The sequence below is a fragment of the uncultured Microbacterium sp. genome, assembly GCF_945952435.1.
Taxonomy (GTDB): Bacteria; Actinomycetota; Actinomycetes; order Actinomycetales; family Microbacteriaceae; genus Microbacterium.
This window is the reverse complement of the sequence record NZ_CAMFHZ010000012.1, coordinates 1-57091: the sequence shown is the minus strand read 5'-3', so window position 1 is coordinate 57091 and position 57091 is coordinate 1. Positions and strand designations below refer to the sequence as shown.

48 protein-coding genes (1 of these 48 cut by a window edge) are annotated in these 57091 nt (G+C 71.2%); 18 read left to right on the top strand and 30 right to left on the bottom strand.

What is annotated here, in order from left to right; translation table 11 throughout:
- Nucleotides 1-2369, bottom strand: the 5' portion of a protein-coding gene (locus tag Q0P88_RS08220; protein ID WP_295012958.1) for an ATP-dependent Clp protease ATP-binding subunit. Its footprint begins 166 nt before the window's first position; only the first 2369 of its 2535 coding nucleotides appear in the window; the start codon lies at nucleotides 2367-2369; its stop codon lies off the left edge, out of view.
- 239 nt (nucleotides 2370-2608) lie between these two features.
- Between Q0P88_RS08220 and Q0P88_RS08215 the strand changes: the two genes are divergently transcribed.
- A complete protein-coding gene (locus tag Q0P88_RS08215) occupies nucleotides 2609-3268 on the top strand; it encodes a hypothetical protein (RefSeq protein WP_295012956.1) in 660 nt (219 codons plus the stop codon).
- Nucleotides 3265-3504 (top strand): helix-turn-helix transcriptional regulator, encoded by a 240-nt coding sequence (locus Q0P88_RS08210; RefSeq protein ID WP_295012954.1) that lies wholly within the window; start codon nucleotides 3265-3267, stop codon nucleotides 3502-3504. Before Q0P88_RS08215 ends, Q0P88_RS08210 begins: the two co-directional genes overlap by 4 nt.
- 94 nt (nucleotides 3505-3598) lie before the next feature.
- Here the strand turns inward: Q0P88_RS08210 and Q0P88_RS08205 are convergent, their stop codons facing one another.
- Complete coding sequence (locus tag Q0P88_RS08205; protein ID WP_295012952.1) at nucleotides 3599-3994, bottom strand: YbjQ family protein; 396 nt, start codon at nucleotides 3992-3994, stop codon at nucleotides 3599-3601.
- A gap of 120 nt (nucleotides 3995-4114) precedes the next feature.
- On the opposite strand from Q0P88_RS08205, the gene Q0P88_RS08200 reads away from it, so the two are divergent.
- Entirely contained in the window at nucleotides 4115-5362 is a 1248-nt protein-coding gene (locus Q0P88_RS08200) for an LCP family protein (RefSeq protein WP_295012950.1), read from the top strand.
- 54 nt (nucleotides 5363-5416) lie between these two features.
- Here Q0P88_RS08200 and arr read toward each other — a convergent pair whose 3' ends face one another.
- Nucleotides 5417-5827, bottom strand: coding sequence for an NAD(+)--rifampin ADP-ribosyltransferase (gene arr, locus Q0P88_RS08195; protein ID WP_295012949.1), 411 nt, complete (start codon nucleotides 5825-5827; stop codon nucleotides 5417-5419).
- Nucleotides 5828-6093: 266 nt separating this feature from the next.
- Here arr and Q0P88_RS08190 point away from each other — a divergent pair, with 266 nt between their 5' ends.
- Nucleotides 6094-7524, top strand: coding sequence for a dicarboxylate/amino acid:cation symporter (locus Q0P88_RS08190; protein WP_295012946.1), 1431 nt, complete (start codon nucleotides 6094-6096; stop codon nucleotides 7522-7524).
- Between the two features lie 94 nt (nucleotides 7525-7618).
- On the opposite strand, the gene Q0P88_RS08185 is transcribed toward Q0P88_RS08190, so the two are convergent.
- Complete coding sequence (locus Q0P88_RS08185; RefSeq protein ID WP_295012944.1) at nucleotides 7619-9358, bottom strand: sodium:proton antiporter; 1740 nt, start codon at nucleotides 9356-9358, stop codon at nucleotides 7619-7621.
- 273 nt (nucleotides 9359-9631) lie between these two features.
- Between Q0P88_RS08185 and Q0P88_RS08180 the strand changes: the two genes are divergently transcribed.
- Nucleotides 9632-10675 (top strand): LLM class flavin-dependent oxidoreductase, encoded by a 1044-nt coding sequence (locus Q0P88_RS08180; RefSeq protein WP_295012943.1) that lies wholly within the window; start codon nucleotides 9632-9634, stop codon nucleotides 10673-10675.
- A 52-nt stretch (nucleotides 10676-10727) separates the two neighbouring features.
- On the opposite strand, the gene pheA is transcribed toward Q0P88_RS08180, so the two are convergent.
- The gene (gene pheA, locus Q0P88_RS08175; protein ID WP_295012941.1) at nucleotides 10728-11681 is read right to left on the bottom strand and encodes a prephenate dehydratase; all 954 of its coding nucleotides are present in this window, start codon (nucleotides 11679-11681) and stop codon (nucleotides 10728-10730) included.
- A gap of 146 nt (nucleotides 11682-11827) precedes the next feature.
- Between pheA and pgm the strand changes: the two genes are divergently transcribed.
- Entirely contained in the window at nucleotides 11828-13468 is a 1641-nt protein-coding gene (gene pgm, locus Q0P88_RS08170) for a phosphoglucomutase (alpha-D-glucose-1,6-bisphosphate-dependent) (RefSeq protein ID WP_295012939.1), read from the top strand.
- Between the two features lie 49 nt (nucleotides 13469-13517).
- Here pgm and Q0P88_RS08165 read toward each other — a convergent pair whose 3' ends face one another.
- The 6 genes from Q0P88_RS08165 to Q0P88_RS08140 form a co-directional block, all read right to left on the bottom strand.
- On the bottom strand, nucleotides 13518-14687 hold the full coding sequence (locus tag Q0P88_RS08165; protein WP_295012937.1) for a LacI family DNA-binding transcriptional regulator: 1170 nt from the start codon (nucleotides 14685-14687) through the stop codon (nucleotides 13518-13520).
- Between the two features lie 62 nt (nucleotides 14688-14749).
- Complete coding sequence (locus Q0P88_RS08160) at nucleotides 14750-15502, bottom strand: sugar phosphate isomerase/epimerase (RefSeq protein WP_295012935.1); 753 nt, start codon at nucleotides 15500-15502, stop codon at nucleotides 14750-14752.
- 95 nt (nucleotides 15503-15597) lie between these two features.
- A complete protein-coding gene (locus tag Q0P88_RS08155; RefSeq protein WP_295012933.1) occupies nucleotides 15598-16464 on the bottom strand; it encodes a sugar phosphate isomerase/epimerase in 867 nt (288 codons plus the stop codon).
- Nucleotides 16461-17720, bottom strand: coding sequence for a dihydrodipicolinate synthase family protein (locus Q0P88_RS08150; protein WP_295012931.1), 1260 nt, complete (start codon nucleotides 17718-17720; stop codon nucleotides 16461-16463). Before Q0P88_RS08150 ends, Q0P88_RS08155 begins: the two co-directional genes overlap by 4 nt.
- Nucleotides 17721-17731: 11 nt before the next feature.
- Nucleotides 17732-18859: a Gfo/Idh/MocA family protein gene (locus Q0P88_RS08145; RefSeq protein ID WP_295013041.1), complete on the bottom strand. Its 1128-nt coding sequence runs from the start codon at nucleotides 18857-18859 to the stop codon at nucleotides 17732-17734.
- Nucleotides 18860-19438: 579 nt separating this feature from the next.
- Entirely contained in the window at nucleotides 19439-20449 is a 1011-nt protein-coding gene (locus tag Q0P88_RS08140) for a LacI family DNA-binding transcriptional regulator (protein WP_295013040.1), read from the bottom strand.
- Between the two features lie 253 nt (nucleotides 20450-20702).
- On the opposite strand from Q0P88_RS08140, the gene galT reads away from it, so the two are divergent.
- The 4 genes from galT to Q0P88_RS08120 all read left to right on the top strand — a co-directional run bounded on the left by galT (nucleotide 20703) and on the right by Q0P88_RS08120 (nucleotide 25767).
- Nucleotides 20703-21953 (top strand): galactose-1-phosphate uridylyltransferase, encoded by a 1251-nt coding sequence (gene galT, locus Q0P88_RS08135; RefSeq protein ID WP_295012929.1) that lies wholly within the window; start codon nucleotides 20703-20705, stop codon nucleotides 21951-21953.
- Between the two features lie 35 nt (nucleotides 21954-21988).
- Nucleotides 21989-23164, top strand: coding sequence for a galactokinase (galK, locus tag Q0P88_RS08130; protein WP_295012927.1), 1176 nt, complete (start codon nucleotides 21989-21991; stop codon nucleotides 23162-23164).
- 79 nt (nucleotides 23165-23243) lie between these two features.
- Nucleotides 23244-24218: a UDP-glucose 4-epimerase GalE gene (gene galE / locus Q0P88_RS08125; protein WP_295012925.1), complete on the top strand. Its 975-nt coding sequence runs from the start codon at nucleotides 23244-23246 to the stop codon at nucleotides 24216-24218.
- A gap of 55 nt (nucleotides 24219-24273) precedes the next feature.
- The gene (locus tag Q0P88_RS08120) at nucleotides 24274-25767 is read left to right on the top strand and encodes a carboxylesterase/lipase family protein (protein WP_295012923.1); all 1494 of its coding nucleotides are present in this window, start codon (nucleotides 24274-24276) and stop codon (nucleotides 25765-25767) included.
- 375 nt (nucleotides 25768-26142) lie between these two features.
- Here Q0P88_RS08120 and Q0P88_RS08115 read toward each other — a convergent pair whose 3' ends face one another.
- A complete protein-coding gene (locus tag Q0P88_RS08115) occupies nucleotides 26143-29631 on the bottom strand; it encodes a bifunctional proline dehydrogenase/L-glutamate gamma-semialdehyde dehydrogenase (protein WP_295012921.1) in 3489 nt (1162 codons plus the stop codon).
- A gap of 300 nt (nucleotides 29632-29931) precedes the next feature.
- Here Q0P88_RS08115 and Q0P88_RS08110 point away from each other — a divergent pair, with 300 nt between their 5' ends.
- The gene (locus Q0P88_RS08110) at nucleotides 29932-30813 is read left to right on the top strand and encodes a LysR family transcriptional regulator (protein WP_295012919.1); all 882 of its coding nucleotides are present in this window, start codon (nucleotides 29932-29934) and stop codon (nucleotides 30811-30813) included.
- A gap of 69 nt (nucleotides 30814-30882) precedes the next feature.
- On the opposite strand, the gene Q0P88_RS08105 is transcribed toward Q0P88_RS08110, so the two are convergent.
- The 4 genes from Q0P88_RS08105 to Q0P88_RS08090 all read right to left on the bottom strand — a co-directional run bounded on the left by Q0P88_RS08105 (nucleotide 30883) and on the right by Q0P88_RS08090 (nucleotide 34752).
- Nucleotides 30883-31791, bottom strand: coding sequence for a site-specific DNA-methyltransferase (locus Q0P88_RS08105; RefSeq protein ID WP_295012917.1), 909 nt, complete (start codon nucleotides 31789-31791; stop codon nucleotides 30883-30885).
- A 188-nt stretch (nucleotides 31792-31979) separates the two neighbouring features.
- Nucleotides 31980-33029, bottom strand: a complete 1050-nt coding sequence (locus Q0P88_RS08100) for a lipoyl protein ligase domain-containing protein (protein ID WP_295012916.1) — start codon at nucleotides 33027-33029, stop codon at nucleotides 31980-31982.
- 50 nt (nucleotides 33030-33079) lie between these two features.
- A complete protein-coding gene (locus Q0P88_RS08095; RefSeq protein WP_295012914.1) occupies nucleotides 33080-33949 on the bottom strand; it encodes an alpha/beta fold hydrolase in 870 nt (289 codons plus the stop codon).
- 59 nt (nucleotides 33950-34008) lie between these two features.
- Nucleotides 34009-34752 (bottom strand): copper homeostasis protein CutC, encoded by a 744-nt coding sequence (locus Q0P88_RS08090; RefSeq protein WP_295012912.1) that lies wholly within the window; start codon nucleotides 34750-34752, stop codon nucleotides 34009-34011.
- An 86-nt stretch (nucleotides 34753-34838) separates the two neighbouring features.
- Here Q0P88_RS08090 and Q0P88_RS08085 point away from each other — a divergent pair, with 86 nt between their 5' ends.
- From Q0P88_RS08085 to Q0P88_RS08070, 4 genes are all read left to right on the top strand, one after another.
- Nucleotides 34839-35300 (top strand): MarR family winged helix-turn-helix transcriptional regulator, encoded by a 462-nt coding sequence (locus Q0P88_RS08085; RefSeq protein WP_295012910.1) that lies wholly within the window; start codon nucleotides 34839-34841, stop codon nucleotides 35298-35300.
- Nucleotides 35301-35305: 5 nt separating this feature from the next.
- Nucleotides 35306-36688 (top strand): MFS transporter, encoded by a 1383-nt coding sequence (locus tag Q0P88_RS08080; protein WP_295013038.1) that lies wholly within the window; start codon nucleotides 35306-35308, stop codon nucleotides 36686-36688.
- Nucleotides 36685-37899: a multidrug effflux MFS transporter gene (locus Q0P88_RS08075; protein ID WP_295012908.1), complete on the top strand. Its 1215-nt coding sequence runs from the start codon at nucleotides 36685-36687 to the stop codon at nucleotides 37897-37899. Before Q0P88_RS08080 ends, Q0P88_RS08075 begins: the two co-directional genes overlap by 4 nt.
- A gap of 81 nt (nucleotides 37900-37980) precedes the next feature.
- Nucleotides 37981-39561 (top strand): molybdopterin-dependent oxidoreductase, encoded by a 1581-nt coding sequence (locus Q0P88_RS08070; RefSeq protein ID WP_295012906.1) that lies wholly within the window; start codon nucleotides 37981-37983, stop codon nucleotides 39559-39561.
- A 22-nt stretch (nucleotides 39562-39583) separates the two neighbouring features.
- On the opposite strand, the gene rocD is transcribed toward Q0P88_RS08070, so the two are convergent.
- Nucleotides 39584-40813 carry an ornithine--oxo-acid transaminase gene (rocD, locus tag Q0P88_RS08065; protein ID WP_295013036.1) on the bottom strand — a complete coding sequence of 410 codons (1230 nt, stop codon included), beginning with the start codon at nucleotides 40811-40813 and terminating at the stop codon, nucleotides 39584-39586.
- Nucleotides 40813-41682, bottom strand: a complete 870-nt coding sequence (gene ddaH / locus Q0P88_RS08060; protein WP_295012904.1) for a dimethylargininase — start codon at nucleotides 41680-41682, stop codon at nucleotides 40813-40815. Before ddaH ends, rocD begins: the two co-directional genes overlap by 1 nt.
- Before the next feature lie 320 nt (nucleotides 41683-42002).
- On the opposite strand from ddaH, the gene Q0P88_RS08055 reads away from it, so the two are divergent.
- Together Q0P88_RS08055 and Q0P88_RS08050 are read left to right on the top strand one after the other, a co-directional pair.
- A complete protein-coding gene (locus Q0P88_RS08055; RefSeq protein WP_295012902.1) occupies nucleotides 42003-43496 on the top strand; it encodes a recombinase family protein in 1494 nt (497 codons plus the stop codon).
- A gap of 103 nt (nucleotides 43497-43599) precedes the next feature.
- Nucleotides 43600-43848 (top strand): hypothetical protein, encoded by a 249-nt coding sequence (locus tag Q0P88_RS08050; protein WP_295012900.1) that lies wholly within the window; start codon nucleotides 43600-43602, stop codon nucleotides 43846-43848.
- A gap of 310 nt (nucleotides 43849-44158) precedes the next feature.
- Here the strand turns inward: Q0P88_RS08050 and Q0P88_RS08045 are convergent, their stop codons facing one another.
- From Q0P88_RS08045 to Q0P88_RS07995, 11 genes are all read right to left on the bottom strand, one after another.
- On the bottom strand, nucleotides 44159-44794 hold the full coding sequence (locus tag Q0P88_RS08045; RefSeq protein ID WP_295012898.1) for an HNH endonuclease: 636 nt from the start codon (nucleotides 44792-44794) through the stop codon (nucleotides 44159-44161).
- Complete coding sequence (locus tag Q0P88_RS08040) at nucleotides 44775-45050, bottom strand: hypothetical protein (protein ID WP_295012897.1); 276 nt, start codon at nucleotides 45048-45050, stop codon at nucleotides 44775-44777. The genes Q0P88_RS08045 and Q0P88_RS08040 overlap by 20 nt, the downstream gene beginning before the upstream one ends.
- Nucleotides 45051-45330: 280 nt before the next feature.
- Nucleotides 45331-45606 (bottom strand): hypothetical protein, encoded by a 276-nt coding sequence (locus tag Q0P88_RS08035; protein WP_295012895.1) that lies wholly within the window; start codon nucleotides 45604-45606, stop codon nucleotides 45331-45333.
- The gene (locus Q0P88_RS08030; protein WP_295012893.1) at nucleotides 45603-45908 is read right to left on the bottom strand and encodes a hypothetical protein; all 306 of its coding nucleotides are present in this window, start codon (nucleotides 45906-45908) and stop codon (nucleotides 45603-45605) included. Before Q0P88_RS08030 ends, Q0P88_RS08035 begins: the two co-directional genes overlap by 4 nt.
- Nucleotides 45905-46252, bottom strand: coding sequence for a hypothetical protein (locus Q0P88_RS08025; RefSeq protein WP_295012891.1), 348 nt, complete (start codon nucleotides 46250-46252; stop codon nucleotides 45905-45907). Before Q0P88_RS08025 ends, Q0P88_RS08030 begins: the two co-directional genes overlap by 4 nt.
- Before the next feature lie 370 nt (nucleotides 46253-46622).
- Complete coding sequence (locus Q0P88_RS08020) at nucleotides 46623-47720, bottom strand: phage major capsid protein (protein WP_295012889.1); 1098 nt, start codon at nucleotides 47718-47720, stop codon at nucleotides 46623-46625.
- Between the two features lie 355 nt (nucleotides 47721-48075).
- Nucleotides 48076-48423 (bottom strand): hypothetical protein, encoded by a 348-nt coding sequence (locus Q0P88_RS08015; RefSeq protein WP_295012887.1) that lies wholly within the window; start codon nucleotides 48421-48423, stop codon nucleotides 48076-48078.
- Nucleotides 48423-50030 carry a hypothetical protein gene (locus tag Q0P88_RS08010; protein ID WP_295012885.1) on the bottom strand — a complete coding sequence of 536 codons (1608 nt, stop codon included), beginning with the start codon at nucleotides 50028-50030 and terminating at the stop codon, nucleotides 48423-48425. Before Q0P88_RS08010 ends, Q0P88_RS08015 begins: the two co-directional genes overlap by 1 nt.
- Nucleotides 50027-50500, bottom strand: a complete 474-nt coding sequence (locus tag Q0P88_RS08005; protein WP_295012883.1) for a hypothetical protein — start codon at nucleotides 50498-50500, stop codon at nucleotides 50027-50029. Before Q0P88_RS08005 ends, Q0P88_RS08010 begins: the two co-directional genes overlap by 4 nt.
- A gap of 347 nt (nucleotides 50501-50847) precedes the next feature.
- Nucleotides 50848-54552: a bifunctional proline dehydrogenase/L-glutamate gamma-semialdehyde dehydrogenase gene (locus Q0P88_RS08000; protein WP_295013035.1), complete on the bottom strand. Its 3705-nt coding sequence runs from the start codon at nucleotides 54550-54552 to the stop codon at nucleotides 50848-50850.
- Between the two features lie 125 nt (nucleotides 54553-54677).
- The gene (locus tag Q0P88_RS07995) at nucleotides 54678-55241 is read right to left on the bottom strand and encodes an acyl-CoA thioesterase (RefSeq protein WP_295012881.1); all 564 of its coding nucleotides are present in this window, start codon (nucleotides 55239-55241) and stop codon (nucleotides 54678-54680) included.
- Nucleotides 55242-55382: 141 nt separating this feature from the next.
- On the opposite strand from Q0P88_RS07995, the gene Q0P88_RS07990 reads away from it, so the two are divergent.
- Complete coding sequence (locus tag Q0P88_RS07990; protein WP_295012879.1) at nucleotides 55383-55889, top strand: GNAT family N-acetyltransferase; 507 nt, start codon at nucleotides 55383-55385, stop codon at nucleotides 55887-55889.
- Between the two features lie 54 nt (nucleotides 55890-55943).
- On the opposite strand, the gene Q0P88_RS07985 is transcribed toward Q0P88_RS07990, so the two are convergent.
- Nucleotides 55944-57091 (bottom strand): cytochrome b/b6 domain-containing protein (locus Q0P88_RS07985; protein WP_295012877.1); only part of this gene is annotated, 1148 nt, incomplete at its 5' end.

Sequence of the window (57091 nt, the reverse complement as noted above, 5' to 3'; positions counted from 1 at the left end):
ATCTTCTCGGACAGCTGGTCCTCGATCTCGCGCTGCATCGCACGACGCAGCGGGCGAGCGCCCAGCGTCGGGTCGAAGCCGATCTCGATGAGGCGGTCCTTCGCGGCGTCCGTGAGCTCCACCGTCATGTCGCGGTCGAGCAGACGGTCGCTCAGGCGCTTCGTGAACAGACCCACGATCTGACGCAGCTCGTCCTTGTCGAGCTGCGGGAAGACGATGATGTCGTCCACGCGGTTCAGGAACTCGGGCTTGAAGTGCCGCTTGAGCTCCTCGTCGACCTTGCCCTTCATCCGCTCGTAGGTGGTCTGCGTGTTGCCCTCGATCTGGAAGCCGACCGGACCACCGGCGATCGCCGACGAACCGAGGTTCGTGGTCATGATGATGACCGTGTTCTTGAAGTCGATCACGCGACCCTGACCGTCGGTCAGGCGACCCTCCTCGAGGATCTGCAGCAGCGAGTTGAAGATGTCCGGGTGGGCTTTCTCGATCTCGTCGAAGAGCACGACCGAGAACGGCTTGCGGCGCACCTTCTCGGTGAGCTGACCGCCCTCCTCGAAGCCGACGAATCCCGGAGGGGCACCGAACAGCCGCGAGACGGTGTGCTTCTCGCCGAACTCCGACATGTCGAGGGAGATCAGCGCACCCTCGTCGTCGAAGAGGAACTCGGCGAGCGCCTTGGCCAGCTCGGTCTTTCCGACGCCCGTGGGGCCGGCGAAGATGAACGAGCCGGAGGGACGCTTCGGGTCCTTCAGACCGGCGCGCTGGCGGCGGATCGTCTTGGACAGCGCGGCGATCGCCTGCTCCTGCCCGATGACGCGCTGGTGCAGCGCCTTCTCCATGAAGACGAGCCGGCTGGACTCCTCCTCGGTGAGCTTGAACACCGGGATGCCCGTGGCCTGCGCCAGGACCTCCGCGATCAGGCCCTCGTCGACGACGGCGTTGGTCGCGACGTCGCCCGAACGCCACTGCTTCTCCAGGCGCAGCCGCTCGGCGAGCAGCTCCTTCTCCTGGTCGCGCAGCGCGGCGGCCTTCTCGAAGTCCTGCTCCTCGGAGGCCTGCTCCTTCTCCTCGCGGACCGTGGCGATCCGGTCGTCGAACTCGCGCAGCTCCGGCGGCGAGGACAGGATCGACAGACGCAGGCGGGCGCCGGCCTCGTCGATCAGGTCGATGGCCTTGTCCGGCAGGAACCGGTCCGACACGTAGCGGTCGGCGAGGTTCGCCGCGGCGACGAGCGCACCGTCGGTGATCTGCACCTTGTGGTGCGCCTCGTAGCGGTCGCGCAGCCCCTTCAGGATGTTGATCGCGTGGGGCAGGCTCGGCTCGGCGACCTGAATCGGCTGGAAGCGGCGCTCGAGCGCGGCGTCCTTCTCGAAGTGCTTGCGGTACTCGTCGAGGGTCGTGGCGCCGATCGTCTGCAGCTCGCCGCGGGCGAGGAGCGGCTTCAAGATGGATGCCGCGTCGATCGCGCCCTCGGCGGCGCCCGCACCCACGAGGGTGTGGATCTCGTCGATGAAGACGATGATGTCGCCGCGCGTGCGGATCTCCTTCGTGACCTTCTTCAGACGCTCCTCGAAGTCTCCGCGGTAGCGGGAGCCGGCGATGAGCGATCCGAGGTCGAGCGAGTACAGCTGCTTGTCCTTGAGCGTCTCGGGCACGTCGCCCTTGACGATCGCCTGGGCGAGACCCTCGACGACGGCGGTCTTGCCGACACCGGGCTCGCCGATCAGGACGGGGTTGTTCTTGGACCGGCGGGAGAGGATCTGCATGACCCGCTCGATCTCCTTCTCGCGCCCGATGACGGGGTCGAGCTTGTTGTCGCGCGCGGCCTGCGTGAGGTTGCGACCGAACTGGTCGAGCACGGCCGAACCGCCCTGGGCGGCCTGCTGGTTCTGCTCGCCCGCGCCGGCGGCGACACCCGCGGGCTCCTTGCCCTGGTAGCCGCTGAGCAGCTGGATGACCTGCTGGCGCACCTTGTTGAGGTCGGCGCCGAGCTTGACCAGCACCTGTGCGGCGACGCCCTCGCCCTCGCGGATGAGGCCGAGCAGGATGTGCTCGGTGCCGATGTAGTTGTGGCCGAGCTGCAGCGCCTCGCGCAGGCTCAGCTCGAGGACCTTCTTGGCGCGCGGCGTGAAGGGGATGTGCCCGGTCGGCTGCTGCTGACCCTGGCCGATGATGTCCTGCACCTGCTCGCGCACGGCGTCGAGGGAGATCCCCAGCGACTCCAGCGCCTTGGCCGCGGCTCCCTCGCCCTCGTGGATGAGGCCGAGGAGGATGTGCTCGGTGCCGATGTAGTTGTGGTTGAGCATCTTCGCCTCTTCCTGGGCGAGGACGACGACCCGACGGGCTCGGTCGGTGAATCTCTCGAACATGTCACTCCTTGTTCGTTGCCCTGGGACGGGCGATGGCACGGTCCGTGCCGGATACATCGAGAGTAACCACGCGACAGCGGCGGTATGCCCGTGTTCGCCGTCGGCTGACCCCTGTCCCCACAGGCGCGGGCGGATGCGCTCGTCGATGTGGGCGAAGCCTCCGGCCCTCGACTCACATCACGACCGATCCGCACCCCTTGACGCAGTTATCGATTTTCGATAACTTATCGAAAATCGATATGAACTTCCGAGGGGACAAGACCGTGGAGAACCAGAGGCCGCCCGCGCCCGACACATCCGTATCCCGATCCGAGCGCGCCGACGCGATCACCGTGCTCATCGCCGGACTGCTCGCCGTCGTGGTCGTCATCGGCCTCGTCTCACTGCGCGCCGTGCAGACCTTCCGCCCGGACGGCATCGGCTGGATCCTGCCGATCGATCGGCAGCCGATCGACGCGACCATCGGGTCCCGGACCATGCCCGTGCACGGTGACGCGATGACGGCCCTCGTCGTCGCTCCGAACGTCAACGCGGTGAGCGTGACGGCCATCGTGCTCTCGCACCTCGTCTACGCGACCGTCGCCCTCACGATCGTCGGCGGCGCGCTGTTCATCTCGTGGTCGTTCCTGCGCGACCGCTTCTTCACCCCGGGGACGGTACGCGCCCTCGCCGCGATCAGCGGGGCCCTGGCGTTCGGTCCGGCGCTGATCTTCGTGCTCGACACCTTCGGACGCAACGGGGTCCTCGCGGCACTGTCGATCGACGACGCCGGCTTCTTCGACGCCGGGACGTACTGGTCATGGCTGCCGCTCTTCACCGCCGGAATCGGCCTGGGCCTCATCACGCAGGCATTCCGGCGAAGCGAACGCCTGCAGAGGGACACGGAGGGGCTCGTGTGACTCCCGCATCGCAGGACGAGGAGGACTCGGGGATCCACTGCCGCCTCGACGAGCTGCTCGCCGAGAGGGGGATGACGCTCACTCAGCTGAGCGAGCGAGTCGGCGTCAGCATCGTGAACCTGTCGGTGCTGAAGAACGACCGGGCACGGGCGATCCGCTTCTCGACTCTCCGCGCGATCTGCGACGCCCTCGGCTGCGAGGTGGGCGAGCTTCTCGTGCTCGCGTCACGCGGGTGAGCGCGACGGCACCGACCGTTCTCAGGCAGGAACGCGCTGTGACGGCCGAGACGCGCGGATCCCTGCGGAACCGCGAAATCCGTCCTGCGAACGGTCAGGCCACGGGGGGAGCCGGGGGCGCGGGCGGGGCCGCCGGCTGCGCGGGAGCCTGCGCGGGGGCCGGTGTGGCGCCTGCGACCGGTTCGATGACCACCGCGGTGCCGTAGGCGCACATCTCGCTGAAGCTGCCGAGGGATCCGGAGTCGAAGCGCATCGCGACGACCGCATTGGCGCCGCGCTGCACCGCCTCGGCCCACATCCGGTTCATCACCTCGTAACGGCTCTCGTACATCAGCTTCGTGAACTCGGGGATCTCTCCGCCGCCGAGCGCGCGGAAGCCCGCGGTGAAGCCCTGGCCGAAGTTCGTGGAGCGGACGGTGAGGCCCATCACCTCGCCGAGCACCTGCGTGATCCGATAGCCGGGAACCTCGTTCGTCGTCACCATGAACATGCGCTCATCGTCGCATGCCCGAACGTCCGACGGAAAGCTCCTTCCCGGATTCCGCACAGGTGGCCCGCGGATGATCGTCGGGGCCCTTCTCCGACCCCCCCGAACGGAACGGTTCTCCCGATGACCCTGACCCCCGAGGCCGCCGCGCGCCGCCGCCTGTACCGCCGACGCCGCTGGACCGTCGGGATCGTGCTCGTCGTGGTCCTGGCGCTCATCGCGACCGCGGCGATCGTCGTCGGCACCTACGTGGATGCGAACAACGGGATCCACCGCTCCTCGATCCGCGGGATGGAGGGCCCGGCGCAGAACACCGGAGAGACGAACATCCTCATCATGGGGCTCGACAGCCGGGTCGACGAGAACGGCAACCCGTTCCCGCAGGCGATCTACGACCAGATCCACGCCGAGGACGCGTCCGTCGGCGGCTACAACACGAACGTCCTCATGTTGATCCACATCCCCGCGGGCGGGGGCAAGGCGGTCGGCATCTCGATCCCCCGCGACGACTACGTCGACTTCCCCGACGCGCCCAACGGCGTCGAGAAGGGCAAGATCAAAGAGGCCTACGGCGACGCCTTCGAGGCGGCGAGGCAGTCCTCGAACGGCAGCGGCTCCGCCGACGCCTACCAGAAGGCGCGCACGGCGGCCCGGCAGAGCACGATCGACACGGTGTCGGCCTTCCTGGGCGGGGTGCGCATCGACCACTTCGTCGAGGTGACGATGGCGGCCTTCTACGAAGTGGCCGAGGCCGTCCAGCCCGTGACGGTGTGCCTGAACCACGCCACCGCCGACACCTACTCCGGCGCCGACTTCCCGGCCGGGGTCCAGGAGCTGAACGCGGCCCAGGCGATGGCGTTCGTGCGTCAGCGCCGCGACACGACCGACAGCGACTTCGACATGACGGACCTCGATCGCACCCGCCGCCAGCAGGCGTTCATGGTGTCGCTGGCGGTCAAGCTGCGCCAGGCGTCGACTTTCACCGACTTCGGCAAGCTGCAGAAGCTCATCGCCGTCGCCAAGAAGGACGTCGCCCTGGACGACAAGCTCGACCTGCTCTCCTTCGCGCAGCAGGCCCAGAGCCTTTCCGGCGGCAACATCTCGTTCGTGACCCTGCCGATCGACCACTTCGACACCGTCGACGGGCAGAGCGTCAACATCGTCGACGTGGATGCGATCCGCGCGCAGGTGCACGATCTGCTCAACCCGCCCACGCCCACCCCGGCGCCGTCGTCGTCGGCGACGAAGGACGCAGGATCGGGCGGAACCGCCGGTCAGGGCTCCGGGACCCCTTCGCCCGCGACACCGCACCCCGTCTACACGGATTCGTCGTCTCCCCTGCAGGCCGGGACCGTTCCCTGCGTGAACTGAGGCCCCTCCCCGCGGCGGACGAGCGACCCTGGCGAGGCGAGACGCCCGCCCCGCCTAGTTGATGATCTCGCCGCGATCGCTCGCGGCGAGATCGGCGAGCCTCTCGCGCCAGCCCGCCAGCGCCTCGGGGGAAAGCCGCGCCCAGTCACGCACCTCGCGCACGATGCGCACCGGTGCCGTGCTGCGGTAGGACCGGGTGGGATTTCCCGGGTACTTCTTGTCCGTGACGTTCGGATCGTTCTCGAAGGGCCCGGTCGGCTCGACCTCGAACACGCGGGGGTCGCCGTCGCCCGCCGCGAGCTCGGCCGCGAGCCCCGCTCCGCCCTGCAGCGCGGTGAAGTAGATGTGGTTCATGATCACCTCTGGCCGGTAGTTCGAGGGGAATCCCGCGGTGAGCAGGTCGCCGACGGCCAGATCCGCCTTCGTTCCGTGGAAAAACGGGCCGTCGTCGAGCACATCCGTCATGGTCTTCTCCTCGTGTCGCCGGGCAGCCTCTCGGCCACCGGGTTCCAGTGTGCCGTCGATCACGGCGTTTCGTCTCGCTTCGCTCGCTCAACGACCCCGGCGGACGGGCCGCACGCTCGATGGCGCGGGCGCAGCTGAGCGGGGGCGTCATCGTTCGTCACGCGACTGCGGGGGAATACTGCGCCGCGCCTAGCGTTGGTATACCCGGCGCTGCATCCTCGCGCCTTCGTTCTCCGGCGCGAACCCGCGCACGACTTGGAGTCTCCATGAGCACCCCCGCACAGACCGCCCGTCGCCCGAAGGCGCCGGACACCCGCGGTCCCGTCCGCAAGCTGCTGACCTCGTTCGGCTTCCAGATCCTGGCCGCCCTCGTCCTCGGCATCGTGGCGGGACTCATCGGCCGCCAGCTGGGCGCGACCGCCGACACGCACACCGTGCTGTCCGACACGCTCGACAAGATCGGCGGCTCCTACGTCACGATCCTGCGCGCCGCTGTCGTCCCCCTGGTCTTCACGGCGATCGTGGCGAGCATCTCGAACCTGCGGCGCGTGCAGAACGCCGCCCGCCTGGCCGGTCAGACCATCCTGTGGTTCGCCATCACCGCCTTCATCGCCGTGTCGATCGGGATCGTGCTCGGCATCACGATCCAGCCCGGCGCGCACGCCGGCGCAGGCCTCGAGAAGGCGACGCCGCACACGGTCGGCACCTGGTGGAACTTCCTGCTCGGCCTGATCCCGCAGAACTTCCTCGGGATCGGCGTGACCACGAGCCCCGGCGACACGGACGGCACGCTCGTCTCCTCCGTGAACTTCAACATCCTGCAGATCATCGTCATCGCCGCGGTCGTCGGCATCGCCGCGCTCAAGGCCGGTCGCAAGGCGGAGCCGTTCCTCGTCTTCACCGAGTCGCTGCTCAAGGTGATCCAGCGCGTGCTGTGGTGGATCATCCGGATCGCGCCGCTGGGCACGTTCGGCCTCATCGGATCCGCGGTCATCAACTACGGCTGGGACAAGCTGACCTCGCTCGCCTGGTTCGCCGGCGCCGTCTACATCGGCCTCGCCCTGGTCATGTTCGTGGTCTACCCGATCCTCGCGAAGTCGAACGGGCTGTCCATCAAGCAGTTCTTCACGGGCGTGTGGCCCGCGGTGCAGCTCGGTTTCGTCAGCCGCTCCTCGATCGGCACGCTGCCGCTCACGCAGCGCGTCGCGGAGCGCAACTTCGGCGTGCCGTCGAGCTACGCCTCCTTCGCGGTCCCCCTCGGAGCGACCACCAAGATGGACGGCTGCGCCGCGATCTACCCGGCCATCGCCGCGATCTTCGTCGCGCAGTTCTTCGGCGTGCCGCTGACGTTCATGCAGTACGTGCTGATCGTCGTCGTCTCGGTCGTCGGCTCGGCCGCGACCGCCGGCACCACCGGCGCGATCGTGATGCTGACCCTCACCCTCTCCACGCTCGGGCTGCCGCTCGAGGGCGTCGGACTGCTCATCGCGATCGACCCGATCCTCGACATGGGCCGCACCGCGCTCAACGTCGCGGGCCAGGCGCTGATCCCCGCGATCGTCGCCAAGCGCGAGGGCATCCTGGATCTCGACCTCTACAACGCGCCCCGCAACGGCCTGCCGTTCGCGGAGGACTCCGATGAGGAGACGGACGCCCCCGACACCTCCGCGAAGGCCGAGCCGGTCGGCGCACGCTGACACCGCACGCGCACCCCTGACGAGGCCCTCGGATCCCACGGATCCGGGGGCCTTCGTCGTCGCGTCGGGTGAGGAGAGCCGAGGCCTCTCGCCGTCAGCGCTCGGGTTGCGCGGTCGCCATCCGGGTATCGAGGGCGAGCTCCTCGGCGTCCATCGCGCCGATGAGCTCCCGCATGACCTCCTCGTTCAGCTCGCCGGCGTCGCGCTCGTCGATGAGCACGTCCCGGCGCACCTGCAGCCACCCCTTCGAAAGCCCCACGAGCTCGTCGCGACTCGGACGGGGCATGCTCTCCTCGTCCCGCTGACCCTCCGTCGTATCCCGCTCGACGCGGGTGAACCTCTGCGCGAACCGATCGAACCAGGTGAGCGAGGCGGGGCCGTACTTCTGCTCCCAGGCGGCCCTGCGCTCGTCGAGGTACACCTTGCCGGCCTCCCGCGTGCGCGCACGCACCTGGGCCAGCTGCCTGCGGTCCTCCGCCTCCTCGTCCGTCACGTCGGCCACCCCCAGCCCCTTGATGAGCACGGGGAGCGTGAGGCCCTGCAGCAGCAGCGTGCCGACCGTGACGACGAACGCGACCACGACGATCGCGTGCGCCGCGTTCTCGTCGAGCCCCGCGAGATCCGCCGCCGCGAGCGCGGTCGCCAGCGTCACCACGCCGCGCATACCGGCCCAGGAGATGACGGCGTTGTCGCGCCAGCTCAACGCGGATTCGCGCATGCGCTCGCGCAGATGCTCCTCGGTGGGGCGACGCAGCGGGCGACCCCGGTTGCTGCGCTTCTGCGCCACGGCGTCGACGCGCCGGTCGAAGCGTCCGGACGCGACGGACCGCTCGAACCGTCGGAGCCGGATCTTCGTCCAGAAGTGTCCCCACGCCGACGCCGGGTACACGAAGAGGGGCCGCACCAGCAGCACCGTGACGAGCACAGCTCCGGCGAGCCACAGGACGGTGCCGACCTGCCCCGCGCCCAGCTCCGCGACGACGGGCGGCAGCTGCAGACCGATGTAGCCGAAGACGAACGACTCCAGCAGGAAGTCCGCCGAGAGCCAGATCGGCTTCTCCTGCATCCGGGTCGCGTAGCTCGTCCGCGGCGCGTTGTAGCCGACGACGAGCCCCATCGCCACGACCCCGAGGACGCCGGACCCGCCCAGGTGCTCCGTGATCGCGTACACGCCGAAGGGCGCGAGCAGCCCGAACGTCCCGATGACCACCGGATCCGAGATCCGCATCCGCAGCTGATGCATGCCGAGGCCGGCGACCACGCCGATCGCCACGCCGACCACCACGGCGACGGCGAACTGCCCGACGCCCGCCCACACCGTCACGGTCGCACCGGCGACGATCGCCGCGAAAACCCGATACAGCGTGAGCGAGGTCGCGTCGTTGATGAGGCTCTCGCCCGAGAGCACGGTCATGACCCGGCGCGGCAGGCCCAGCCGCCGGCCGATCGCGGCGGCCGAGACGGCGTCGGGCGGGGCGACGATCGCGCCCAGGAGCAGCGCGCCCGGGAGGGTGAGCGAGGGCATGACGAGCCACGCGACGATGCCGACGACGGCCGTGGTCACGACCACGAGACCGATGCCGAGGCGCCGGATCTGCGGAATGCTGCGCGCGAAGCTCACGAACGACACGTCCAGGGAGGCCGAGTACAGCAGCGGAGGCAGCACCACGTTCAGCAGCACGTGCCCGTCGATGCGGAGGTTCGGCACCGCGGGGATGAACGAGACCGCGAGCGCCACGACCGTCACGAGCAACGGTGCCGGCCACCCTCGCCAGCGTGCGATAGCCGCGACGATGACCGATCCGACGAGCACGTAGAAGACCTCGGCATCCATGCGGCCAGGGTATCGGGCGGCTCTCTCCCGGGCGCGGGCGCGCGGCGACGACGCCGTGGGCGGGCGGGCCGTTCTCAGGGCAGACCGCCGACGAGGCCCAGCCGAGGGGCGAAAGCCGCCACACACGGCGAGCCGTCCTGAGAACGGTCCGACGGACGGGGGCCACAGACGGGGGCCACGGACCAGGGCCACAGACCGGGGAGAGGCCCAGAGCCACGGACCGGGAAGGGAGGAGCAGGAATGCGCGGGGGCTCTCGGGCGTTGCAACGAGGGATGTCTTCTCTCGCGCTCTCCGTCCTCGACCTCGTCCCGGTTCGCACCGGGCAGACCAGTGCGCAGGCCGTCGGCGCCTCGCTCGACCTGGCCTCCCGCGCCGACGACCTCGGCTACCGCCGCTACTGGTTCGCCGAGCATCACAACATGCCCGCCGTCGCGTCGACCGCACCCCCGGTGCTCATCGCCGCGGCGGCCTCACGCACCCGCCGGATCCGTGTCGGGTCGGGCGGCGTCATGCTCCCCAATCACGCACCCCTGATCGTCGCAGAGCAGTTCGCCGCGCTCGAGGCGATCGCCCCCGGCCGCATCGATCTCGGCATCGGTCGAGCGCCGGGCAGCGATCCGGTCATCACGCAACTGCTCCGCGCCTCCGGCACCGCAGGCGACGTCGAGCGCTTCCCCGACCACGTGCAGGACATCGCCCTGATGCTGCAGCCGGACGGCGCGACCGTGCAGTTCACGTCGGGCGGCGAGTACAGCGTCCGCTCGACGCCGGCCGCCACCGGCGCCCCCGAACTGTGGCTGCTCGGATCGAGCGACTACTCGGCCCAGCTCGCGGCCACGCTCGGCCTGCCGTACGTGTTCGCCAACCACTTCTCCGGACAGGGCCTGGACCGCGCGCTCGACCTGTACCGGTCGAGCTTCCGCCCCACCGAGGCGCACCCCGAGCCGCGCACGTTCCTCACCGCGAACGTGGTCGCCGCGCCGACGGTCGAGGAGGCCGACGACCGCGCGCTGCCGCAGCTGAGGATGATGGCCCGCCTGCGGCTGAACCGTCCACTGACGGCGCTGGAGACGGTGGAGGAGGCGCATGCCGCCCTCGCGGCCGCACCGGATCCGCAGGAGGAGCAGATCCACGCCGCGGCCAAGGCGAACTGGTTCGTCGGAGACGCCGCAGGGGTGCGCTCGTCCCTCGCCGACTTCGCGGCCCGGCACGGGGTGGACGAGATCATGATCTCGCCGGTCGCCGGATCGTTCGCGGGCGAGGATCCGACGACGAGCCCCGGCCGCGTGCAGACCCTGGAACTGCTCGCCGCCTGAGCCCGAGCGGGCGGCCCGGAGCCGAGGCTCGGGGATCCCGGTTCCTCGGACGCTACGCTTCCGGCTCGCCCGCGATCAGACCGCGCAGCCAGTCGCGGGCCTCGACGAACACGTCGTCGGCATAGCGCTCCGGGTACTGCACGATCCTGCGATCGGCGCGCGGGTAGGAGCCGAGGAACACGACCCGCGGGCTGAACCGGCGGATCCCGAGCAGCGCATCGGCCATCCGCTCGTCCTGGATGTGGCCGTCCGCGTCGAGCACGAACCGATACCGGCCCAGCGCATCCCCGATCGGACGGGACTGCAGCAGCGAGAGATTGATGCCGCGCGTCGAGAACTGCTCGAGGAGTTCGAGCAGTGCGCCTGCGTGGTCCTCCGGCAGCTCGACGATGAGCGAGGTCTTGTCGGCGCCGGTCGGCGGTGCGGGCGCCGCGGTCCGGGAGACGAGGACGAACCGCGTGACCGCGTTCTCGTTGTCGCCGATGCCCTCGGCGAGCAGTTCCAGGTCGTGGTGCTGCACGATGCCCGGCGCCGCGATCGCCGCATCGGCGGGCAGCGATCCGTCGAGGATCCCGAGGGCGGACGCGACGTTGCTCGCCGCGGGGACGTGCTGGTGCGCGGGGAGGTGCTCCCCGAGCCAGCCGTAGCACTGCGCGTACGCCACGGGGTGCGCCGCGACGACCGCGACGTCCTCGATCCGGGTGCCGGGCGCCGCGACGAGCACGAAGTCGACCTTCACGAGGTACTCCCCGACGATGCGCAGCCCCGGCAGTGTGGCCAGCGCGTCGAGCGTGGTGGTGACCCCGCCCTCGACCGAATTCTCGATCGCGATCATGGCCGCGTCGCTGCGGCCGTCGAGCACGTCGGCGAGCGCTTCGCCCACGTTGTGCACGGGGCGCCAGGCGTGACCGCGTGCCTCCGGGACCTGGTCCAGCGCCGCCTCGGTGAACGTCCCCGCGGGACCGAGATAGCTGTATGTGCGGCGGACGGGGGCGGCATCGATCACGGCGTTCAGCCTAGCCCTGCACGGATCCGCGGCCCCGCCCGGATGACGGACGGAGTCCGCGCGGGTCGCCCGACCCACGGCTGCCCCCATGACGATCCGCTCCGAACGATGATGCGAATGCGGCCGGGCCACGGCAGACTAGCTCCATGACGAGCCGTGCCGGCCTCCCCGCGGAGGAGAAGGACCTGATCGACGTCGATGCGCTGATCGCCGCCTACTACGACCGGATCCCCGATCCGTCGGTCGCGACCGAGAGGGTCGTGTTCGGCACCAGCGGGCACCGGGGGTCGGCGCTGAACGGGAGCTTCAACGAGCAGCACATCCTCGCGACCACGCAGGCGATCGTCGACTACCGCGCGGCGCAGGGCATCACCGGGCCGCTCTTCCTCGGTCGCGACACGCACGCGCTGAGCCGTCCGGCAGAGCGCAGCGCGATCGAGGTGCTCGTCGCGAACGGCGTCGACGTGCGCGTCGACGCGCGCGACGCCTGGGTGCCGACGCCCGCGCTCAGCCATGCGATCCTCTCCTACAATCGGGGCCGCGCGCTCGACGATCCGGGCCGGGCCGACGGGATCGTCGTGACGCCGAGCCACAACCCGCCGCGCGACGGCGGCTTCAAGTACAACCCGCCCCACGGCGGCCCCGCCGACACGGACGCGACTGGCTGGATCGCGGACCGCGCGAACGCGCTCATCGAAGCGGGTCTCGAAGGCGTGCAGCGCACCCGCTTCGCCGACCTCGACGCCGACGGCCTCGGCACCTACGACTTCCGCGACGCGTACGTGCGCGATCTGCCCTCGATCATCGACGTCGACGCGATCAGACGCGCCGGCGTCCGGATCGGGGCGGATCCGCTCGGCGGCGCCTCGGTCGAGTACTGGGCGCTCATCGCGGAGATGCACGGTCTCGACCTCACCGTCGTGAACCCCGAGGTCGATCCGACCTGGCGCTTCATGACGCTGGACTGGGACGAGAAGATCCGGATGGATCCCTCCTCGCCGTCGGCGATGGCGTCGCTCGTCGCGAAGAAGGGCGACTACGACGTGCTCACCGGCAACGACGCCGACGCCGACCGGCACGGGATCGTCACGCCCGACGCAGGCCTGATGAACCCCAACCACTACCTCGCGGTCGCGATCGACTACCTGTTCTCGCACCGGGACGGCTGGTCGGCCGACGCGGCGATCGGTAAGACGCTCGTCTCATCGATGATCATCGACCGCGTGGCCGAGTCCCTCGGCCGGCGCCTGCTCGAGGTCCCCGTCGGGTTCAAGTGGTTCGTCCCCGGCCTGCTCGACGGCACCGTCGCGTTCGGCGGCGAGGAGTCGGCGGGCGCCTCGTTCCTGCGCCGGGACGGATCCGTGTGGTCGACCGACAAGGACGGCATCCTGCTCTGCCTGCTGGCCGCCGAGATCATCGCCGTGACCGGCAAGACGCCCTCGGAACGGTACCGCGAGCTCGAGGAGGCGTTCGGCGCCTCGGCCTATCAGCGCGTCGATGCCCCCGCGACGCCGGAGCAGAAGGCCGCGCTCGCCCGCCTCTCTCCCGAGTCGGTCACGGCGACCGAGCTCGCCGGCGAGCCGATCACCGCCAAGCTCTCGCATGCGCCCGGCAACGGCGCGGCGATCGGCGGTCTCAAGGTGCAGACCGAGCACGCCTGGTTCGCCGCACGGCCCTCCGGGACCGAGGACGTCTACAAGCTCTACGCCGAGTCGCTGCTCGGGCCGGAGCATCTCGCCCGCGTGCAGGAGGAGGCCCGCGCGGTCGTGGCCGCCGCGCTCGGCTGAGCCGGCACGCCGGGGCCCTCCGCCGCGGGAGCCGTCGCGCCGACCGTCGTCACGCGCCGGCGTACGCGAGAGCGGGAGTGCTCTCGCGCACCACCACCTCCACGGGCAGCGGCGCCTGGACCCACTCGTCGTCGACGACCGCGCGGAACGCCTGGTAGCCGGCGTCGTTCAGCGGCAGCCGCACCGTCGTGAGGGCCGGGGTGACGTCGGCGCTCACCGGCACGTCATCGAAGCCGCACACCGCGATGTCGGCTCCGATCTCCCGTCCGGCGGCACGGATCGCGGACATCGCCCCCAGCGCGACGACGTCGCTCAGGGCGAAGACCAGCGTGCCCGGCGCGACACCTTCCGCCAGTGCTCCGCTCATCGCCGCCGCACCGGACTCCCGGCGGAAGTCGCCGCGCAGGATCCGCTCCAGACGTCCGCCGCCCTCGGCGAATCCGCGGGCGAAGCCGTTCAGCCGGTCGTCGGAGGTGCGGACGCCCTCGGCCGCCCCGATGCCGATGGCGGAGCGGTAGCCGAGTTCGGCCATCCGTCGACCGAGCTCCACGGCCCCTCCCGCGTTGTCCAGCACGACGGAGCGGCCCACGCGATCGCTGCTCCGTTCCTCCCCGAAGGAGACGACGCGCCCGCCGTATCGTTCGAAGGCGGCGCGCTCGTCGGGGGAGGCTGCGGGCGCGACCGCGTCCTCGGCGCGGGACGCCGCGAGGATCAGTCCCTGCGGTCGCTGTCCGCGCAGGGCGCGCAGGATCCGCCGCTCCCGCTCGGGATCGCGATCGGTGATCGAGATCGTGACGACGAGCCCGCGCTCGTCCGCGCCGCGGGCCACGCCGGCCGCGATCTGGCCGAAGTAGGGGTCCGCGATGTCGGCGACGAGCAGCGCGATGACCGGGGATCGCCCGCGGGCCGTGGACTGCGCCGAGACGTTGGGGGTGTACCCGAGCGTCTCCGCCGCGCGCTCGACGCGCTCGCGGAACCCCTCGGCGACTTTCCGCTCCGATCCGTTGAGCACCCGGGAGGCCGTGGCGAGCGACACGCCGGCCACCCGCGCGACGTCGTGCAGCGTCGCCGCCCGCGACTCTCCCCGCCCGCCAGGATCCGCCGTGCCGGCGTCCGCACCGTCGGACGCATCCGCCTGCGAGAGGGCATCCGTCCCGGAGCGTGAGTCCACCCCGGAGGGTGCGTCCGCCCCGGAGGGGGAAGGGCTTTCCGGATTCATGCCGCGAGCCTAGCGCGTGCGGCCTGTGCGCCATCAGGCCAGGGGCGACCGATCCCGGCGACTCATCCGAGATATCGCCGCAGGACCGCCGCCTCGCCGTCGAGCAGGCCGAGGTCGTCGTCCGGAACGAACTCGAGCAGCGCGTCCCGCGGAGGGATCGGCGCCACCGTCGCCGTCGCGAAGAACCGCCGCCAGAGCTCGTCCCTCGCGCGCAGGGGCAGCCGCTCCCCCGCCGGCCACCAGGAGAAGACGTGCACCGCCGAGACCCGGTCCGCGATCGTCTCATAGTGCGCGAGGGCGAGGTCGTCCGGAGCCGAGACGGCCGGCTGCCAGTACGTCGACAGGTTCGGCGCGCCGACCTCGTCGAGCACACGCAGGGTCTGCACGTCGTCGTCCGCCAGGGTTCCGCCGTGGAACTCCAGTGCGAGCCCCATCCCGCGCGCGGACGCCGCATCGGCCGCGCGGGTCAACGCATCGACGACCCAGGCCCGCTCGGAAGCGCCCGCCGCAGCCGATCCGGTCCGTCCCGCCCAGACGCGGATCCGATCCGTGCCGAGCGCCTCCGCCGCGTCCAGGATCGGCGCGATCTCCTCCCCCGGACCGGCCCGGAAGTACGAGCCGTAGGAGCAGACGGCGAGCCCGGCGTCCGCCGTGGCTCTGGCGACCTCCGTCGCGCGCCGGATGTCGCCCGGCGGCACGTGCACGTCGCCGCCCCATTCCACGACCTCGAGCCCTGCCCGTGCGGCCGCGTCGGCGATCTGCGCCGGCGCGAGCTCGCGGAAGGTGACGGAACACAGTCCAGGACGGATGCGCATGGGGTCAGCCTCTCATGTCGTTTCTCGTTCGCATTCCCCGGTGGATCCCTCGGAGCTCCCTGCGCGGTTCGGGTGCGTCTGCCTCTCGCGCGGGGTCACCGAAGATGCGGTGTGATCGTGGCGCCGAAGGTCTCGGCCGTGCGGCGGACGACCTGGGCCGGATCCTGCGCCCAGACGTCGGCGTTGAAGATCTCGACCTCGATGTCGCGGTCGTAGCCGGTCGCCATGACGGCCCGGGTCAGGGATCCGAAGTCGATGACGCCGTCTCCGGGGTAGTGGCGGCCGAGCAGCACGTCGGCGGGCAGCGGCGTCTTCCAGTCGCACACCTGATACGTCGCGATCCGGTCCTCGCGGCCGGCGCGCGCGATCTGGTCGAGCACCTGCGGATCCCACCAGATGTGGAACGTGTCGACCGCGGCGCCGACGACCGCCGGGTCGAAGTCCGCCGCGATGTCGAGCGCCTGGCCGAGGGTGGACACGACGCACCGGTCGGATCCGAACATCGGGTGCAGCGGCTCGATCGCGAGCGTCACGCCCGCGGCGGCCGCGTCGGCGGACAGCACGCCGATCGCGTCGCGCACGCGCTCCCTTGCTCCGACGAGGTCGCGCGATCCCTCGGGCAGGCCACCCGCGACGAGCACGAGCACCGCGGTGGATCCCTCGGCTCCGGCGGCGGCCAGGGTCGCGGTCTCCTCGATCGCGCGGCGGTTGTCGTCGAGCGCGGCGACGCGCTCGGGCCCCTCCGGCAGCGTGAAGAACCCACCCCGGCAGTGCGTGGTGAAGCGCAGCCCGGATCCGGCGAGCATCCGCGCCGCCTCGTCGAGACCGACCTCGTGCACGGGCTCGCGCCAGAGGCCGATGCCCTGCAGGCCCGCCTCGGCGGTCACCCGGAGCGCGGTCGCGAGGTCGGCGTACTTGATCGTGGCCTGGTTGATCGACAGGCGCGGGTCGACAGCGGTCACGCGTTCACCCCGTTCAACGCGAGCATGCCGTGCCAGCGCTCGCGGGCGAGCTCCGGATCCTCCAGCGCCAGCGAGGCGTTCGCGAGCTCCACGATGCGACTGAGGTGCGGCAGGCTGCGCGCGGAGTGCAGGCCGCCCACCATCTGGAACGCGGGCTGATGCCCGTTCAGCCAGGAGAGGAAGGCGACGCCGGTCTTGTAGTAGAACGTCGGCGCCGCGAAGACCTGACGGCTGAGCTCCTCGGTCGGTCCGAGGATCTCCCGGTACCGGGACGGATCCCCTGCGTCGAGCGCCTGGATCGCCGCCGAGGCGACCGGCGTGATCGCCGCGAACGCGCCGAGCAGCGCGTCGGAGTGTCCCCCTCCGGTCGTTGAGCGAGCGAAGCGAGACGAAACGCGGCGCCCTGCAGACGACCGCGTTTCGTCTCGGTCGGCTTCGCCGTCCTCGCTCAAGGACCCCGTGGTGTCGCCGCCGATCAGGCCGACGTAGTTGAAGTCGTCGCCGGTGAACATGCGCACACCCTCGGGGAGCCGCTCGCGCACCGCGATCTCGGACTCCGCATTCAGCAGGCTCATCTTCACGCCCGCGACCTTCCCCGGGTTCTCGGCGATGATCTGCAGCAGCGTCTCGGACGCCTCCCGCCAGTCGGCGGATCCGAAGTACCCCTCCAGCTCCGGATCGAACGCGGTGCCGAGCCAGTGCAGGACGACCGGGGTGGTCGCCCGCTGCAGCACCGCCGCGTACACGCGCAGGTAGTCGGTGCGCGACTCCGCGACGCGGGCGAGATGACGGGAAGCCATGAGCACCGGCCCCGCGCCCTGTTCCTCGGTGAAGTGCAGCTGGTCGACATAGGCGTCGATCACCTGCGGCAGCGGGATGCGCTCCTCATCGACGTGGTCGGTGTTCACCCCGACGACGACGGATCCGCCCTCCTCGCGCGCCACCTGGGCGCTGCGGGCGATCAGCTCGCGAGTGGCCGTTGCGTCGAGCCCCATGTTGCGCTGCGCGGTGTCCATCGCGTCGGCGACGCCGAGCCCCCAGAAGTACACGTTGCGGCGGAACGCGAGCGTGGCATCCCAGTCGACGTCGGCCGGCTGCCCGGGGGTGTTGTCGGCGTACGTCTTCGGCACCACGTGGGCGGCGGCGTAGGCGACGCGGCTGTGCAGCGGTGCGGTCGGACGCGCGTAGGCGCCGGAGTCGTTGAGCGCGGCCTCGGAGGTCGCCCCGTCGGCCGAGAGGAGGCGGATCGTCGTCATCGGATCCGCTCTCAGTCCAGGCTCAGCGCGGGCAACGCGATCTTGCGTCCCTCGGCGGAGGAGCGCAGACCCGCCTCGGCGAGCTGCACGCCGCGGGCACCAGCGAGCAGGTCGAAGGCGTAGTCGGTGCCCAGCACGTAGGAGGCGAGGTACTCCTCCCACTGCTGACGGAAGCCGTTGAGGAAGACGTCGTTCACGGGCACCTCTGCCCAGTCCGCGTCGTAGTCGTGCTCGTCGGCGAGGTCGGGGTTCCACACCGGCTTCGGAGTGGCGTTGCGGTGCTGGATCTTGGCCCCGAACAGACCGACCACGGCGGATCCGTGCGTGCCGTCGACCTGGAATTCGACCAGCTCGTCGCGGTTCACGCGCACGGTCCAGCTGGAGTTGATCTCGGCGACGGTGCCGCCCTCGAGCTCGAAGATGCCGTAGGCGGCGTCCTCGGCGGTCGCGGTGTAGTGCGCGCCCTTCTCGTCCCAGCGGTCGGCGATGTGCACGGCAGCCTGCGCGTACACGCTCTTCACCTCGCCGAACAGGTTCTCCAGCACGTAGTTCCAGTGCGGGAACATGTCGCTGATGATGCCGCCGCCGTCCTCGGTGCGGTAGTTCCAGCTGGGACGCTGCGCCGGCTGCCAGTCGCCCTCGAACACCCAGTAGCCGAACTCGCCGCGCACCGAGAGGATCCGCCCGAAGAAGCCCGAGTCGATGAGGCGCTTGAGCTTCTGCAGGCCCGGCAGGTAGAGCTTGTCGTGCACGACGCCCGTCTTCACGCCCGCCGTCCGCGCCAGACGCGCGAGCTCCAGGGCCTCCTCGACCGACTCCGCCGTGGGCTTCTCGGTGTAGATCGCCTTGCCCGCGGCGATGGCCTTGCGGATCGCGGTCGCGCGGGCCTTGGTCACGAGGAAGTCGGCGTAGATCTCCCACTGGGGATCCGCGAGCGCGGCGTCGAGGTCGGTCGTGTAGTCGGCGATGCCGTGGCGGGCCGCCAGCTCGGCGAGCTTCTGCTCACCGCGGCCGACGAGGAGCGGCTTGACCGTGACGCGGGTGCCGTCGGGCAGCTCGATGCCGCCCTGGTCGCGGATGGCGAGGATCGAGCGCACCAGGTGCTGGCGGTAGCCCATGCGCCCGGAGACGCCGTTCATGATGATGCCGATCTCTCGGGTACTGCCATCCGTCACGATTCCTCCAGGTGGTGTCGATGTGTGCGCCGGGTGTCTGCGTACGCCGGGCGATGCCTGCGCCGGACGATGTGTGCGCCGGTTCGATGCCTGCGTGCGCTGGGCGATAGGTGCGTGCGCCGTGTCTAAACCGGCTATAGCTTGTTGGGTAAGCGCTTTCCCACATGCATACTGTGCCACGGGTATACGCTTTCCGCAAGCCGCGGGTTCCGCCCAAACCACTCCTGTCCCCAAACCCTCCCGCATCCACTCCCGCCGCAAAAGGGTGCCAGGCACAACCGGTGCCAGGCGCAACCGCACCCCGGTGCATCCATCCGCATCCGCTCCCATCGCAAAAGGGACCGCTCACATCTGTTCCGGTCGCACTAAATGCCGCTATCCCGGCGCTGGAACGGCATCCTTTGCGACGCGAGCGACGGCTACCGGCGGCCGTCACCTCCCCCGGCGAGCTACTGCCCCGAAGAGCCACCAGCTGCGACCGCGTTGGCGACGTCGCGTCCGCGACGAGCGACGACCGACCTCAAGGGCGAGGGATGTCCGGGACTAGGCGCTCGCGCGCAAGATCAGCGCCGGAGCAAGGAGCGCCGGATTCGCACCGGCGGCATGCGGGGCCCGGCCCGCGCGCTCGTCGCCACCCGCACGCTCGTCGCTGCCCGCGCCCTCGACGCGGTCCACGAGGATGCGCACCGCACGCTCGCCCAGGGCCGCGAAGTCCTGCCGGACGGTGCTGAGGGGCGGGCGGAACTCCGCCGCGTCGGCGATGTCGTCGAAGCCGAGCACCGCGACGTCGTCGGGGACGCGCCGCCCCGCGTCCGCGACAGCCCGCAACAGGCCGAGCGCCATCTGGTCGTTCGCGGCGAAGACGGCCGTGACGTCGGGATCCGCAGCGAGCACCGCGCCCCGGCGATAGCCGTCCGCCGCCGACCAGTCGCCGCGCAGCGGATCCGGGGCGCGCAGGCCCCGTGCGGCGAGCTCGCCCCGCCAGCCGCGTTCGCGTTCGGCCGCCGCGAAGGAACCCGCCGGGCCGGCCAGGTGGTGCACGGTGGCGACCCCGCGGTCGAGAAGGTGCGCCGTCGCGATCCGGGCGCCCTCGGCATGGTCGGTGCCGATGACGGCGAATCGGGGATCCGGAGGCGCGTCGACCACGACGAGGACGAGACCGCCCGGATCCGCGTCCCCGGCGAGCGCGGAGGCCTCGTTGAGCACGATCGCCCCGTCGACGCCCTGATCGTGAAGTCGGTCGAAGGCCTCGCTGATCCGGCCCTCAGCCCCCAGCGTGACGAGGGCGAGAGCGTATCCGCGCGACTCCGCGGCCTCAGCGACGGCCTGCAGCATGCGCGAGTTCCCGACCGTGGCGAGGGTCTGCGCGACCACGCCGAGCGTGCGCGAACGTCCGGTGCGCAGGGCGCGGGCGGCGCGATGAGGGCGGTATCCGAGCTCGGCCATGGCCGCCTCGACCCGGATGCGCGTCGAGGGATCGACGCGCGGACTGTCGTTCACGACCCGAGAGACCGTCTGACCGCTCACGCCGGCGCGCGCCGCGACCATCGCCATCGACACGCGTCCGCTCGGCCGCGGTCCTCGCTGCGCACGCGGCGTCACCGCGTCTCCGGCGATCCGGCCCAGCGCGTCCAGCTCGTCCTCGTGTCGCGACATCCTCACCCTTCCCGATCCCCCACGTCCGACATCCCGGGGGCCCACCGACCCGCACTGACGGACCCCTGGTCGCCCGCCCGCGCGGCCACCCGAACCCCACACAGGATTGTTGACGCTATCACGTGTTGTGTCGTACCGTGTTTACGTGAACATGGACTTTGATCCTGCGTGGGGCACGAGCGCCGATCCCGACCGCGCCGGGACCGCCACGACGGTCGCGGCCACGACGGTCACCGCCCTCGGTGCCGGAGTGATCCGGCGATCCACGCGACTGGCCGACGGCCGTGACCTGGTCTACTACGACGACCCCGGCACGTCCGTCGGCCCCGAGCGTCGTATCGACGCGCGGATCCTGGACCCACGGCCGGAGACGGCGACCATGCGGCAGGACGTGCTCAGCGGGGACTGGATCACCTTCGCCACCGCGCGGCAGAGTCGCGTGATGATGCCGGGCGCCGACGCGGATCCGCTGGCCCCGCAGTCGTCGGCGAACCCCTCCGAGGTGCCCTCGCGCTACGACGTGGCCGTGTTCGAGAACCGCTCCCCGGCCTTCGGGCCCGCCCTGACCCGGGCGATCGGGGCCGCGCCGACGGCGGCCGACCCGCCGCACGGCCTCGGCGACCTGGAGGAGCTCGGACTCGGGCGCACCCGCTCCAGCGTCGGCCGGTGCGAGGTCGTGTGCTTCAGCCCCGAGCCCGCCGGATCCTTCGGCACCCTGACCGTCACCCGCGCGCGCACCGTGATCGAGGCCTGGGCGGACCGCACGTCGGCCCTGTCGGCGCTGCCCGGCGTCGAACAGGTCTTCCCGTTCGAGAACCGCGGTGAGGCGATCGGGGTCACACTGCCGCACCCGCACGGTCAGATCTACGCCTACCCCTACGTCACGCCGCGCACCCAGCGTCTGCGCGCGAGCATCGCGAGCGCCGGGCCTGACCTCCTCGCCCGTGTCCTCGAACGTGAGCAGCGGTCCGAGCGGGTCGTGCTGCAGGGCGAGCACTGGACCGCGTTCGTGCCGTTCGCCGCCCGCTGGCCGCTCGAGGTGCAGCTGCTGCCGCACCGGCACGTGCCCGACTTCTCCGAGCTGAGCGCCGCCGAGCGCGACGAGCTCGCCCCGCTCTACCTCCGGCTGCTCCGCGGTGTGGACGCCCTCTACGACACCCCGACGCCCTACATCGCGGCGTGGCACCAGGCCCCGGTCCGCGCCGACCGGGACACGATCCGCATGCGGCTCGAGCTCACGAGTCCCCGGCGCGCGGCCGACAAGCTCAAGTTCCTCGCCGGATCCGAGGCGGCGATGTCGGCCTGGACCTCCGAGGTCCTGCCGGAGGACGCGGCCGCCCGCCTGCGCGACGCGATCGCGTCCGTCCCCGAGCCGGCCCGGCCCGAGCGGGCGACCTCGTGAGCTATGCCCCACCGCCGACGATTCCGAGGAGCCCGATGACGGCCATCGACGACGCTCGCGCCCTGTTCCGCACGCTGACCGGGACGGAGCCGGCCGGCGCGTGGTCGGCGCCCGGCCGCGCCAACCTCATCGGCGAGCACACCGACTACAACGACGGCTTCGTGTTGCCGTTCGCGATCCCGCACCGCACCTACGCCGCGGCCGCGCCGCGCGGCGACGGGCGGATCCGCGTCGCGTCCACCTTCGCCGAGGAGCCGGTCGAGGTCGCGCTCGATGAGCTCGACCGACTGTTCCCCTCCGCCGGCGCGCCGGCCGTGCCCGAATGGGCCGCCTACCCGCTCGGGGTCGCGTGGGCGCTCCTGTCCCGGATCGACGGATCCGGCGTCTCCGGCATCGACCTCGCGATCGCGTCGGAGGTGCCGGTCGGCGCGGGGCTCTCCTCCTCGGCGGCGATCGAGGGCGCGACCGCCACGGCGCTCGACGCGGTGTGGGGTCTGGAGGCGGATCCGGTGGCCCTCGCGCTGGCCGGGCGCCGGGCCGAGAACGAGGCCGTGGGAGCGCCGACCGGGATCATGGACCAGATGGCCTCGATGCTCGGCGTCGCCGATGCGGTCACCTTCCTCGACTGCCGCACGCTCGAGGCGCGTTCGATCCCGACCGGGTTCGCCGACGCGGGGCTCGAGGTGCTCGTGATCGACACGCGGGTCTCGCACGCGCATTCGACGGGCGGATACCGCGAGCGGCGGGCGTCCTGCGAGCGCGGGGCCGCGGCGCTCGGCGTCGCCGCCCTGCGGGACCTGTCCGTGGCCGATCTGCCGCGCGCGCAGGCGTTGCTCGACCCGGTCGACTTCCGCCGGGTGCGGCACGTGGTGACGGAGGATCAGCGCGTCCTCGACACCGTCGCCGCGCTGACGGATCAGGGTCCTCGGGCGATCGGCGGGCTGCTCGTCGCCTCCCACGTCTCGATGCGGGACGACTTCGAGATCTCGACCCCCGAACTCGATCTGGCCGTCGAAACCGCGCTCGCACAGGGAGCGGTCGGGGCGCGCATGACCGGCGGAGGATTCGGCGGAGCGGCGATCGCGCTCCTGGACCGCTCGCTCGTCGCACCGGTCTCGGACGCGGTGCATGCCGCGTTCGCGGCCGCGGGCCACGCGGCGCCGCACGTGTTCACGGTGACGCCGTCCGCCGGCCCGCGCCGCGACGTCTGACCCGGGGCGGGCGGCGGATCCTCAGGTGCCCTGCTGACAGAATTGACCGGCGGAGATGCCCGACCCCGAAGGAGACCCCATGTCCTGGCTCGTGACCGGTGGCGCCGGCTATATCGGATCGCACGTCGTGCGCGCTCTCGCGGAGGCCGGGCTGACCCCGGTCGTCCTCGACGACCTGTCCAGCGGCCAGCCGTCGTTCGTCCCCGAGGGCGTCGCGCTGATCGAGGGCAGCATCCTCGACCGCGCCCTCGTCGAGGACACGCTGCGGGAGTACGCGGTGGAGGGCGTCATCCACGTCGCGGGGTTCAAGTACGCCGGCGTCTCGGTCGAGCGGCCGCTGCACACGTACGCCCAGAACGTCGAGGGCACGCGGGTCGTGCTCGAGGCGATGGCCGCGCGCGTCGACAAGATCGTGTTCTCGTCCAGCGCCGCGGTGTTCGGCACCCCCGACGTCCCGCTCGTCGTGGAGAGCACCCCGAAGCGCCCGGCGAGCCCGTACGGCGAGTCCAAGCTCATCGGCGAGTGGCTCCTGCGCGACCAGGGGATCGCGACCGCCGGATCCGCGCACCCTCTCGTGCACACCTCCCTGCGTTACTTCAACGTGGTGGGATCCGCCGATCCCTCCGTGCACGACGTGAGTCCGCACAACCTGTTCCCGATCGTCTTCGAGAAGCTGCTCGCCGGGGAGACGCCGCGGATCAACGGCGACGACTACGAGACGGAGGACGGCACGAACGTCCGCGACTACGTGCACGTGGGCGACATCGCACTCGCGCACGTCGCCGCCGCGCAGCGCATGATCGCGGGCCAGCCGGTCGAGCCCGCGTACAACCTCGGCTCCGGCGACGGTCTGTCGGTGCGCCAGATCATGGACGCGATGGCGCGGGTGACCGGGATCGACTTCGTGCCGGAGATCGGTCCGCGGCGCCCCGGCGACCCCGACCGCATCGTCGCGACCGGCGAACTGGCCGCCCGCGACCTCGACTGGCGTATGCGGCACAGTGTCGACGAGATGGTGCGCTCCGGCTGGGAGGCCCGCCGCAACGCCGGCTGAGACCGCGCGCCCGGGTAAGGCCGACGACGGACCTCGCGGCGGATACGCTGATCCGATGACCGCGGATGCCCCCCTCGCGCAGACCGACCGCGGCCCCGTCCGTGGTTTCTGGCGGGGCGAGCCGGGATCCCGAGGCGCCTCCGCGGCCTTTCTCGGGATCCCGTTCGCGGCCGCACCCGTGGGCGCGCGGCGGTTCGCCGCCCCGGAGCCGCCGGATCCGTGGACCGCGCCGCGCGACGCGACCGCGTTCGGCCCGACGGCCCAGCGCGGCGACAAAGGCGTGACGCTGATCCCCGAGCCGAGCATCCCCGGCGCCGCGACCCTCAACGTCAACGTCTTCACGCCGCGCCTGCCGGACGGCGGCGCGGACGACGGCTCCCTGCCGGTCCTGGTCTGGATCCACGGCGGCGGCTACGTCGACGGATCCCCCGCGAGCCCCTGGTACGACGGCGCGGCGTTCAACCGCGACGGCGTCGTGACGGTCACCCTCTCGTACCGCCTCGGCTTCGACGGTTTCGGGCTGATCGACGGCGCCCCGGCCAACCGGGGTGTGCTCGACTGGATCGCGGGGCTGGAGTGGGTGCAGCGCAACGTCGCGGCCTTCGGCGGGGATCCCGGACGGGTGACGATCGCCGGTCAGTCCGCGGGCGGCGGCGCGGTGCTGACCCTGCTCGGCCTCGCGCGCGCGCGGCCCCTGTTCCACGCGGCGATGGCCCTCTCCCCGGCGCTCGCCGACGTCACGCCGGACCTCGCACGACGCCGCACCGCGCGGCTTGCGCAGCTGCTCGACTGCGCCCCCACCGCGGACGGCTTCCGCACGATCCCCGAACGCCGCGTCATGCAACGCCAGCCCGTCGCCGCCCTGCTCGGCGCGAAGGGCCTGCGCGCCGTTCTGGACCCCCTCGTCTCGGGTCTGCCGTGGGGGCCGGTCATCGACGGGGACGTGCTGCCTCGGCCCGCGATCGACGCGCTCGCAGAGGGGATCGGCGCCGACAAGCCGCTGCTGCTGGGGGCGACCGACGACGAGTTCACGATGACGATGGATCGCGCGCCCCGGGCGCTCCGCCTGATCCCTGCGCCTCTCGCGCTGCGCGTGCTGAGCGACGACCGCTCGGTGCGGCGCGCCTATCTCGCGGCGAACCGGGCGCAGCGTCGTCGCGGCACCCCCGCCCTGCTCGGACGCTTCGTGACGGACCGGGTGTTCCGCTCGCTCGTGGTGCGCACGGCGCAGGCCCGCGGGGACGCCCCCACCTGGGCCTACCGCTTCGCGTGGGTCTCCCCCGCGAAAGGGTGGTCGTGCCATTGCCTCGACGTACCGTTCTGGTTCGACGTGCTCGACGACCCGTTCGTGGAGAGGCTGGCCGGGCCGACGCCACCGCAGCACCTCGCGACCGAGATGCACGCCGTGGCCGTGCGCTTCGCCTCAGAGGGCGATCCCGGATGGCCGCAGTGGCGCACGGATCCCGGGCTCAGCAGGGTGTTCGGCGGCGCCCCGGACGATCCGGTCCTCTCGGCGACCGCCTACGACGGCGCCCTCCCCCTGTCCTGACGCCGAACCTCAGGCCAGGGGCGATCCTGCCGGATGTCCAGAGCCGGTCAAGGAGCCCGCATCCGATTGCAACAACTCAGGACGGATCCGCTCTCCGCACCTGGATCGCGCCGTTCACGGCCTTCGCTCCCCCTCCATCCTGCGTTGCGGAAGCGCGCCCGACGCCTCCCCGGGGTCGTTGAGCGAGCACGGCCGCAGGCCGCGACGTCTCCCCGGGGTCGTTGAGCGAGCACGGCCGCAGGCCGCGCGAGACGAAACGCGGTGCCCTCGCGCGAAACGAAACGCGGTGCCCCGAAGAGCACCGCGTTCCATCCCGGTCTGCGCCTCCCTCGGTCTACGCCACCACCTCTCGACGCGCCCGAGCGGCGGATCCGATCACGAGATCGGATCCAGCAGCGGGATCTCGTAGCGGTGCGGCGTGCCGAAGCGATGGGCCGTGACCGAGACCGCCTGCTCCCGCAGGAAGGGCAGGATCTCGACGCGGCCGGCCGCGACGACGGGGTTCGCGTAGAGGGCGAGGCTCGGCGATCCGTCCACGGCCTCGGCCGTCGCGAGTGCCGCGGCGCCGACGAGACGCACGCGTCCGCCTCGCGCGGCAAGGCGCCGCGCGTGCGACGCCCAGGCCTCGGCGTCCTCCAGGGCGACCGTGACGTCGTGGGTGCCGAGCCAGGTCGCGACCGCGGTCGGCAGCGGCGCCGCGGCGCTCACCGTGACGCGCGCGCGGGCACGGCGACCGGCGGCGACGACGCGGATCAGCTCGGCGACCCGCTCGCCCTCGAAGCGCACCGTGACCGGTACGGCCTGGTAGCGCAGCGCGTTCTGCTCGGTGGTGAGTCCGGTGGCGTCGCGGACGACGCCGAACTCCGCCGCCCAGGCGTCGAGGTCGGTGGCGAGCGCGCCGCGCAGCCAGGCGATGTCGGCGTCCGCCTCGCCCGAGGCGGCGAGCGCGCCCACGGCCGAGGTCGCGAGTGCATCGAGCTCGCGCACGGTCGTGACGGGCGCGTCGACCCACTCGGAGAGTCCGACGAGGTAGTTCGGGCCCCCGGCCTTGGATCCGGCCCCAACGGCCGCCTTCTTCCAGCCGCCGAACGGCTGGCGCTGAACGATCGCGCCGGTGGTGCCGCGGTTGACGTACACGTTGCCCGCCTGGATCGCGGCGAGCCACTGCTGCACCTCGTCCTCGTCGAGCGAGTGCAGGCCCGAGGTGAGGCCGTAGTCGATGTCGTTGACGATGTCGATCGCCTCGGCGAGCGAATCCGCGGTCATGATGCCCAGCACGGGTCCGAAGTACTCGACGCGGTGGAACTCGGATCCCCGTCGCACGCCGTCACGGATCCCCGGCCGCCAGAGCCGGCCGGCCTCGTCGAGCTTCTCGGGCTTCAGGAGCCAGCTCTCCCCCGGGTGCAGCGTGGTGAGCGCGCCAAGCAGCTTGCCCTCGGCGGGGCCGATGAGAGGTCCGATCCGGTTGGATCCGTCCTCGGGGGCGCCCACGTCGTACGCGCGCACCGCGTCGACGAGCTGGCGGCGGAACCGCTCCGAACGGGCGGCGGATCCGACCAGCACGACGAGCGACGCGGCGGAGCACTTCTGCCCCGCGTGCCCGAAGGCCGCGTAGGCGACGTCCTTCGCCGCCAGGTCGAGGTCGGCCGAGGGCGTGACGATGATCGCGTTCTTGCCGCTCGTCTCGGCGAGCAGCGGCAGGTCCTTGCGGAAGCCGCGGAAGAGCTCCGCGGTCTCGTAACCTCCGGTCAGGACGACCCGACCCACGGCCGCGTCGCTGACGAGCCGGGCGCCGAGGTCGCCGCGGTCGGGCCCGTCGAACTGCACGTACTGCAGGACGTCGCGCGGCACACCGGCCTCCCACAGGGCCTCCACCATGACCGCGCCGGAGCGACGCGCCTGGCGGGCCGGCTTGATGATCACCGGGGATCCGGTGGCGAGGGCGGAGAGGGTGGATCCGGCCGGGATCGCGACCGGGAAGTTCCACGGCGGAGTCACCACGGTCAGGCCCACCGGCTGCATCACGGCACCGTCGACGTCGGCGAGCGTCCGCGCGCTCTCGGCGTAGTAGTGCGCGAAGTCGATCGCCTCGGAGACCTCGGGGTCGCCCTGCTCGATGACCTTGCCCGCCTCGGATCCCATCACTTCGAGCAGGGCGGCGCGACGCTGCTCGAGCACGTCTCCGGCACGGTGCAGGATCGCGGCTCGTCCTTCGGCGCCGAGGGCGCGCCACGCCTCGCCTGCGGCGACGCCCGCAGCGATCGCCGCGTCGACCTCGGCGGTGGTGGTGAGCGTGTGGGCGGCGACGGTGTCGTCGCCGAGGGTCGAGCCGACCATCCGTGCGCGGATCGCGTCGCCCCAGGCCCGGTTCGGCGCGAGGGACGGATCCGTGTCGGGCGTGTTCTCGAACACGTACGAGCTCGGGTCGGTCGCGGGCACCGGAGCCGTCCGATCCTGCACGCGATTGGATCCGGGAACCTCCGTCGGGACCGTGCGCACGGAGGCGAGGAAGCGCTCCTTCTCACGGTCGAAGAGGGCGGGATCTGTGTCGAGGTCGAAGACCGCCGACATGAAGTTCTCCTGCGACGCCCCCTCCTCCAGCCGGCGGATGAGGTACGCGATCGCGACGTCGAACTCGTCGGGGTGCACGACCGGGGTGTAGAGCAGGAGGGAGCCGACGGTCCGCTTGATGACCTGCGCCTGCGCGGCGGCCATGCCCAGCAGCATCTCGAACTCGATCCCTCCGGTCACGCCGCGACGCTCGGCGAGCAGCCAGGCGAGCGCGATGTCGAAGAGGTTGTGCCCGGCGATGCCGATTCGCACGTTGCCGATGTGCTCGGGGCGCAGGGCGTACTCGAGCACGGCCTTGTAGGACGAGTCCGACTGCTGCTTCGACGACCAGGTGGCGAGCGGCCATCCGTGGGACTCGGCGTCGACGGTCTCCATGGGCAGGTTGGCGCCCTTGACGACGCGCACCTTGATCGGCGCGCCGCCGGCGGCCACGCGTGCCGCGGCCCACTCCTGGAGGCGGATCATGGCGCCGAGGGCATCGGGCAGGTACGCCTGCAGCACGATGCCCGCCTCGAGGCCCTGAAACTCCGGACGGTCCAGGATCGAGGTGAACACCGCGATCGTGAGGTCGAGGTCCTTGTACTCCTCCATGTCGAGGTTGATGAACTTCGACGCACCGGCCGCGGTGCCCTTCTGCGCGATGCGGTACAGCGGCAGCAGCGCCTCGGCCGCGTCCGCCACGGCCTCGTCGAAGGCCCAGGGGCTGTGCGGGGCGACGGTCGAGGACACCTTGATCGAGACGTAGTCGACGTCGTCGCGCTCGAGCAGACGGCGGGTTCCCTCCAGACGGCGCGCGGCCTCCTCGCGTCCCAGGATCGCCTCGCCGAGCAGGTTGATGTTGAGCTTCACGTCCTGCGTCTCGCGGATGTGCGCGATGGACTTGCCGAGCTTCTCGTCCCGCGCATCGACGATGAGGTGGCGCACCATCTGACGCAGCACCGCACGAGCGGCGGGCACGACGACCCCCGGCACGAGCGACGCGGTGGCGCCGCCGAGGCCGATCGCGGCCCGCATCGGCGCCGGGAGGAATCCGGGGGTGAGCGGCACGAGATCCTTGAGCTTCGCGGCCGCGACCGCGAGATCTTCCGGGCGCACGACGCCGTCGACGAACCCGACCGTGAAGTCGAGGCCGTTCGGGTCGCGCAGCACTCCGGCGAGGCGCTGACCGGCGGCGTCGACGGGAACCTCGCGGCTCTCGGCGAGCCAGGTCCTCACGAGCGCGACGGCGTCGTCGGCGAGGTCGGACAGATCGGTGAGGCCGGCAGCGGTGCCGGAGGGGGCGGTGGCGGTCATGGTTCCTCGTGGGTCAGGGACGCGCGCGCACGCGCGAGGGATGCTCTCAGCATGGATCCCCGATCCCTGCAGGAAAAGCGATCATTATTGATGGATATCATTCGGTAAAGTCGATGCATTGCGCAGGAGCTCGGCACCCCCGGGTCGTTGAGCGAGGACGCGAAGCGCCCGAGACAAAACGCCCCGCCCCCCGACCTCGACCTCGACCTCGGCACCCCCGGGGTCGTTGAGCGAGGACGCGAAGCGCCCGAGACGAAACGCCCCCGCCCGACACTCCGCACCGACAGAACGAGAGGCACCATGTTCGAACTGCGCCGCCTGCGCCTGCTGCACGAGTTCGCCCTGCGCGGCACGGTCGCGGCGGTGGCCGCATCGCTGTCGTACAGCCCTTCGACGATCTCGCAGCAGCTCGCCCTGCTCGAACGCGAGGCGGGCGTGGCCCTGCTCGAGCCCGACGGCCGACGGATCCGCCTGACGCCCGCGGGCCGCGCCCTCGCCGCACATGCGGCCCGCGCGCTGGAACTCGACGAGCTCGCCCGCGAGTCCCTGCGCCGCACCCCGATCGAGCCGGTGCGGATCAGCGCCATGCCCACCGCCGCGGAGACGATCGTCCCCTCGGCACTCACGGCCCTCTCCGCCGATCGCCCTGATCTGCGCGTGGAGATGACGGAGGCTCCGCCCGAGGAGGGCTTGTTCGAGCTGACCACGCGCCGCTTCGACCTCGTCATCGCCGAGCAGTATCCGGGGCACACGAGGGAGCGGCACGCCGGAACCGAGCATGCGCTGATCGGCGAGGATCCGATCCGTCTCGTCCTCCCTCTCGGCGAGGCGCCCTCGTCCCTCTCCGCGCTGCACGGCCGCGCATGGGTCATGGAACCGGTGGGATCCGCCGCCCGGCAATGGGCGGTTCAGCAGTGCCGGGCGGCCGGCTTCGAGCCCGACGTGCGCTTCGAGGCGGAGGATCTCACCGCGCACGTGCGCCTGATCGCCGCGGGGCACGCGGTGGGCATGCTCCCCGACCTCATCTGGGGGGACGAGCCGGCACCCGTCGCGCTCGCGGAGCTGCCCGGATCCCCGGTCCGGGAGATCTTCACGGCTGTCCGCACGGGCTCGGGATCCGCCGACGGGATCGGAGCCGTGCGCTCCGCCCTGGTGGACGCCTTCGCCCTGCACCGCCGCTGACCCCACTCCGCGGCCCGGACAGGCGCGCCGCACGCGCAGGTCGCGCCGCGCCGGGGTCCGTGCGGGGCATCAGCTCCCGGAGACCCCGCGGTCCGCGCGGAGCGTCGCGTGCGGGATCCGCCCCTGCATCACGCGGATGGCCTCGGGGTTCACGTCCACGAGCACCGCGTGACGGCCGAGGGCGGAGGCGACCGCCCCCGCGGTGCCGGATCCGGCGAACAGGTCCAGGATCCGGTCGCCCGGCCGGCTGGAGGCCTGGATCATCCGTCGCAGGATCCCCTCGGGCTTCTGGGTGGGATAGCCCGTCTTCTCCCGGCCCGTCGTCGGCACGATTGTGTGCCACCAGACGTCGGTGGGGAGTTTGCCCCGCGCGCGCTTCTCGGCGCTGACCAGGCTCGGGGCCATGTAGGGCTCGCGCTCGATGTCGTCGACGTTGAACACGTGCGCCCCCGGGGTCTTCACGTAGACGAGGATCGTGTCGTGCTTCGTCGGCCAGCGCGTGCGCGGCTTGGCGCCGTAGTCGTACGCCCAGATCAGCTCGTTGAGGAAGCAGTCGCGGCCGAACACCGCGTCGAGCATCACCTTGGCGTAGTGCGCCTCACGGTAGTCGAGGTGCAGGTAGAGCGTGCCGTCGTCGGCGAGCAGACGCCACGCCTCCTCCAGCCGCGGCATGAGGAAGTCGCCGTAGTCGTCGAAGCGGTCGTCGTACGCGTGCAGCAGTTCCCGCACCCGCTCGTAGCGGTGTCCGTGGAACCCGTGGTTCACCTCGCGCGCCCGTGCAGGGCGCAGGAGCTCCGGGGCCGCGGCGGCGGCGGGCTGGGGCGACGTGTCGGCGGGGCGGTCCGCCCGGCGGGTCGACACCGCGTGGCGCTCCTGGGTGCGGCCGGTATTGAAGGGCGGATCCAGGTACACCACCGTGAAGGACCCGTCGGGCAGGGTGGCGGCGACGTCGAGCGCCTCGCCCTGCACGATCTCCACGGAACCGAGCCCGCGTGAACCCTGCCCGGTAGAACCGAGCCCCTCGGCAGAACCCTGCCCCCCGGACCCGTCCACCCCGGACCCCTCCCCGGCAGAACCCCGCTCCCCAGAGCCGTTCCCGGACCCCGACGCCTCGTCACGGACTCGCTCGCGGGGCGTGTCGCCCGCCGGGGGCAGAGCGTCCTCGCTCACGGCACCCGGTGCAGCCACGCCTCGGTGCCGAACTTCGAGGCCACGAGCTCCTCGGCCGCCGCGTACTCCTCCGACGTGATGCCGCCGTCCTCGGCGCCCGTGATCGCGCGGAAGGTGTCCTTGAACCGCTCGATGATCTCTGCGCGGCTGAGGCCGGTCTGGCTGCGCAGCGGATCCACCCTCTTCGCCGCCGACGCCGTGCCCTTGTCGCTGAGCTTCTCCCGCCCGATCCGCAGCACCTCGGTCATGGTCTGACCGTCGATGTCGTAGGAGAGCGTGGCGTGGTGCAGCACCCCGCCGTTCGCGAGGCGCTTCTGCGCGGCGCCGCCGATCTTCCCGCTCGGCCCGGTGATGTCGTTGAGCGGCTGGTAGACCGCGTCGATGCCGAGAGAGCGCAGGGCCTGCAGCACCCAGTCGTCGAGGAAGGCGTACGAATCGGCGAACGTCATGCCCTGCACGAGCGACGCGGGGACGTAGAGCGAGTACGTGATGATCTGCCCCGCGGCCATCATCATCGCTCCCCCTCCGGAGATGCGGCGCACGACGTCGAAGCCGTGCGCGGACGCTCCCTGAGGGTCGACCTCGTTGCGGTACGACTGGAAGGATCCGATCACGACCGCCGACTCGTCCCACTCCCAGATGCGCAGGGTGGGCCGGCGCTCCCCCGCGCCGACGCGCGTGGTGAGCACCTCGTCGAGGGCGAGGTTCATCCGCGGCGAGACGGCCTTCTCGTGCACGATCTCCCAGTCGAAGTCGCGCCAGCCCGGCGCCGTGACGAGCGCACGGCGGACCGCGGTGCCGACGGCCTCCGGGGTGAGCCCGAGCAGTTGAGCGCCCTCGGGGAGCGCGGCGCGCACGGCCGCGGCGATCCCCGTCGCATCCGTCTCGGTGGGCAGCCCCGTGACCGCCGCGTTGATGCGATCCAGCGCGTCGTCCGGTTCGAGGAAGAAGTCGCCGGCGAGCCGGAAGTCGTCGATCGCCCCGTCGGTCACCTCGAAGTCGACGACGACGAGCTTGCCGCCAGGAACCTTGTACTCACCGTGCACCGCTCCAGCCTACGCGGGGCGGGAGCCGCGGGCGCGAGGGCGCTCGCTGCTCAGTCGCGCGCAGGGATCCGCGCGTCGAGCCAGGCGAGCAGATCCGCCCGCACCTCGTCCTGCTGCAGCTCGTGGAAGAGCTCGTGCCGGGCCTCCGGATAGACGAAGGTCGTGATGTCGGTGAGCCCGGAGCGGGCGCGGTAGTCGTCCGCGAGACGGTGCACGCTCCGGGGACCGCCGACCGGGTCGTCCCGCCCGACGAGCAGCAGCACGGGCACGTCCTTCGGGAAGTCCTTGCGCGGCCGGCCGTAGAGGCGGGCGGCCTCGATCGGTCCGAAGAGCTTCAGCAGGGGCGTCTCGGTCGTGAGCGGATCGTCGCGGAAGTCCCGCCACACCGCCGGATCCCGGCTGAGCCACTCGAGCCCGTCGGCCTCCGGCCCGGCCCACCGGGCGTTGAGCGGGCGGGCGTTGAGATCGCGGATCGTGCGACGGGCGGATCCCGACAGGATCACCGCGTCGTAGGCCTCGGGGTGGGCGTCGAGCACCATCTGCGCGAGGAAGGACCCCCAGGAGTGGCCCAGGAGCACGAGCGGCAGATCGGGGTGCTCCGCACGGATGAGCTCGGTCAGCTGCCAGACCGCGGCGGCCGCGGCGCGGAGCCCGCCGGGCCCGAGCCGGCCCAGGCGGGCGGCGTCCCCGTGCTGGCGCATGCCGGTGCGGCCGTGCCCGCGGTGGTCGTCCGCGTAGACGTGGAAACCGGCAGCCGTCAGCGCGTCGATCGTGCGCACGTAGCGACCGGCGTGCTCGCCGACGCCGTGCAGGAGCTGCACCACCCCGCGCGCCGGTGTCCCCTGCGGGGCGAGGTGCACGTCGTAGACGATCTCGATGCCGTGTTCGTCGGTGAATGCGGCGGTGCGGGGCTCTGCCATGAGCCTGAGTCTACGGATTCCCGCCTCGCTCCCCGACCCCGCCGACGACGGTCCGGGTGTCAGAGCCCGAGCGCCGCCCGCACGGCCCTGGCCTCGTCGAGGTCGGTGACCTCGTGACCGCCGACGCCGTCGTCCGCCGAGCCCATGCGCACCCCGCCGTCCGCGGTGATCACGCGCTTGGCCGAGAAGTGCAACGCGTCCACTCCGGTCGCCGCGATCGAGGCCGCATTCTCGGCGGTGACGCCGCTGCCCGCCATGACCTCGATGGCGCCGTCCGCCGCCGCGACGAGCGCCCGCAGCGTGTCGAGACCGTCGAGCGCCGCGGAGGCTCCTCCCGACGTGAGCACGCGCGTGAGGCCCAGCTCCCGTGCGATCTCCAGCGCCGCGCGGGGATCCGGCGTCACGTCGATCGCGCGGTGCAGCGTCACGGCCGCACCCTCCCGCACCGTGCGTGCGGCGTCGCGAAGGCGCTCCAGCGCCTGCGTGTCGAGCTCGCCCGTGGCGGTCTGCGCGCCGATCACGACGCCCGAGGCCCCGTGCGCCAGCATCCACTGCACGTCGCGCACGGTGGCCGCGATCTCCTCGGCGTCGTAATGGAACCCTCCGGCGCGGGGACGCACGAGCACGTGCACCTCAGGCCCGTCATGACCCGCCGCGTCGAGTGCGAGCTCGAGCGTCGCGGGCGACGGCGTCACCCCGCCCAGGGCGAGGGCGTGCGTCAGCTCGACGCGGGCGGCGCCGATCTGACGGGCGACGCGCACACCGGCGGCGTCCTGGACGGCGACTTCGAGGGCGAGGGGCATGGATCCATTCTTCCCGACGCCCTCCGTCGCCACGCCGCACATCCGACCTTTTCTTCGGGATCTTACTTAGTTAGGCTATCTAAGTAATGACTTCTGACGACCACGCTCCCGATCCCCTGCACGAGACCGCCACCCAGCTCCGTCTCGCCACGTTCCGCCTCGCCCGCCGACTCCGTTCGGTGCGCGCCGTCGACTCCCGCAACAGCGCGATGAGTGACGCACAGCTCGCCGTGCTCGCGGCGCTGCGCGCGCACGGCCGGCACTCGCTCACGGCGCTCGCCGAACGGGAGCGCGTCACCGCCCCCACGATGAGCGCGCTCGTGACCGGCCTCGAGGAGCAGGGCTACGCGGTGCGGATCCCGGACGGGCAGGATCGCCGCCGCGTGCACGTCGAGATCACGGAGGCGGGCGATGCCGTCGTGGTCGAGACGTTCGAGCGCCGCACCGCCCTGCTCATGGCCGAGATCACCGAGCTCGGACTGACGCCGGCGGAGCTGCGCACGCTGCACGAGGCGAGCGGCCTGATGCGGAAGCTGGCCGAGCTGTGAGCCAGATGTTCCGCTCCTTCGGGGTCTTCAACTACCGGGTCTGGTTCTTCGGCGCGATCGTCTCGAACATCGGCGGCTGGATGCAGTCGACCGCACAGGACTGGGTCGTGCTCACCGAGCTGACCCGCAACGACGCCACCGCAATGGGCGCCACGATGGCGCTGCAGTTCGGACCCCCGCTCGTGCTCGTGGCGCTGACCGGGTGGGTGGCGGATCGCTTCGACCGGCGGCGGATCCTGCTCGTCACGCAGACCACTCTCATGGTGCTCGCGCTCTGCGTCGCCGCGCTGCTGCTCACCCACGTCATGACGCTGCCGCTCATGCTCGTCTTCGCCGCATGCTTCGGCGTCACGAACGCGTTCGACGCGCCCGCGCGGCAGTCCTTCGTCTCGGACATGGTGTCGCGGGAGAACGCCTCGAACGCCGTCGCGCTCAACTCCGCCTCGTTCAACATGGCCCGCCTGATCGGCCCCGCCGTGGGCGGCATCGCGATCGTCGCCCTGGGATCCGGCTGGGTGTTCGTCGCCAACGCCGCCACCTTCCTCGCGATGATCGTCGCGCTGCTGCTCATCCGCACCCGCGAGCTCGTGCCGCGTCCGAAGAACCGGCGGGCCGGCGGGCTCCTCGTCGGGCTGCGGTATGTGCGCAGCCGTCCCGACCTCATGGTCGTGTTCGTGATGGTCTTCCTCATCGGAGCCTTCGGCATGAACTTCCCGATCTTCGCCTCGACCATGGCGCTCGAGTTCCACCGGCAGGCCGACGGCTACGGCGTGCTGAGCTCCGTGCTCGCGATCGGCTCGCTCACCGGCGCCCTTCTGGCCGCACGCCGCGACAGGGCACGGGTGCGCGTGCTGATGATCGCGGCCGGCGGCTTCGGCGTCGCCTCGATCGTCTCCGCCCAGATGCCGACGTACCTGCTGTACGCGATCGTGCTCGTGTTCGTGGGATTCTCGACGGTGACGATGCTGACGACCGCGAACGGCTACGTGCAGACGACGACGGATCCCGCGCTGCGCGGTCGCGTGCTCGCGCTCTACATGGCGGTCGTCATGGGGGCGACGCCGATCGGCGCGCCCATCGCGGGCTGGATCGCCGACACGCTCGGCCCGCGCGCGGCGATCACGGTGGGTGGGATCGCGGGGCTGCTCTCGTTCGCGATCGGCGCCGCCTGGATGATGCACTCCGGCCGGCTGCACCGCCGCGAGGACGCCCGCTTCCTGCTCACGCTCGACGAGACGAGGCCGGTCTCGGTGGTCGAGGCGATGGATCGTGCCGTGATCCCGCCGACCGTCAGCACGACCACCCCGATCACGCGTGCCACGACGCCGATCCGGACGGAGCCGGGCCGGCGCGGCGCCGACGACGCGCGCGAGGACGACGCCGGGTGAGCGCGCGCGGTGCCGGCGCGGGTCCGGACGGTGCCCCGTCGCGTCGCGCTCTGCTGCCCGCGCTCGGCGCGCTCTCGGCCTTCGGGCCGATCTCGATGGACGTGTACCTTCCGGCGCTCCCCGCGCTCGGCAGGGATCTCTCCGCGGGCGACGCCGTGGTGCAGGTCACGCTGAGCGCGTGCCTCATCGGACTCGCGCTCGGTCAGCTGCTGTGGGGCCCGATCAGCGACCGCTACGGCCGGCGCGTGCCGATGCTCTGGGCCATCGCGGGCTTCGCGCTCGCCTCGATCGCGTGCGCGGCCGCGCCGACGGTCGGAGCCCTGATCGCGGCACGGCTGCTGCAGGGCGTGTGCGGATCGGCCGGGATGGCGATCGGTCGCGCGGTCGTGCACGACGTGTACGAGGGTTCCGCGGCGATCGGCGCCTATGCGACGCTCATGGCGATCAGCGGCGTGGCGCCCGTCCTCGCCCCGCTCCTCGGCGGGGCCCTGCTCACGGTCACCGACTGGCGGGGCGTCTTCGTCGCGCTGGCGGCGATCGGCGTGGCGCTGCTGCTCACCGCAGCGCTGTGCGTCCCCGAGACGCTCCCCCGCGCAGAGCGCACGACGGGCGGGCTGGGCAGCGATCTTCGCGGCCTCGCGGCGGCGCTCTCGAACGGGCCGTTCATGGTCTTCGCCGTCACCCTGAGCCTGACCACCTGCGGGTTCTTCACGTACCTGCAGATGTCGTCGTTCGTCCTTCAGGACGAGTTCGGCATCGATGCGCAGGGCTTCGCCCTCGTCTTCGCGGTGAACGCCGTGGGGATCGTGCTGGGCACGCGTCTCAGCCGGCGCCTGGCCGCCCATGGACACGGCCGGCGGCTCGTGGTGTGGACGCTGAGCATCGGTACGATCGCGGCCGCCGCCCTGCTCCTCTCCGCACTGCTGCACGCCGCGCTGCCGTGGCTGCTCGCGCCGCTGTTCCTGCTGGTGGCCGCCCACGGCGTCAACAACCCCACGCTCACCGGACTGTCGCTCGCGCGGATCGCCCACGGCGCGGGATCCGCCTCGGCCGTGCTGGGCACGCTCGCGGCCCTGCTCGGCGCGCTCGTTCCGCCGCTGCTGTCCGGCAACGGGGTCTCCGCGGTCCTGATGGCCTCGACCATGCTCGTCGCGACCGCAGCCGCCCTCGTCGTGCTCGCGACCGCGGGGCGGCGCGCCGCACGGACGTGAGCCGCGCGGCCGAAACCGCGAAGTCCTCCTGAATCGGCCGCTGCGCACCCCGACGCGCTCCGCCGCTCGTAGCCTGGGACGGTGAGCGGATCCAGAGCGCTGCCCCGGGGGCTCGCCGCCGCGGCCGGGATCGCCGCGGCCCTGCTCGGCGTGGGCGTCGGCGAGCTCGCGGCGACCCTCGCCGCCCCGACGTCGAGCCCCTTCGCCGTCGTCGGCGGGATGCTGATCGATGCGGCCCCCGCCTGGGCGAAGGACACCGCGATCGCGTGGTTCGGCACGGGCGACAAGACGGCTCTGCTCACAGGGGTCGCGCTCGTGCTGCTCCTGATCTCCGCGCTCCTGGGCCTCGCCGAGCGGGCCAGGCCGCGGGCCGGCGTCGCGGGGTTCGTCCTGCTCGGGTTCGTCGTCGCCGTGCTCGCCCCGACGCGCGCGGATGCGGGAGCCCTGGCGTGGCTGCCCGCGCTGCTGTGCGGGATCGCTGCCGCGACCACCGTTCACCTGCTCGTGAGGGTGCTGCGGCGGACCGTCTCGACGCCGCCGCGGACGGACGGGCCTTCCCCGGTGGAGCCGCCGGAGTCCGTGGATCCTGCTCCCTCCCGGCGTCGCTTCCTCGCCTGGACGGCCGCGAGCGCCGCCGCCGGGATCCTGGCGACGGTGGCCGCGTCCGCGGGCCGTGCCGGCTCGGTGGCCGCGAACGGCGTCCGTACCGCGCTGCGGCTTCCGAAGCCGGCCGTCGCCGCTGCGCCGATCCCGGCCGCCGCGAGCTTCGACGTGCCCGGCCTCAGCCCCGTCGTCACCCCGAACGCCGACTTCTACCGGATCGACACGGCGCTCATCGTGCCGCAGGTGGATCCCGCCCAGTGGCGGCTGCGGATCCACGGGCTCGTGGCGCAGGAGGTGACGCTCACCTGGGACGAGTTGCTGTCCCTGCCGCTCGTGGAATCCGCGACGACACTCTCCTGCGTGTCGAACGAGGTCGGGGGCGACCTCATCGGGAACGCGGTCTGGCTCGGCTATCCGATCCGATCGCTGCTCGCCCGGGCGCAGCCGCGCGCCGAGGCCGACATGGTCCTCTCCACCTCGGTCGACGGCTTCACGGCCGGCACCCCGCTCGAGGCGCTCACCGACGACCGCGAGGCGCTGCTCGCGATCGGCATGAACGGATCCCCGCTTCCCGTCGAGCACGGGTTCCCCGTGCGCATGGTCGTGCCGGGGCTCTACGGCTACGTCTCCGCGACGAAGTGGGTGACGGATCTCGAAGTCACCCGCTTCGACCGCGCCCGCGCCTATTGGACCGATCGCGGCTGGTCGGAGCGCGGTCCGATCAAACTGGAATCGCGCATCGACGTGCCCCGCCCGAACGCCACGGTCGCCCCCGGCGCCACCGCGATCGCCGGGGTCGCCTGGCAGCCGCACGCGGGGGTCTCCGGCGTCGAGGTGCAGATCGACGAAGGGCCGTGGCAGCGCGCGGACCTGGCGACCGCGATCTCCGCCGACACGTGGGTGCAGTGGCGGCTCACGTGGCACGCGACGGCAGGAACGCATGCGATCCGATGTCGCGCGATCGGCGCCGACGGCACGGTGCAGACAGCCGATGCCGCTCCCCCGGCACCGGACGGCGCGACCGGTCGCCACCTGGTCACCGTGACCGTCCGGTCCTGACGCCGTCCGCGGTGCCCCGCGGTCAGGAGCCGAGCACGAAGCGGAGCTGTTCGAGCGCCCAGTCGAGCTCGGTGGCACGCACGACGATCGGCGGCGCGATGCGGATCGTCTGCCCGTGCGTGTCCTTCACCAGCACGCCCCGCTCGAGCAGTCTCTCCGCGATCTCGCGACCGGTCCCCCGGGAGGGATCGATGTCGACGCCGGCCCAGAGCCCGGCCACGCGCACCGCGGTCACGCCGTGTCCCACGAGCGCCTCGAGACCCTCCCGCAGGTGCGCGCCGAGCGCGGTGGCCCGTTCCTGGAACTCCCCGGACGCCAGCATCTCGACGGCCTGCAGCCCGACAGCTGCGGCGAGCGGATTGCCGCCGAACGTCGACCCGTGCTCCCCGGGACGGATCACCCCGAGCACGTCCTCGTCCGCCACGACGGCGGAGACCGGGAGCAGCCCGCCGCCGAGCGCCTTGCCGAGAAGGTACATGTCGGGGACGACGCCCTCGCGGTCGCAGGCGAAGGTGGTGCCGACCCGACCGAGCCCGGACTGGATCTCGTCCGCGATGAACAGCACGTTCCGCTCGTCGCAGATCTCGCGGATCCGCCGCAGGTAGCCCTCAGGCGGGATGATCACCCCGCCCTCGCCCTGGATCGGCTCGACGAGCACGGCCACCGTGTCGTCGGTGATCGCCTGCGCGATGGCCTCGGCGTCGCCGTAGGGGACCACGTCGAACCCGGGCGTGAACGGCCCGAAGCCGTCGCGCGCCGACTCGTCGTCGCTGAATCCGACGATCGTGGTGGTGCGGCCGTGGAAGTTGCCGTTCGCGACGATGATCCTGGCCGCGCCGTCGCGCACCCCCTTGACCCGGTATCCCCAGGCCCGGGCGACCTTGATCCCGGTCTCGACGGCCTCCGCACCCGTGTTCATCGGCAGGACGAGGTCCTTGCCGCACAGCTGCGCGAGCGCCGCGGCGAACGGCTCCAGGCGGTCGTTGCGGAAGGCCCGGCTGGTCAGTGCCACGCGGCCGAGCTGCTCGGTGAGCGCCGCGACGAGTGCGGGATGACGGTGGCCGAAGTTGACCGCGGAGTACGCGGCGAGCAGATCCAGGTAGCGTCGGCCGTCGACATCGGTCACCCAGGCGCCCTCGCCGCGCGCGATCGTGACCTCCAGCGGTGCGTAGTTGCGCGCGACGTGCGGCTCGGCACCCGATCCGTCCTCGGTCGTGGACTCCAGGATCCGCTCGATCTGCTCCGCGGACATCATGCGCCTCGCAGTTCCAGGGTGCAGCACTTGATCCCGCCGCCGCCGAGCAGCAGCTCGCTGAGGTCGATCATGATCGGGTTGTAGCCGCGCTCGCGCAGCTGCTTCTCGAAACCGGTCGCCCGCGGCGAGATGACGACGTTGTAGCCGTCGCTCGCGGAGTTCAACCCGAAGACCGCGCCGTCCTCGTCGGACACCAGGATCGCGTCCGGGAAGCGCTCTTCCAGGATCGCGCGGCTCGCGTCGTCGAAGGCGTGCGGGAGGTAGGCGATGTTGGCCGCAGCGGGGCCTCCGTTCTCCTCGCCGACGACGGGGTCGAGTACGGTCAGGGCCGTGTCGAGGTGGTAGAAGCGCGGGTCGACGAGCGTCAGCGTCACGACCTCGCGGCCGAAGACCTCGCTGACCTCGCGGTGGCTGTCCCCGGCCGAGCGGAAGCCCGTGCCGGCGAGGATCACGTCGCCGGCGAGCAGGAAGTCGCCCTCGCCCTCGTTGATCTCCTTCGGCATCACGGTGTCGAAGCCGTTCGCGCGGAACCATTCCGCGAAGGCGGGCGACTCGCCCTGCCGCTGCGCGTAGTAGAACGAGGGGACGTAGGCGCGTCCGCCGATCACGAAGCCGCCGTTCGCGGTGTAGACCATGTCGGGGTAGCCGGCGAGCGGCTCGATGAGCTCGACCTCGTGGCCCAGTTCGAGGTAGAGGTCGTACAGCTTCTGCCACTGCGCCACGGCCTTGGCCGTATCGGTCGGGTTCGCGGGCTCCATCCACGGGTTGATGCTGTAGTTCACCGTGAAGTGCTCCGGCTTGCACATCAGGTATCGGCGGTGGTGGGCGGTGCGGGCGGGGACGGTGGTGACCTCGGGCGTCGACATGAAGCTCCTCAGCGGATGCAGGTGCGGCGGACGCTGTCCAGGGGCCCGGCGGTCCTTCGATCCCACGCATCGGCGGATGCGCGGAGAAGATGCGACACGGGCACGCCGTCGTCCATTGTCGCACTCCCGGCGGGGCGGGGCCAGTTCCCGTGCCGGACGCCGCCGGCACCTCAGCCGGGCAGCACCAGCCCGGCCGCCATCTCGCCGCTGTCGGAGTAGAGGGTTCCGGTACCCGTGCCGCGGACGCCGGAACCTCAGATGACCGCGGCGCTCCAGGGATCCGGGTTACCCAACCGAACCTAAGGGCGCATGATAGTGGAATGAGACCCAGAGCCTGTCTGTACGTGCGCCTGTCCCAGGAGTCAGAGCGCAGCACCTCGATCGCCGGCCAGCACGAGGACCTGGACCTGCTCGCCCTCCAGGAGGGCTGGGACGTGGTCGCGAGGTTCGAGGACAACGGGCTGTCTGGCGGCAAGGAGCGAGCCAACGCGAGAGCCGCCCTCCAGATGATCGTGGACGGCAAGGCCGACGTGCTCGCGGTGTACGCCTATGACAGGTGGTCCCGCATGGGCATCGAGAAGGCAGCCGAGCTCATCGGGGCGATCAACGCGAGGAAGCGCGCAGGGCGGCCCGCGCTGTTCATCGCGCAGAGGGAGGGCATCAGGAGCGACCAGGAGGACTGGGAGCTGCGAGTCGCATTCTCCGCCGACCTCGCCAAGAGGGAGCGAGACAGGATGGTCGCAAGGACCACAGCCAGCCTGAACAGACTGCGGAACTCGGGCAGGTTCGCAGGCGGCGTCGTGGGCTTCGGGTACAGGCCAGCCGACAACCCCGAGGGGCCCGGGAGGACGCTGGTGCTCAGCCCGTTCGAGGCCGCCACCGTGCAGGAGGTCGCCGGCAGGATCATCAAGGGCGAATCGCTGGTGGCGATCGCGAGGGACCTCACAGAGCGCGGGGTCGCCAGGACGCGGAGCCCGTACAGGTCGGCGCTCATCCACGAACGCGACCCCGAGGGTCTAGACAGAGGCAGGTGGGACCAGTCCAACGTGCAGGCCCTGTGGTCGGGGCAGTCGCTGCTGGGCAGGGTGACCAACAAGGGCGAGGTCGTCCGGGACGAGCGCGGGGTCCCGATCACGCCGTTCCCACCCATCATCACGCTTGACCAGCACGGGGCGATCCTCGCGCGCTTCGGGCAGTCGAGAGGCATGCAGAAGCGCCGGCGCGCCAAGCGTCTGGCGTCGGGACTCATACTGTGTGGGGTATGTGGCGGGCGCATGTACGCCAAAGCGACGAAGGGCGGCGACTACTACGCTTGCTCGGCCTCCGCGCGAGGCGTCGTGTGTGCCCAACCGAGAATGAAGGCCGACATCGTGGACGAGCTGATTGAGAAGCACTACCTCAGGAACTACGGCGAGCTGCCAGAAGCGATCACCATCGAGCACTCGAAGCCCCAGGGCGCGCTGGAGCTCGCGGAAGTGGCCGAGGCGATCGACGCTACAGCCGGCCAGTTCAGGGACCCCACGGCGGACCGTGCGGCCCTGCTGGCCCGCCTGGACGCACTCCAGGCCAGGAGGGCCGAGCTGGAGGCGATGCCTCTGGAGACCACCAGCGAAGTGAAACTCACAGGGAAGACAGTCGGGCAGGCCTGGGCCGACGCCGACCTCGACCGCAGGCGCGAGCTGCTGAGTAAGGTCTACGAGGCCTGGGAGGTCATGCCGCTGGAGAAGGGCAAACCGCGCAACAGGAGCAAGCCGTGGGACAGGCTCAACTGGGTGGCCCGCGACGTCGAGGGCTGGGACGAGTACCCCGTCTAGCGGGAGGTCCGTGGGGGTTGCGACTCAGGGGCGTCGGCTTGGCGACGACCGCGGCACAGTCGATGACAGCAAGCGCCACACCGACCCCACCACGGAGGACACCATGGACAAGCACTTCACCACCATTGCCAAGGCACTCGACGCGATCCTCGCGGAAAGCGCCGAGCAGACGGGCGACGAGCTCACCGAGACCCTGGAGCGCGTCAACGCGGTCATCGGGCAGGCGCGCGGCATCAAGCAGGCCCACGCCCGCGCGATCCGCAACGCCCAGTCGAAGAAGTCGGCGGCCAAGCGCAAGGCGAAGATCGACGCAGCGCTCGCCCTCTACGAGGAGGCACAGAAGAGCGCCTGAACGCCGCCGACGGAACGAGAAAGACCCCTTGAGCGATTCGCTCAGGGGGTCTTCGTCGTCTAAGGCTTGCCCAGGTCTCGTGTGGGCTCGGTGGGCCTCACAGAACCCGTTCGGAGGGGCCTTGCAAGGGCGGGCCCATTTGAGGAGCCCACAGGCTCACCGGGCGAGGCGCGCCCGCGCACGCTCGCGGAGCAGCCAGCGGCACGCCGGGCAGCCGTGGATGGGATGGTTCGGGCGGCAGATTCCGGCGTGAGTTGGGACGAGCCCAGCGGGCATGGCGGCTCGCGCCGCGGGGGCGGAGAACGCAGGCTCAGGCACGGGCGACCTCCGGGAACAGGGCGCGGAAGAAGTCGAGGCGGTCGGGGTGGGCCTCGGCCAGCCACTCGAAGGGGTCGCGGTCGAACTTGCCGCCCGGGCCGCGGTTGCAGTCCGGGCAAGACGGGCAGAGGTTCGACGGGTCATCGGCGCCACCGCGCGCGACGGGGACGAAGTGGTCCACGTCGCGATCGCCAGGGCCGATGGGCCGGAGGCAGTACGCGCAACGGTCGGGGTCTAGCCCACGGTCGCGCCACTCGGCGGCGCGCATCGTCCAGCGCTTAAGCGCGTGCTGGCGGTTGCTACAGCCATTCCGTGTGCAGTAGCTTTGCCGGCCATCGGTGCTGTTATAGGCACGCGAGAAGGCTTCCTTCGGCAAGATCTCTCCGCAGAGCCGACAAGCCTTGCCCGCAGGCCTTAGCCGGGCGAAGTCGTCGTCGGCGTGGGCGCTGCTGCGGCTACGGCGCTTCGCGAGGTCGGCGCGCTTGTGTTGCCGCCTGGCCTTCGATGCAGCCAACTTGCACGCGGCGCACGCGCTCTCGCCGCGGCGACGATGTGCCTGATAGCCCGCATCCGTACCGCAGCGGGGGTCCGCGGTCGGAGGGAGCTTGTCAGCGGTCGAGGCGGGCATCGTTGTCCCTCTCGGCGTCGGCGCGGGCGCGGCGCTTCTGGCGCCTGGCGGCGCGGTGCGCGAGCTGCTGGTCAAGGCGGGCGCGGATGATCTCGGCCTGCCAGGGGTGCTCGGCGGACTCCAGCATCTCGCGGAGCCGGACGAAGGAGCTGATCTTGCCGACCTCGTGGCGGAAGATCGCGCGGCGACGGTCATGCTGCTTCTTGAAGTACCAGGCGCGGCGCTCGGCGGCGGTGGGCTCGGGGTAGACGGTCACGCGAAGACCCCGATCAGGCCAAGGACGAGGAAGGCGAAGGAGAGGATCGCCGGGACGGCGTGGGCGCGGAGAACGCGGAGGATGGTGACGGACATAGGTTGCAGCTCCTGAAACAGAGAAAGCCGGCCAGCCCAGGCGCCGCTGCAACTCGGCACCCGGACTGACCGGCTGGTTTGGGGGCGCGCCTTGTGAGGTTGCAGGCTCTGGCGCAGCGACACGGATGATCGTGCCGCGAGATTGGGCGGGGGGAGTGAGCCCCCGCGAAGTTCATGGGATCGGGTTAGAGACCCAGGCGGGCGCGGTCCTCCGCGGAGAGCAGAGCGACGGCGGCGTCGAACTCGGCCTTCTTCCGCGCGAGCGAGCGGCGCTGTGACGCCCTGACGGCCTCGCGGCCATGCTCGGTCGAGCGGTACTCGCGGAACACGTCCGCGTGGCAAGGGCGGCAATAGGCGCCGCGCCCGTCCGGGCGGGACCGGTTGCGGGGGAAGTCGGCGACCGGCTTCAGCGCGCCGCAGCGGGGACAGGTCTTCTCGAACTGCACGACGTCGGCGGTCACTCGGCGCCCTCCTGGGCCTTCTTGGCCTGGGCCTTCATCAGTGCCAGGCGGCTCGCGGACTTGGGGACCGAAGCACCCTCGCGGCGGCGGCGAGCGCGGTCATCGCGGATGGTGCGATTGATCTGGGCCAGCATGCCGCTGTAGGAGGCGATGATTCGGGACTCCAGGGCGCCCGAGGCCTTGAGCTGTGCGTCGGCCTGGTCGGCGACGGCGCGGGCAAGACTGATGATGCCGGCCATGCGGTCCTCGGACATCACGGGGTCCGAGGCGATGACAGTTTCGAGATCGTCGCGGAGAGTCATGATGCAGCTCCATCCTGGGCGCCCACAGCATGCGCGTGGCGCAGCAGGAGGGAGAGCGTCTGGGCGTACTCCTCCGGCTTCTTCGCCTGGGCCAGCATGCCGAACGGGGGCGCGTAGGCGATGGTCGGGACGAGCGAGCGGAGCGCGCTCGTGATCTTGCGGAGCTGGGCGGCTTCGCCCGCGGGTGACCCGGCCTCCGAGCGCAGGCGGGAGAGCTCTTGTTCCGCGGCGGCGAGCGTGCGGTCTGCGAGGTCGGCGCGACTCTTGAGGTCATCTCGCTCAGCGGTCACCTGAGCCAGCCGGCGCTCAAGCAGCGCGACCCGGCCATTTGAGAAGAGAGCCATAGGGGGCCTCCTAGAGGTTTTGTACTGGGAAACGGAGCCCCCAGGATTTGAAATCGCGCGCACACGTTTAGACGGTTGCCGGGAGAAGTGCCGGAGGGCGAGCCACCGTGGGATTCACCCCGCTACCCCGGGGGCGCGAAGTATGTAGGCCGGCGAGCCCGTCAGCTGGTGATGCAGCTACTCGCCGGCCTGAGCCGGTCACCGCGGGTAACGACTCCCGCGCACCGACGCTTGACCGCGCCCGAAGGACAGCAGGCCGCCAAGCCTCCGCGGCTGGAACCTCATGACAGTGGAGGCCGCGGAGCAGTGGGCTGACCCCCGGCGAAGAGGGCCAGCCCGGCTGAGTCACCTACTCAGCGGAGGTCTCGGCTTACGCCGCGGTGCCGACCTTCACGATCGACGCCGGGGCGAAGATGTCGAAGGAGAAGCGGCCCTCGACCAGCACGTTGGCCTCGTTGAGGGCCTTGCGAGTGAGCGTGTCCCACTCGTAGATCATGCCGATCTTGTCGGTCGAGATGCCGACGCGGCTTGAGTCGAGGACCAGGGCCGTCTTCGCCGGCAGGCCGGTCACGATGACCGGGTGCAGGCCGTTGAGGCGGCTGTCCTCGGCGTTGCGGTACAGGTAGTTGCCCGCGGTGTCCTTCGCGAGAAGGATCGCGTCGTAGTCCGCGCGCGAGATGAGCAGCACGTCCGGGCTGTAGCCCAGGTCGGACGCCTTGGCGGCGCCGAGGTAGATGCTGTCCATCGCGTTGCCCTGGAAGGCCTGCACGGTAGCGCCGGAGGCACCAGCGAAGGCGGCGACACCGAGCGCGGTCACCTTCTGGAAGATACCGTCGCCGAGCTCGTTCTGGACGAACTGCTGAAGGTTCTCGTTATCGCGGAGCGTGTACTTATCGATGTACTCGGACTCGTGCGCGACCACGTCCAGCTCATTGTCGACGCTCACCAGGGTGAAGACCGACGTCGGCTTCTGGGCTCCGGGCTCCACGACCGCCGCATTGTTGGTGCGCACGGTCTGGCGCAGGTAGCTGTACTTCGGGGACGTGCGCTTGACGACCGGCAGGACGTTCAGCAGGCCGAGGTTGGCACCAGGCTTGCCGAGCGCAACAGGGCGCTGGTCGAGCACGACCTGCGTGGCCGAGCTCCCGGGGGCGACGAGCGCCTTCGCGCCGTCAGCGCCACCGGCGCGGATCGTGCGCTTCAGCGCCTCGGGCGTCAGGTAGCCCTTGGTGAGCACGCCTGCCTCGTCGTTGAAGTCGCCGTCGTAGACGGGCTCCGAGAACGGGGCGGTGCGGTCAGCCGCGGCCTCTCCGCGGGAGATGAGGCCCTTGAGCTCGACGATGCGAGCGGAGTCCTTCTCCATCTCGGCGGCCTCAGCCTCCGAGAGCGCGCGGTTGCCGGCCTTCACGCCGGCGATGATTGCGGTGTTCTTCGCCACGAGGGTGGCGAGCTCCTGCTTGGGGTCCATAATGGGTGCTCCTTGAGTAGGAATCAGTGCGACCAGCTGGTCGCGGAGATTGCCGTCAAGAGCGGACTGGGCACACCCGGCTAGCGGTCCCTCTCGGCTCCTGCCGCTCGGGGATCGATCGATGCTGGGGTGTCAGCTGGCCTTGGGACCTCGGCGACCGCGACCCTCCTGGGCCCTCGGTCGCCGCGTCCGTGGCGAGGTTGCGCCGCAGGTTCCCCGGTGCTGATCGAGCGATGGGGCTACTGCGCTGTAGGAGCGAGCGGCGGAGGCCGCCTCTCTCGCTCCATAGTTATATAGAACCTTGCGCGTACGGGGCGGGGCCGGCGCCGCCGAGCAGACGACCCCGCCCTCGCCGTCAGGCCGCCAGGTTCTCTTCAGCCGTGTTCAGCCGCTGGAGGCCGTCCTGGAGCTCGTGGAGAAAGAGCGCGCGAGCCGCCACGCCCTCCCAGTTGACGTGGTCGATCTCCTCCTGGAGCCCCGAGCGCTGCCGGTAGTGGACATGCGCGAGAGTCACCACCTGGGCGTCAGTGAGCATCGGCAGGTAGGGGCGGTCCACAACCGCCGAGGGGAGCCCGTAGCCCGCAAGCGCCGCGCGGAGCTGGAGGAGGGCGCTAGCGCGCATCTCGCGGTAGTACGCGGCGTCGAGGCGGCTGGGGTGACGGTGGATGCGAGGGCTGTCGTCCTCGCGGTTGCGAGCGGTCATCAGGCGGTCTCCTTGAGAGTCGGACCAGCAAGAGGGCCGGTCGAGGTATTGAGGTCCATGTGGAAGTCGGGACGCTCGGGCGCCTCAGGAGCAGGCGCGTCCGGCAGCGAGTCCCAGCGGCGCGCGCGGTAGCGACCCCCAGGGCGCGTCACGTGGAAGTGAACGCCCACCGAGCCGAGGCTGTCGGCCTTGCGGCCCAGCCAGGAACCCATGCGCCCGGTGTCGCTAGGGAACCACTGCGCGCGGTCGAGAGCGGCGGAGTCGAGGCCGTAGAGGTCCTCGGCCACGTCGCGGAGCGCCTGCAGGAGCGCGTCGTTGGACAGCTCGCCGCCCTCAGGGCGCTGCTTGACGAACTCGTAGACCACGCGAGCGAAGCGGTCCTCCTCGGCGGCGGCCTGGAGCGTGTCGCGGCGCTCGGCCAGCATGGACTCCTCGTAGGACCCGCCGGTCGCGAGGTCGAGCGAGCGCGCAAGAGCGCGGATCTCACGAGGACGCACCGGCTCACCCGAGGCGAGCAGAGCGTCCATGACGTCCAGCGCCCGCGGAAGCCCGCGCAGCGCGGTCACCACGTCGTCCAGGAGGTCCGCGAAGATCGCAGGGGCCCAGGCCTCGAACTGCTGGTTGAGGCGATCGCCGAGCGGAGGACGAGTCGGCGAGACGGTCCAGATGCGGTTGCGGAGGTCATCGCGGAAGCCAGCCGGCGTGCCCGACGCGGTGATGAGCAGAGGGCGCTTGCCCGCGGTCGTGGTGGTGCCCCGAGTCTCGTACAGCTTCTGCGTGCGGAACGAGGCGCCGGTGATGACCTGCTTCATCGCCTGGTGCTGAGACGGCGAGATGGACTCAACGTCATCGAAGGCGAGGATGGGCGACTGGTGCATGAGGCTGCCCCAGGCGCGCTCGGTGGTGGGAAAGTCGCCGCCGATGCCCCCGAGGTCCGGATCAGCCGGATGCAGGAAGCGGAGGAGCATCGAGCTGCGGAGCGACTTGCCCATCTGCGTGGTCGCCACGAACATGAGGCCCTGCTGCGTCCAGTGAGGGAAGTAGGTGCTCATCAGCCAGAGCCACGTCAGGTGCCAGTCGCGGTCGTCCAGAGCGAGCACGTCGCGGAACCAGGCCTTAGCCTCGCCAGGAGCCACGCCGTCAGGACGCCCCGGCTCAGGCAGCGGCTGGAACGCGGGGTCCCGATGCCACAGCGGCGCCGCCTCGAAGGGGCCGCCCTCATCGCGAGGGTCGTAGACGAGCCAGCCGAGAGGGCTGATGTGGACCATCTTGCCGACGTGGCGGTCCCCGAGGTCCACCAGGACGCGGGGCTCACCGTCCGCCCCGGAGTACTGGTAGACGCGAGTGGCAACGCGAACCGGCTCCGCGAAGCGCGCGACCTTGCGAGCGTGCGCCTTGGCCATGTCGTAGACGACCTGCGCCCGACCGTAGAGGCTCACGCCGCCCTGGTCCAGGAGGTCCATCCAGTCGTAGACGCCCGCGGCGAGAGGCTCGGCGACCTGAGGGCGCACCGGATCGGTGGGGACGATGACGTACTCGCCGTCAGTCGTCCAGCCGAACGCGTAGCCGGTCGCGACCGCGGCGAAGTCGGCGGAACCGACGCTCACCGGTTGGACCCAGCGAGCCCGAGCCGAGCGGACTGCTCGTTGGAGAGGTTCAGCGTGGGATACACGCCGACCAGGTCCACGAGGTCCGCGGAGACCGGGGCCCCGGTGTGGTCGACGAAGTCAGGCCCGCCGTCCTCGCCCCAAAGCGCGAGGTAGTCGGGACCGAGGAGGCTGTCGTTGGTCACCCCCTCGCCGCGCGCGTCGTGGCGAAGGGTGTAGGTCGTAGGGTGCTGGCCGGCGCCGACGCCCCAGGCGAGGCGGTAGTGACGGTAGCTCAGCGGCAGGTGGGCCGGAGCGGCCCAGAGGAGCGGAAGCAGGGCCAGGCGGTTCTCACCGGCAGGCAGCTTCTTGATGACGACCCCGTTGGCGCGAGTGTGCAGGCGGACGAAGAAGGCCCGAGAGCCGTCAGGATCGACCGTGGCCTGCTGGACCGCGAGGTATGGACGCGGAGCGAGGAGAGTTGCGGACATGCGAAATGACTCCTTGATGAGGAGACGGTGCTGACATGCGCGTCAGCAGGTGGCCATGACGGCCGGAAGGTCCGCCCGAGTGGGCGGCGTCGATGACGGTAGCGCGGGTTCTCAGTTTCGCCCGTCGCTCCCGGGGAACTCATAGGTTCAGGGGCTGCCGGAAGGCCCGGAGAGGGGGAGTGTCAATAGTGTAAATACGGTCCCGGAGGCGTCATAGGTGTCATGGCGGCCCCGGATGCCAATGATTGCAAGGCGTCGGGCTATGACACCTTGTATGACACCTTGGCCGTTTCGAAGGTGTCATGGCCAGGTTTGAGGGGCGTCATGTCACAGACTTGCCCTGAGCCTCAGATCACGTGCCTGAAGGTGTCGTCGGGGTTGCCGTACCGGTGCGCGGTGATCGCGATCGCCTGCTCCCGCAGGAACGGCAGCAGCTCGATCCGACCGGCGGTCGTCACCTCGCCCGCGTGGATCGCGAGATCGGGATCCCCCTGCACGCGCGCGGCGAGCGCGGCGTGGAGGGCCGCGACGTCGGCGGCGGCGCCCACGATCCGGACCCGTCCTGGCCGTTCCTCGGCGGGAGGAACCTGCGGATCCGTGCCCTCCTCGACCGCACCCGCAGGATCGAAGCGCTGCATCCACTCCTCGTCGCTCTCGACGAAGACCGGGATCTCCGCGTCGCCCAGCACGCGCCGAACGCCCGCGGGCAGGCCCGCCGGAACCGAGAGCGTGAAGGCGCCCCCTGCGCGGATCGCCGCGATCGTGACGCGCAGCAGCTCGCGCAGCGGCGTCTCGCCCGTGGCGCGCACGGCGACGGGCACAGAGCGGTAGCGGAAGAGATTGCGCTCGACGCCGAGCCGCGAGACGTCGCGGACGCGCCCGAACTCCCTGTCCCAGGCGAGCGCGTCGCTCAGCGCCGCGCGCCGCAGCCACTCGAACGCCGTGTAGTCCAGCGACGGCTGAGCCGACTCGATGAGCGCCGTGATCCGGGTGTCGAGACCGCGCAGATGCAGGGTCGTGGATCCGTGCCCCCCGGTATCCCGCCAGGATCCGAGGCCGATGAGATGGTTAGGGCCGCCGGCCTTCGCGCCGGTGCCGACGGAGGAACGCTTCCAGCCGCCGAAGGGCTGACGCTGCACGATCGCGCCGGTGATCCCGCGGTTGACGTACAGGTTGCCCGCCTGCACCCGCTCCAGCCACATCGCGAGGTCGTCCGGATTCTGCGTGTGCAGTCCGGCGGTGAGGCCGTAGTCGACCGCGTTCTGCAGCTCGATCGCGTGCGCGAGAGTCGGCGCGTGCATGATGCCGAGCACGGGGCCGAAGAACTCCTCACGGTGGAAGCGCGATCCGCTCTGCACGCCGGTGCGGATCCCCGGCGTCCACAGCCGGCCGCCCGAGTCCTCGACGAGGCGGGGCTTCAGCACCCACTTCTCACCCGCGTCCAGTTCTGTGAGCGCCCAGCGCAGCTTGCCCTCCGGCACCTCGATCACCGGTCCGACCTCGGCGCGCGGATCCTCCGGCCACCCGACGCGCATCGACCGGGTCGCGTCGACGAGCTGCCGGGCGAAGCGTCGGGACCGCCCCACGGGGCCGACCAGGATCGCGAGGGAGGCCGCAGAGCACTTCTGCCCCGCGTGGCCGAAGGCGCTCTTGACGAGATCGGCGACGGCGAGGTCGAGGTCGGCCGAGGGCGTGACGACGAGCGCGTTCTTCCCGCTCGTCTCGGCCTGCAGCGGCAGGTCGTGCCGCCAGCGACGGAAGAGCGCGGCGGTGTCCCAGGATCCGGTGAGGATCACCCGGTCGACGCCGCCGTGTGAGATGAGGGCCTGCCCGAGCGCACCCTCCTCGATGTCGACGAGCGCGAGGAGGTCGCGCGGGATGCCGGCGTCCCACAGCGCCGCCGCGATCACGGCGGCCGAGCGGCGCGCCTGCGGTGCGGGTTTGAACACGACACCGGATCCGGCGGCGAGCGCCGCGAGCACTCCGCCCGCCGGGATCGCGAGCGGGAAGTTCCAGGGCGGTGCGACGACCGTCACCCGCGACGGCACGAAGGCGGCGCCCGGCACGGCGTCGAGCTCTCGGGCCTTCGCGGCGTAGTACTTCGCGAAGTCGACGGCCTCGCTCACCTCGACGTCGCCCTCCGAGAGCACCTTGCCCGTCTCGGCGGCGGCGACCTCGATCAGCTCGGCGCGACGGGAGTCGAGCACCGCCGCGACGCGCAGGAGGACCTCTGCTCGTTCGCCGGCGGGTCTCGCACCCCACGGCTCCGCGGCGGCACGGACGCGCGCGAGCGTCTCGTCGAGCACGGCCGGGTCGTCGATGCGCGCGCTGCGCAGGATCCCCTCCCCGGCGGTCGACCCGGGGATCCGCGCGAGGATCTCCCGCGCCCACTCCCGGTTGGCGGGGAGGGCGGGATCGCTGTCCTGCGTATTGCGGAACCCGGGTGCCCCCTGGGCGACGGAGGCCACGTCCTCGCGATGCGCGAACACCGCCGTCTCGACGAACGTGTCGTCGCGGTCGACAGGACGGCCGATGCCCAGCACCGCCTGCGTCAGCGCGCCGTCGCCGTCGTCCGCGTCCTCGGCGCGGACGACGGACTCGTGCACGGGTGCGCGCCGGTCCTGCCGCCGTCGCGGGCCGACAGCCAGCGACGGATCGGCGGAGCGTTCGAGCGACGCCGCGAACCGCCCCACCTCGCGATCGAGCAGATCCTCGTCGTCGTGCAGCCGGAACGCCGCCGAGAGGAAGTTCTCGCTCGACGCGTTCTCCTCGAGGCGGCGCACGAGGTAGCTGATCGCCACGTCGAACTCGCGCGGCCGGACGACTGGTACGTACAGCAGCACGTGCCCGACCTCCCGGCCCACGGCCTCGACCTGCCCCTGGGCCATGCCGAGCAGCATCTCGAACTCGATGGGACCGGGTGCCCCGGACGTCGGATCCGGCCGCACTCCGCGGTCGCCGGCGAGCAACCAGGCGTAGGCGATGTCGAAGAGGTTGTGGCCGGCGATGCCGATCCGCACGGCGCGCAGGGACTCGGGCGTGAGCGCCTCGTCCAGGCAGCGCAGGTAGTTGGCGTCCGTGTCGACCTTCGCGTCATAGGGCGCGGGGGTCCACCCGTGCATCGCCGCCTCGACGCGCTCCATCGCGAGATTGGCACCCTTGACGAGCCGGATCTTGATCGGCGCGCCGCCGTGGTCGACCCGGTCCTTGGCCCAGGCGGTCAGCTCCCGCAGGGCAGGCAGCGCGTCGGGCAGATACGCCTGCAGAACGATGCCCGCCTCGAGGCCCTGCAGCCGCGGATCCTCGAGGATCCGCGTGAACACCGCGATCGTCAGGTCGAGATCGCGGTACTCCTCCATGTCGAGGTTGATGAAGGTGGGGGTGCGCTTGGCGGCGGAAGAGCCGAAGGGATCCTGCGCCGCCGACAGGTACAGCGGCAGCAGCCGTTCGGCGACCTGTTGCACGACGTCGTCGAAGGCCCACATCGAGATGCGACTGACCACGGCGGAGACCTTGACCGAGACGTAGTCGACGTCGTCCCGGCGGATGAGGTCGTGGATCCCTTCGAGGCGGCGCTGCGCCTCCTCCTCGCCGAGCACGGCCTCGCCGAGCAGGTTGAGGTTGAGGCGGGCGCCGTGCGCGCGGAGCTTCGCGAGCGCCGGTCCCAGCTTCTCCGGTCGCGCGTCGGCGACGAGGTGCCCGACCATCTCCCGCAGCACCGAGCGGGCGATCGGGACGGTGGGTGCCGGCAGCGCCGGGGCGACGACCCCTCCCGCCCGGACGGCGGCCCGCAGGTACCAGGGTAGGAAGCCGGGGGCGAGCGGCGCCACCCGGTGCAGATTGCCCGCCGCGGCGCCGAGGCTCTCCGGGCGCATCACGCCGTCGACGAACCCGAGCGTGAACGGCAGTCCGTTCGGGTCCTGCAGCACTCCGGCGAGGCGCTCGGCGGCCGGATCCGCGTGCGCCTCGGATGCCTCCTCGATCCAGCGCTGGGCGAGGTCGACGGCACTGCGTGCCCGAGCGGTCTCCTCGTCGTTCAGCCACTGCGGCATCGGCATCGCCTCTCTTCTGCGCCCGGGATCCCGGCGGGAACCCACTCTTCCCAGCATGCCGCCGCGCAGCACGGTGAGGGCCGAGGCACGCCCTCCGAAGCCGGGAGAGGGATCGGATCCCGCGCTCAGGCGCTCCAGACGCTCGGCGCGGGAGCCTTCGTGGGCGGCAGCGCCGAGGCGGCGGCCCAGTCGTGGATCCAGTCCTCGACGCCCGGCACGTCGTCCGGCTTGCCGAGGGCGCCGAAGAACTCGTCGTGGGAGACGGTGCCGCCCGTGCGGCGCAGCATGCGCGCGCGGACGATCGCCCTGGCGCAGACCTCGCCGTCCACGACGGCGCGGTGCTCGAGGAAGAGCGCCTTGTCGTCGTGCCCGATGAAGCGGGACTCGACGTCGAAACGCTCCCAGAGCTCGAGGGACTTGCGGAACGTGACCGTCTCGTTCGACACGACCGCGTACCAACCGCGGTCCTTCATGGCATCGAAGAGGCCCGTGCGGATCAGCAGATCCCAGCGTCCGAGGTCGAACAGCGAGAGATAGCGCCCGTTGTTCATGTGCCGCAGGATGTCGATGTCGGTCGGCAGGGTCGTGAGCCGGATCCGGCCGACGGCCGTCGCCGCGAGGGTGTCGCCCTTTCGCGCCTTGCGACGGGCGGAGAGGAACACGAGCAGGGTGCGCCAGATCACATTCACACGAGGAGCGTAGTGAATCCGGCATGGATCACGAGGATCGGTTGTCGGATTCGCACAGTCGCGTTCGGCCCGGAAACGCCCCGGAAACAGACGGTCCCCGTCGATTTCGCGTCCGCGCACCGCGCGCGTAGAGTCACGATCATGAGCGCCGATGCCCTTGTCTCCGTCACCGTCCGGCCCGTTCGCGATGTGGATGCCGAAGCGCTCGGCCGCGTGCACGCGAAGTGCTGGCACGAGACCTACGACCACCTCATCAGCACGGCCACGCTCGAGGCGGTCTCGCCGAAGCGTCTGGCCGAGCTGTGGACGCACTGGGCCTCGCAGGGCCCCGAGTACCGCATGAGCGCGGCGCTCGTCGACGGAGAGATCGTCGGATTCGTGGGATCCGGTCCCGCTCGCGACGACGACCCGCCCGCAGAGCGCGAGCTCTACTTCATCTACCTGCTCGACGCCTGGCACGGCACGGGGATCGGCCAGCGGCTGTTCGACGCGGCCGTGCACGCCGACGAGACCTGCTACCTCTGGGTCGCCGAGGATAACCCCCGCGCGCACCGCTTCTACGTGCGCAACGGCTTCGGTCTCGACGGGGCCGTGCAGGTGGAGCCCTTCCTCGGCGAGACGATCGAAGAGGTCCGCTTCGTCCGCTGATCCGGAGCGCTGATCCGGAGTGCTGATCCGGGCCGCCGAGATGGCGGACCCGGGTCAGCGACCGGAGACGTTGCCGAAGATCTTCGCGATCGGGGCGAGCACGAGCGGACGGGCGGCGATCCAGCCGATCGCGATCACCGCGAGCGAGGCGAGGAAGACCCAGAACCCGGTCCACGTCACCGCGTCCTGCAGCGCGTACATGTGGTTCAGGTTGCGCAGCATGCCGGTGAGCAGCACGAGCGCGACGTGCACCACGATGAACAGCACGAAGAACAGCATGGTCGGGAAGTGCAGGGCACGCGCCCACTCGATCGGGTAGGCCTTCGACAGCCGTTCCGCCTTCTTCGGCCACAGTCCCGACATCCGGAAGCCCGTGACGATCGCGAGCGGCGCCGCGAGGAACACGATGGTGAAGTACGCGATCTGCTGCAGGCTGTTGTAGTTGACCCAGCCGTTCTCCGTCGGCCAGTCGAACGAGACGTACTGGAGCGCCGCGGACAGCGCGTTCGGGAACACGGCCCAACTCGTCGGCACGATCCGCGCCCACTGATCGGTGACGAAGAGCAGCACGACGAAGACCACGCCGTTCACGATCCAGATCAGATCGAGCGCCTGATGGAACCAGAGCGTAAGGCTGATCTTGCCCTTCTGGTTCCGCCGTGGCGTCCAGAACACGGTCGGACGCTTCTCGTGGCGGACCTGGGTTCCCGATCGGATGATGAGCGTCATCAGGAAGACGTTGAAGAAGTGCTGCCAGCCGACCCAGGCCGGGAAGCCCGGCGCGACGTGGACCGCGGGCTCGTACTCGCCGGGGAATGCGGCGAGGAAGTCCTGCATGAACGGCAGGCTGAGGAACGCGCGCACGAGGGCGATCGCGGCGCCGGCGAGGACCGCCACGGCTGCGGCGCCGAGGAGTCCGCCGATCGCCTGCGGCCAGGTCGCACGACGGGTCGTCTCCTCCGCGGCGGGGATGTGGCGCGGAGCCGATCCGTTCCACACCGTGCGGGTGAACGGGAGCGGCGCGGACACGTCGGGGCGCCGGACCAGAGCCGTCTCCGCCTCGGTCGGCGCGATGGCGACGGCCGTCCCCTCTGTCGCCCCGGCTGCGAGCACGCTCGCTGCGACCACGGCGGCCGTCCCGGCCGGAGGCCAGGGCTCGCCCCCGACGACGCGCGGCAGACCGCGGCGCAGGACCGATCCGG

Coding starts and splice junctions, on each gene's coding strand:
- Q0P88_RS08185 (WP_295012944.1), bottom strand. CDS start 9,358: ATGGATGCCGAGGTCTTCTACGTGCTCGTCGGATCGGTCATCGTCGCG.
- Q0P88_RS08110 (WP_295012919.1), top strand. CDS start 29,932: ATGTTCGAACTGCGCCGCCTGCGCCTGCTGCACGAGTTCGCCCTGCGC.
- Q0P88_RS08005 (WP_295012883.1), bottom strand. CDS start 50,500: ATGTCCGCAACTCTCCTCGCTCCGCGTCCATACCTCGCGGTCCAGCAG.
- Q0P88_RS08115 (WP_295012921.1), bottom strand. CDS start 29,631: ATGACCGCCACCGCCCCCTCCGGCACCGCTGCCGGCCTCACCGATCTG.
- Q0P88_RS08050 (WP_295012900.1), top strand. CDS start 43,600: ATGGACAAGCACTTCACCACCATTGCCAAGGCACTCGACGCGATCCTC.
- Q0P88_RS08145 (WP_295013041.1), bottom strand. CDS start 18,859: ATGAACGGCGTCTCCGGGCGCATGGGCTACCGCCAGCACCTGGTGCGC.
- Q0P88_RS08020 (WP_295012889.1), bottom strand. CDS start 47,720: ATGGACCCCAAGCAGGAGCTCGCCACCCTCGTGGCGAAGAACACCGCA.
- Q0P88_RS08080 (WP_295013038.1), top strand. CDS start 35,306: ATGTTCCGCTCCTTCGGGGTCTTCAACTACCGGGTCTGGTTCTTCGGC.
- pgm (WP_295012939.1), top strand. CDS start 11,828: ATGACGAGCCGTGCCGGCCTCCCCGCGGAGGAGAAGGACCTGATCGAC.
- Q0P88_RS08180 (WP_295012943.1), top strand. CDS start 9,632: ATGTCTTCTCTCGCGCTCTCCGTCCTCGACCTCGTCCCGGTTCGCACC.
- Q0P88_RS08215 (WP_295012956.1), top strand. CDS start 2,609: ATGAACTTCCGAGGGGACAAGACCGTGGAGAACCAGAGGCCGCCCGCG.
- Q0P88_RS07990 (WP_295012879.1), top strand. CDS start 55,383: ATGAGCGCCGATGCCCTTGTCTCCGTCACCGTCCGGCCCGTTCGCGAT.
- ddaH (WP_295012904.1), bottom strand. CDS start 41,682: ATGTCGACGCCCGAGGTCACCACCGTCCCCGCCCGCACCGCCCACCAC.
- arr (WP_295012949.1), bottom strand. CDS start 5,827: ATGACGGATGTGCTCGACGACGGCCCGTTTTTCCACGGAACGAAGGCG.
- Q0P88_RS08090 (WP_295012912.1), bottom strand. CDS start 34,752: ATGCCCCTCGCCCTCGAAGTCGCCGTCCAGGACGCCGCCGGTGTGCGC.
- Q0P88_RS08205 (WP_295012952.1), bottom strand. CDS start 3,994: ATGTTCATGGTGACGACGAACGAGGTTCCCGGCTATCGGATCACGCAG.
- Q0P88_RS08055 (WP_295012902.1), top strand. CDS start 42,003: ATGAGACCCAGAGCCTGTCTGTACGTGCGCCTGTCCCAGGAGTCAGAG.
- Q0P88_RS08025 (WP_295012891.1), bottom strand. CDS start 46,252: ATGGCTCTCTTCTCAAATGGCCGGGTCGCGCTGCTTGAGCGCCGGCTG.
- Q0P88_RS08190 (WP_295012946.1), top strand. CDS start 6,094: ATGAGCACCCCCGCACAGACCGCCCGTCGCCCGAAGGCGCCGGACACC.
- Q0P88_RS08045 (WP_295012898.1), bottom strand. CDS start 44,794: ATGCCCGCCTCGACCGCTGACAAGCTCCCTCCGACCGCGGACCCCCGC.
- Q0P88_RS08000 (WP_295013035.1), bottom strand. CDS start 54,552: ATGCCGCAGTGGCTGAACGACGAGGAGACCGCTCGGGCACGCAGTGCC.
- Q0P88_RS08150 (WP_295012931.1), bottom strand. CDS start 17,720: ATGACGACGATCCGCCTCCTCTCGGCCGACGGGGCGACCTCCGAGGCC.
- Q0P88_RS08165 (WP_295012937.1), bottom strand. CDS start 14,687: ATGAATCCGGAAAGCCCTTCCCCCTCCGGGGCGGACGCACCCTCCGGG.
- Q0P88_RS08160 (WP_295012935.1), bottom strand. CDS start 15,502: ATGCGCATCCGTCCTGGACTGTGTTCCGTCACCTTCCGCGAGCTCGCG.
- galE (WP_295012925.1), top strand. CDS start 23,244: ATGTCCTGGCTCGTGACCGGTGGCGCCGGCTATATCGGATCGCACGTC.
- Q0P88_RS08120 (WP_295012923.1), top strand. CDS start 24,274: ATGACCGCGGATGCCCCCCTCGCGCAGACCGACCGCGGCCCCGTCCGT.
- Q0P88_RS08095 (WP_295012914.1), bottom strand. CDS start 33,949: ATGGCAGAGCCCCGCACCGCCGCATTCACCGACGAACACGGCATCGAG.
- Q0P88_RS08085 (WP_295012910.1), top strand. CDS start 34,839: ATGACTTCTGACGACCACGCTCCCGATCCCCTGCACGAGACCGCCACC.
- galK (WP_295012927.1), top strand. CDS start 21,989: ATGACGGCCATCGACGACGCTCGCGCCCTGTTCCGCACGCTGACCGGG.
- galT (WP_295012929.1), top strand. CDS start 20,703: ATGGACTTTGATCCTGCGTGGGGCACGAGCGCCGATCCCGACCGCGCC.
- Q0P88_RS08200 (WP_295012950.1), top strand. CDS start 4,115: ATGACCCTGACCCCCGAGGCCGCCGCGCGCCGCCGCCTGTACCGCCGA.
- Q0P88_RS08030 (WP_295012893.1), bottom strand. CDS start 45,908: ATGACTCTCCGCGACGATCTCGAAACTGTCATCGCCTCGGACCCCGTG.
- Q0P88_RS08015 (WP_295012887.1), bottom strand. CDS start 48,423: ATGACCGCTCGCAACCGCGAGGACGACAGCCCTCGCATCCACCGTCAC.
- rocD (WP_295013036.1), bottom strand. CDS start 40,813: ATGTCCGCGGAGCAGATCGAGCGGATCCTGGAGTCCACGACCGAGGAC.
- Q0P88_RS08140 (WP_295013040.1), bottom strand. CDS start 20,449: ATGGCGATGGTCGCGGCGCGCGCCGGCGTGAGCGGTCAGACGGTCTCT.